Consider the following 57,146-nt stretch of genomic DNA (forward strand, 5'->3'; position numbering starts at 1 on the left):
GAAGGCCGAGCGCTTCATCCAGACGATGAAGCGCCGCTGGGCCTACCGCTACATCTTCCGGTCCTCAGCCATGCGTGCCGAAAGCTTGCGGCCCTGGGTCAAGCACTACAATCATGAGCGACCCCATCGCTCGCTCGGCAAAAAGACGCCTATGCAGCGGCTCAGGGAATACCGTCAACAAGCTGCTTAGGTCCCACATCTAGTCGCCCGCGAGGCGGCTCTCGAGGAAATCGAGGGTCCGCGCTTCGGCTCCGTCGTCGATCGGGATGATCGCCGCATTCAGGTCGGTCACGCCGGCGTCGCGCAATCGGTCGAGCTGTTCGCCGAGGCGCTGCTCGTCGCCGACGATCGCGACGTCGCCCGGATGGGCGGCGCCCTCGCGGTCGAGGACACCGCGATAGCTCGGGATCGTGTTGTAGGCGTTCATCAGCTCCGAGATCCGCGCGCGCCCTTCGGCCTCGTCGTTCGTGAGCGCGACGGGCAGGCCCGAGATGATGCGCGGCTCGGGCCTGCCCGCTTCCTTCGCTGCCGCGTCGAGGGTGGGCTTCACGAAGTCCTCGACGGTCTTCGGTCCCGTCATCCAGAGACTCGTTCCGTCGGTCCGCCCGCCGGCAAGCGCGAGCATCTTCGGGCCGAGTGCCGCGACGACCACCGACACGGGCTGCGAGTCGGGCACCGGCGTCGAGACGTGCACGCGGTATTCCTCGCCGTCGAAATCCGCCGCGTCTCCCCGGAGCAGGGGCAGGAGTACTTCGAGGTACTCGCGCATGTGGCTGGCGCGTCGTTCGTACGAGAGGCCGAAGAGACCTTCGATCACGATCTGATGGGAGAGGCCGATGCCGAGGGTGAAACGTCCGCGGCAGGTCGACTGAGCGGTGAGGGCCTGCTGCGCCATGACGGTGGGATGCCGGGGAAAGGTCGGAACGACGGCGGTACCGAGCTCGATCGACCGGGTCTCCCGTCCGATCAGCGCGATCGCGGTCATGGCGTCGATCGCGAAGATGTTGCCGAACCAGAGAGAAGGGAAGCCGCGGGCTTCGAGGTCTCTGGCCTTCGTGATCAGGGCCTCGACGCCTTCGTCCTGTCGTCCGTGTCCCGACATGATCCCGATCCGCATGGAACTCCTCTCCGCGTGGGTGCGTCCCTCGAAGGACGTGTCGGCGCGTGCGCCGCGACCCCCGGACGCCCGGTGTTTCGCCGGACGATAATGGAATCCGTGGGCCGAGGCTGCCGCACGTAAAGCCCTGGCGCCGATCTGTCGAGGGGCGAGGAGCACCGTTAACCTCGGGCGCCCGCCCTCCAGGAGATCCATGTCCGACCGGTCCGAGAGCGTCGCGCGACCTTTCCGTCGGACCCTGCGCACGCTCGTGCGTACGGGCGGGATCGCGGTCGCGCTCGCGTTCGGCGCCGCGGCGGCATCGGCGGCGGAGGAGCCCGAGCGCCCCTCGATCCAGATCGGCTGGACGCAGACCGCGCCGGTGATCGACGGTCGGATCGACCCCGGCGAATGGCAGGATGCAGCGCACGTCGACGGGCTGACCCAGGCGCTGCCCGACGAGGGACGGCCGGCGACCGAACGGACCGAAGTCTGGATCATGACCGACGAGGACCACCTCTACGTGGCCGCGCGCCTCTGGGACTCGGATCCTTCGCAGATCGTCCGGAACGCGATGGCGCGGGACGCCTTGACGAGCGGTGACGATCGATTCGGCTTCACGATCGATCCCTTCCTCGATCGCCAGAACGGCTACTTCTTTCAGGTCAACTCGAACAGCGTCCGCTTCGACGCGCTCCTCGAAGGCGGGAACAGCGAGAGCAGCTGGGACGGGCGGTGGTACGCGAAGGCGACGATCGACGGGGAGGGATGGACGGTCGAGTTCGCGATCCCGTACCAGTCCATCAACTTCGATCCGGACACGGACGTCTGGGGCTTCAACATGGCGCGGGGGATCCGACGGCGCGACGAAATCGATCGCTGGGCCGACCCCGTACGCGAGCGCTTCCTCATCGCGATGGGCCGAGCCGGCAACCTCGTCGGCATGACGGGCATCCGACAGGGTCTCGGGATCCAGGCGATCCCGTCGCTCACCCTGCGGCGCGTCGACGACACGAATCGTCCGTCCGACGATCCGACGGGGGACGAGCGCCACTACTCGCGGATCGATCCGAGCTTCGATGCCTTCTACAAGGCCACACCGAGCGTGACCGCTTCGGTGACCACGAAGACCGACTTCGGGGAGACCGAGGTCGACGATCGGCAGGTGAATCTGGGTCGCTTCGAGCTCTTCTTCCCCGAGCGCCGGGACTTCTTCCTGCAGGACGCCCTGATCTTCGACTTCGGCGATCTCGCCGAGAACGGACGGCCCTTCTTCTCGCGCAACATCGGCCTCGACGCCGAAGGGGAGCCGGTCAGCATCCTCGGCGGCGGCAAGGTCTCGGGCCGCGTCGGAAACGTGAAGTTCGGCGTACTCGACGTGGTGATCGACGAGAAGCGTCGGAGCGACCAGCAGAACCTCTTCGTCGGGCGCGTGGCGGCGAATTTCGGCGAGTCTACGCTCGGTGGGATCCTGACCCACGGCGAGCCCGACGGCGACGGCAACAACACCGTCGCGGGTCTCGACTTCATCTATCGCAACACGAACTTCCGCGGCGGCAAGACCTTTCGCGGCGTCGCCTGGGGTCAGATCAGCCGCAACGACCCCCACCGGACACCTGCGGACGACCCGCCGATCAGTGGCGTCGGCTACGCCTACGGCGGGCGGCTCTCCTACCCGAACGACAAACACAACTGGGAGTTGTTGGCGAACGTCTTCGACGACGAGTTCGAACCGGCGCTCGGGTTCGCGAATCGCGTCGGGGTCCGGGAGTTTCGCGGCAACTATCGAAGGCGATGGCGGCCGACGAACTCCGTCCTCCAGACGATCGACTCGCGGATCGAAGGCGCCGTGATCACGGAGCAGGGGAGACAGGTCGAGACCGCCTCCTTCGCCTGGCGTCCGATCGAAGTCCAGAACTACGTGAACGACGGCTTCCGGATCGAGTACGAGCACATCTACGACGTCGTGACCGTCGAGAATCCGCTCTCCTTCGACGTGCCCGAGGGGCGCTACAACTTCGACGAGGGCCGCATCCGCTTCACGACGAGCGAGAACCGGGCGCTCACGGGGACGTTCGTCGCCGGCTACGGAACGTTCTACGACGGAACCCGAGCCCGGCTCTCGAGCGACGTGACCGTCCGCTTCAGCCGGCACGTGCAGGCGGGACTGATCTACGGCTTCGACGATCTCCGCCTGCCCGGTGGCGACGAGAACATCCACCTGATTCGCGGGCGCCTCAGCTTCTTCTTCAATGCAGACGTCTCCTGGGTCACGCTCGTCCAGTACGACAGCATCTCCGACCAGATCGGTGTGAACAGCCGCTTCCGGTGGATCATCGAGGACGGCCGCGAGGTCTTCCTCGTCCTCAATCAGGGCTTCGACTCGCGAGACGACGTCCGAGCGACGCGGACGGCGCCCCTCGCGAAGGTGCAGTGGACGTTCTGGTTCTAGCGCGTCCGCACGTTAGGCGAGGGGGTCGCCGAGCCAGACTTCCGGGGGCGTCTCGAAAGCGTCCTCTCCGCTCGCCAGGAAAACGATCCCGTCGCTGAGAGTGACCGTCCAGCGCAGCTGGCGATCCGTCACCGCCGCCAACGCCGCGAGGAACCCGTCGTCGATCCGGGCGACCGAGACGTTCGCGGGCAGGTCGGTGCTTCCGATCTGGGCCTCGCGCCAACGCTCCACGCCTTCCCCGAACGCGAAGACCGTCGTGCGCTCGGACTGCCGGCCGGCCTTCACGAGCCGCTTGCCATCCGGTTGTCCGACCTCGATCCACTCCCGCGGCCGGCCGTCGCCCGCCCGGCTCCAGAGATCCGGCTCGTCCGTGGCCGACACGCCCCGCCCGAACTCGAGGTCCCGGTCGTAGCGAAGCGCGAAGGCGAGCGCGCGGACCAGGGTTCGCTCATGGGTCTCCGAGGGATGTCGAGCGATCGTCACCTGGACCTCGTCGTAGACGTTCCGGTCGACGAGGGAGAGCTCGAGACTTGCCTTGTAGATCGTCGCACCGCGGGCCATCGCGCGAGCGTGGCACGTCGGGACGCACGGTCAATGCTGCTGCCACGGCGACCGAGCGGACCCCGCGGTCGAGGTTGCGCTCGAGGTGACGGAGCGGACCCGGCGGTCGCGGACCCGGCGCGCGGGGTCGGCGGGCTTCCGATAGGCTTGGGCGCCCGGGTCCGATGGCCCGAAGGAGGGATGGACATGTACGCACGGATCGATCTCGCAGCCGCGATCGTCCTCCTCACGTCGGTCCTGGTGAGCGGGGCCGCGTTCGCGGACGGTCCGGCCTCGGACGCGATCGCCGATCGCCTCGCGGGTGCGATCCGGTTCGAGACGATCAGTCCGGAGGATCCCGCGGACTTCCGGTCCGAGCCCTTCGTCGCGCACGAGGCCTACCTGCGCGAGACCTATCCGCGCGTCTTCGACGCGCTCGATCTCGAGCACGTGAACGAGTACACGCTCCTCCTGCGCTGGGAGGGCAAGGACGACACGCTGAAGCCGGCGCTCTTCATGTCCCACACCGACGTCGTGCCGGTCTCCGCGGCCGCGGCGGAGCAGTGGAGCCAGCCGCCCTACGGTGGGGTGATCGCCGACGGCTACGTGTGGGGTCGCGGCGCCCTCGACGTCAAGACGGGGGTGATCTTCTGGCTCGAAGCGGTCGACGCGCTGCTCGCAGAGGGCGTGACGCCCGCGCGAACGATCTATCTGGCCTTCGGGCACGACGAGGAGATCGGCGGGACGCAGGGCGCGAAGCTCGTCGCGGAGCTGCTGGCGGAGCGCGGGATCCGACTCGCGATGCTCTTCGACGAGGGCGGGTTCATGATCGAGGGGCATCCCCTCGTACCGGACCGGGTCGCGGCCGCGATCATGACTGCCGAGAAGGCGTACATGAACGTCCGACTGCGGGCGCGGGGCGTGAGCGGCCATTCGTCGATGCCGCCGCGTTCGACGGCGATCGGACAGCTGGCGCGGGCCATCGAGCGGATCGAATCGAACCCGATGCCCGCGCGGTTCACGATGCCGGTGCGTGAGATGCTCGAGGCGGCGGCGCCCTTCCAGCCCTTCGGTCGTCGCTTCGCGTTCGGCAACCTCTGGCTGACGGGGTCGCTCGTGAAGAGCGAGTTCCTGAAGGACGACCTCAACCGCGCGCTCCTGCAGACGACCTTCGCGGTCACCCTCGTGTCGGGAGGCGTGAAAGCGAACGTGATTCCGGAGCTCGCCGAGGCCCTCGTGAACGTGCGGATCCTGCCCGGGGACACCCACGACGACGTGCTCGCGCACTTCGAGAAGGTGATCGACGACCCGGAGATCGAGATCGTCGGCGAGCGCTGGGGCACTTCGGCGCCGCCGGCCTCGGCCTCGGGTCCCGCCTTCCAGCTCGCGAAGGACTCGGTCCTCGCAGAGATCCCCGACGCCGTCGTGATGCCCGGACTCGTTCCGGGTGCGACGGACACGCGCCACTTCGGGGACGTCGCCGACGAGATCCTGCGCTTCGTGCCGATGCAGCTCGAGATCTCGGAGCGGAGCGGCGCCCACGGTCGCGACGAGCGGATCCTGATCGAGCCTCTCGCGCGTTCGGTTCGGATCGCGACCGGGATGGTCCGGCGGGCGGCTTCGGGGGAGTGAGCGCGGATCCGCGGGTCGACGCCATCCTCGACTACTGGCTCGGCGAGTGCGGGGACGTGCCGCCGGGCCCGGAGGCGCGCACGCGCTGGTTCTTCGCGAACCCCGAGGTCGACGAGGAGATCCGGCTGAAGTTCGGCGCGCTGGTGGAAGCGGCGCTGGCCGGCGAGCTCGACGCGTGGGGCAGGGCCGGGGGGCGCGAGCGCGTCGCTCTCGTGATCCTGCTCGACCAGTTCACGCGCAACCTCTTTCGCGGCGATGGCCGATCGTACGCCGGGGATCCTGCCGCGCTCGCCCTCACGAAGGCGACGTCCGCAGCGGAGCAGGCTGCGCTCCATCCCCTCGAACGCTACTTCCTGCTGATTCCATGGGAGCACTCGGAAGACCTGTCCGACCAGGAGGCCGGCGTCGAGGCCTTTCGCCGCGCCGCGCAGGAGGCGCCGCCGGCCTTCACGGCCTTCGTTTCGGAGGCCGGCGACTTCGCCGAGCGCCACCGCGCCGTGATCGAGCGTTTCGGACGCTTCCCGCGCCGGAACGCCGCGCTCGGGCGGACCTGTACGCCCGAAGAAGAGGCCTATCTCGCGGAGAACCCGGACGGGTTCTGAGCCGCACGGACGTGCGCGAAGAGGGTCGCCTTCGCGCGGTGGCTCTCGACGGAGGTCGCCTTCGCGCGGTCGCGCCTAGCCAAGATCGCCGCCGATCGCCCGGCGGAGCACGTCCTCGATCTCCGCGAGGGAGCAGGACTTCGGGTTCGTGGCGAGGGAGGGATCCTCGCTCGCCATGCGAACGAGGTCGGCGATCTGGTCCTCTTCCACGATCCCGTGGAGGTCGCCGGGGAGGCCGAGTCGGCCGCGGAGCGTGATCGTCCAGGCGAGGACGTCGTCGAACCCGCCGTCGATCCCGATCGCCTGCGCCATGCGTGGCATCCGCTCCTCGATGACCGGGCGGTTGTGCTGCATGACATAGGGGTGGAAGATCGCGTTCGCCGTCCCGTGATGGAGTCCGGTCACGCCGCCGACGGGATGCGAGAGCGCGTGGATCAGACCGAGTCCCTTCTGGAAGGCCGTCGCGCCCATCGAAGCCGCCATCAGCAAATGGGTCCGGGCCGCGACGTCCGCCCCGTTCTCGGTCGCGACGACGAGGTTCTCCGAGATGAGGCGAATGCCTTCGAGGGCGATTCCGTCGGCCATCGGGTGATAGCCGGGGGCGCAATAGGCCTCGAAGCAGTGGGCGAGGGCGTCCATCCCCGTCGCGGCCGTCAGCGTGGGTGGGAGGCCGAGGGTGAGCTCCGGATCCGCGACGACCGCGTTCGGCTGCATCGCCGGATGGAAGATGATCTTCTTGTTGTGATCCGCCGGGTCGACGATCACCGCCGCGCGCCCGACCTCGGACCCGGTGCCTGCGGTCGTCGGGATCGCGACCGTCGGGAGGACCTTCGCCGCATCGGCCCGCTTCCAGTTGTCGCCGACGTCCTCGTAGTCGAGGACGGAGCCGGGATTGTCGACCAGGAGCGCGACGCATTTTCCGGCGTCCATCGCGGAGCCGCCGCCCAGGAGAACGAGGCCATCCGCTTCGTGTGCCCGCGCCGCGGCAATGCCACGCTCGACGTGAACGACCGACGGGTTCGCGTCGATATCGGAGAACGTGTGCGCGTCCAGCCCGTTCGCGGCGAGGGCGTCGAGGATCTTCGGGAACCAGTCGAGGCCCGTGATGCCCGGGTCGGTCACGACGAGGGGGCGCGTCATGCCGAGGTCGCGACAGACGATGGGCAGCTCCGCGCTCCGGCCCGCACCGATCCGGTAGGCGCTCGGGTAGTTGAATTGCCCGCTGATCGCTTCGTCCGCCACGTCAGATGATCTCGAAGTAGCGGGCGAGGTCCCAATCGGTGACGGCCTTCCGGAACTCCCGGTCTTCCCACTCCCGGGTCGCGGCGTAGTGGTCGACGAAGGCGTCGCCGAAGGCGTCCCGGGCGAGGGCGGAGCCGCGCAGGGCGGTGGCCGCGTCGCGCAGGGTGGTCGGGAGCGGGCTCGCCTGGGCGCGCGGATCCTCGTAGGCGTTTCCGGCGATCGGATCCGGGACCTCGAGGCCTTCCTCGACCCCTCGGAGTCCCGACGCGAGCGCCGCGGCCATCGCGAGATACGGGTTCGCGTCGGCGGGGGCGATCCGGTACTCGCTACGCTGGCCGCCCGGGCCGGCGGGAATCGCGCGGATCGCGGTCGTGCGGTTCTCGACGCCCCAGTTGGCCGCCGTCGGCGCCCACATGCCGGGCACGAGCCGCCGGTAGCTGTTGATCGTGCTGCAGACCATCGCGAGCAGCTCGGGCAGGTACTTGACCTGCCCGGCGACGAACTGCTGCATCGTCACGCTCATGTCATGGGGCGCCCCCTCCTCGTAGAACGCGTTCGCGCCCTCCTTCGAGAGGGAGAGATGGAGGTGGCCGCTCTGGCCGGGGTAGTCGTTGCTCCACCTGGCCATGAACGTGGCCATCAGCTCGGCCTGCTGGGCGAAGACCTTCGTGAAGGTCTTGAAGATCGCCGCGCGATCCGCCGCATCGATCCCCCCCGTGTAGCGGATCGCCGCTTCGAGAACGCCGGGCCCGGTCTCCGTATGGAGGCCCTCGAGCGGGCAGCCGAAATCCGACATCGACTCGAGCAGGTCGTGATAGAAGTCCGCGTGGACCGAGTTCCGGATCACCGAGTAGCCGAACATGCCGGGGGTGACGGGCGTGAGGTCCCGGAAGCCCTTCTCGCGGACGCTGTGGGGCGTCTCGTCGAAGAGGAAGAACTCGTACTCGAAGGCGCCGTTCACGTCGAAGCCCATCGACGCGGCCTTGTCGATCGTCCGCGAGAGGACCGTGCGGGGGCAGACCTCGGCGTAGTCCCCGGTGAAGCTCCCGATCAGCAGCAGCGTGTCCTCCTCGTACGGAATCCGGCGGAGCGTCGAGAGATCGAGACGGACCGGGGCGTCGCGATAGCCGGTGTGCCAGCCCGAGACCTCGACGCCGACGTCGGCGTAGAGCTCGTCGTGGAGATCCCAGCCGAGGACGACGTCACAGAAGCCGAAGCCCTTGTCGACGGCGCTCGAGAGCTTCGAGCGATCGACGTACTTGCCGCGGAGCACGCCGTCGACGTCGAAGACCCCGATCTTGAAGAAGCGGATGCCCTCGCGATCGATCCACGCGTCGAGCTCCCCCTTGTTCGTGACGGTCGCTTCACAGGTCATGCGATCCCCCTCCGCGCTTCGTCGGCCTCCGGGCCGGTGTCTGTCGGTCGGCCGCTAGGCCGATTCCTCGCGCAAGTGATAGCTCTTCGGTCGCGTGACCGACTGGAAGCCCAGACTCGAGAGCGAGCAACCGAAGCCCGAGTCCTTGACGCCGGTCCAGGCGAGCGCCGGATCCAGGTAGTCGCAGCGGTTCGCGAACACGGTTCCTGCTTCGACGTCTTCGGAGAGGCTCGCGGCGCGTTCGAAGTCGCCGCTCCAGATCGAAGCCGTCAGTCCGAACTCGGAATCGTTCATGAGGGCGATGCCTTCGGAATCGTTCGCGACCTTCATGATCCCGATCGCCGGACCGAAGGTCTCGTCCACCATGAGCGACATCGTGTGGTCGACGCCGACGAGGACCTGGGGCGCCAGGTAGCAGGCGGACCGGTCCGGCACGTCGAAGTCCTCGTCGCCCACGAGCTGGGAGGCGCCGGCGTCGACGGCGGCTGCCACCTGATCGCGAACGAAGTCCGCGGACTTCGCGTCGACCATCGGCCCGATCGTCGTCTCCTCGTCCAGTGGATCCCCGAGCCGGTAGCCCTTCGCGAGCCGCACGAACTCGTCGACGAAGTCGTCGTAGACGCGCTCGTGCACGTAGATCCGCTCGATTCCGCAGCAGCTCTGGCCTGCGTTGTAGAACGCGCCGTCGACCAGGTTCTCCGCCGCGAAGGCCACGTCCGCGTCCTCGAGGACGAGGGCCGGGTCCTTTCCGCCCAGCTCCATGCCGGCCTGGATGAAGTTCTCGCTCGCGATGGCGCGGTAGATCTCGTGTCCGCCGCGGACGGAGCCGGTGAAGGAGACGTAGCCGAGGGCGCGGGAGCGAATCAGGTTCGCGGTCACGTCATGGCTCATGGGGACGGCCTGGACGAGTCCCTCCGGCGCCCCGGCGTCGGCGAAGGAACGGGCGAACTGCTCGGCGACGAGGGCCGTCTGGGACGCGTGCTTCACGAGGACGCTGTTGCCGGCGAGGACCGACGGCACGATCACGTTGACCGCGATGGCGAGGGGGTAGTTCCAGGCGGCGATGTCGAGGACGACGCCGACGGGCTCGTGGCGGATGAAGCGACGGAAGCCGGGCTTGTCCGGGAGGACCTGGTCGGCGAGGGACGCTTCGGCGATCTCGCAGAGATGGGCCGTCCGCTCCCACATCGTCTTCGCGAACTCGCCCATCGACTGGAGGATGGGCTTGCCCATCATGCGGGTGATCTGCTCTGCATACTCGTCGCCTCGGGCCTTGTAGGCGTGGAGCATGCCGCGGCAGAGCTCGGCGCGGTCGACGATCGGGGTTTCGCGGAACGCTCGCTGGGTCGCGGCGGCGAGGGAGAGGCGCTCTCCGACCGCCTCGTCGTCGAGGAGATCGAAGGAATAACAGGGCTGGCCGTCGATGGGACTGATGATCTCGGGCATGACGCGTGCGGGGCCTCGCTAGAGGGCGTTCTTGCGGAGCTCGGGGAGCTTCGCGTGATCGACGGGGGTATCCGTCCGGTAGTTCTCCGCGAGACAGACCGCGCTGTCGAGGACGTTTCGCGCGAAGAGGCGCCGAAAGAAGAGTGCGTCGGCCAGTCGGCCGAGCGGCCCTCCCGGAAGCGTGTACGTCATCGAGCAGTGGATCTCGCACGCGCCGGGCACCCCGCCGTCGCGGAACGCGTATCGAAAGTGCGCTTCCTTGAATGGCGTCGCCGGCTTGTCGCCCTTGTGGAGGCGGATGGTCATGCCCACGCCCTCGTCCCACTGGACGACGGTCTCGTTCATGTCTCCGAACTGCGCATGGGAAACGATCCGGCTCGCCCCGACGCCCTGCTTCTGCTCGGTCGTGATGACCGTGTCCGTCAGCCCGGGGACGTAGTCCTTCGCCCGGGTGAGATCGAGGAAGCGTTCCCAGCACGCCTCGATCGGAAGCGGGATCGGCGCAGCTGCGTGGACGGTCGTCGCCATCGGGGCCCCTCTCGGTTGGGTCGCCGGCGACCGGGAGTCCGCCGGGCGGGCGGAGTATCGCGGGTCTCGCCATGGGCGCCAAACCTGACGCGGGCTCGGACGCCGCACTCGAAGCGGGGCGCTAGCATGCGGGTCCCTTCGAGAGGAGAAGCGACATGCGATCGATCGTCTGCAAGGAATTCGGACCGCCGGAGAAGCTCGTGCTCGAAGAGGTGCCCGATCCCGTCGCCGGAGAGGGGCAGGTCGTGATCGAGTCCCGCGCCTCGTCGGTCACCTTCCCCGACGCGCTCATGATCGAGGACAAGTATCAGTTCAAGGCCCAACTCCCCTTCGTGCCCGGCGGCGAAGCGGCCGGCGTCGTGGCGGAGGTCGGTTCGGGGGTCGAGGGCTTCGAGGTCGGAGACCGGGTGATCGGCCAGAGCGGGCTGATCGGTGGCTTCCAGGAGAAGGTCGTCTGTGCGGCCGCCGCGACTCGCAAGCTCTCGAAGAACGTCGGCTTCGCCGAGTCGACGGGCCTCCTCTACGCCTACGGCACGGGCTACTACGGCCTCAAGTTCCGGGGGAACCTCCAGCCCGGCGAGACCCTGCTCGTGCTCGGTGCCGCCGGCAACGTCGGCCTCGCCGCCGTCGAGCTCGGCAAGCTGATGGGTGCGCGGGTGATCGCCGCCGCTTCGAGCCGCGAGAAGCTCTTGGTCTGTCTCGACCGCGGAGCCGACGAGACGATCGACTACTCGACCGAGGACCTGAAGACCCGCGCCAAGGAGCTGACCGGCGGCAAGGGCGTCGACGTGATCTACGACTGCATCGGCGGCGACTACGCCGAGGCGGCGCTCCGCGCGATCGGTTGGGAGGGTCGCTTCCTCGTGATCGGCTTCACCGCGGGCATCCCGCAGCTGCCGCTCAACCTGACGCTCCTCAAGAGCTGCCAGGTGATCGGCGTCTTCTACGGCGCGATGATCTCGAAGCAGCCGGAGCTCCTCCAGGAGATCACGACGGATCTCTACGCCTTCATGGAAGAAGGGAAGCTCAAGCCCTACGTGTCGGCGCGCTACCCGCTCGCCGAGGCGCCGCAGGCGCTTCGTGACCTGCTCGACCGGAAGGTGACGGGCAAGGTCGTGATCGAGGCGAATCGTTAGGCAGCAGTGGAGCGGCGTCCGCTGCTCGGGCCTAGCGCAACACGGGCCCGAGCGTTTCCCAGACCCGGTCCGCGATCAGCGCGTGTCCCTCGGCGGTCGGGTGGATGCCGTCGGCCTGATTGAGCTTGCGCCTCGCGGCGACGTCTTCGAGCAGAAAGGGGACGAGCGGCGCGTCGTACTTCTCCGCCAGGGCGGGGTAGACCGAGTCGAACTTCTCGACGTAGTCGGCGCCGAGATTCGGCGCGGCCCGCATGCCGGAGATCACGAACTTCACGCCCGGGTGGGCTTGCCGGGTCTCTTCGAGGATCGTCTCGAGGTTCCGGCGGAGCTGCTCGACGTCGAGGCCGCGGAGCATGTCGTTGGCGCCGAGCTCGAGAACGAGGACCGCGACGGGCATCCGCAAGAGCCAGGTGAGCCGCCGCAGACCGCCCGCACTCGTGTCGCCGGAGACCCCCGCGTTGATGACGCGATAGCCGAGTCCTTCGCTCTGGAGCCGCTCCTCGATCAGCGCGGGATAGGCCTGGCTCTCCTCGAGGCCGTATCCGGCCGTCAGGCTGGTCCCGAGGAACACGATGACCGGGAGATCGTCCGTTCCGGCGGCGGGATCGGCGTCGCCGGCGCTCGCCTCGACCCGAGCGATCTCGTCGGCTGCGGAGGACGTCGCGGACGCCTCCTCGTCGCTGCCGCAGCCCGCCAGCAGGCCGACGAGCAGGGCGACGCCCGCGGTCAATGCGACCGGCGCCCGCAAGAGATAAGGTAGGAGCCGCGTCGCCCGCGTCCCCCCGGTCCGAATCGGATTCCACGGCCTAGTCATCGCGCATGATCGTCGCTCGCAATCTCACCCAACGCTACCGGCTGCACGGCGACGGTCCCTCCGAGGGGGGGCCTGCGTCGCTGACCGTCCTCGACTCCGTCGATCTCGAGATCGAGCAGGGCGAGGTCGTGGTCATCCTCGGGCCCTCCGGCAGCGGAAAGACGACGCTGCTCGGCCTCCTCGCCGGCCTCGACCGTCCGACCGAGGGCGAGGTCGAGCTCGCGGGACAGGCGCTCTCGGGACTCGACGAGGACGCCCGCGCCGCACTTCGCGCCGAACGGATCGGATTCATCTTCCAGAGCTTCCACCTGATCCCGACGCTCACCGCCCTCGAGAACGTGCTCGTGCCCCTCGAGCTGCTCGGGCCGGATCGGGCGCCGAAGCCGGCGGAGGCGGAGAAGACCGCGCGGGATCTCCTCGCCCGCGTCGGCCTCGGCGGCCGCGTCGACCACTACCCGGCCCAGCTCTCGGGCGGCGAGCAGCAGCGCGTGGGGATCGCTCGCGCCTTCGCGAACGAGCCCGTCGTCCTCTTCGCCGACGAGCCGACGGGGAACCTCGACCGCGAGACCGGGGAAGAGGTGGAGAATCTGCTCTTCGCGCTGAACGAGCAGCGCGGCACGACCCTCGTGATCGTGACCCACGATCTGGGGCTCTCGCGTCGGGCCCACCGGATCGTGCATCTCGACGGTGGGAAGATCGATCGGATCGAAGTCGTCGCTCGGGACGGTGCTGCGGCTCCGGACGGCGCTGCGGCTTCGGACAGCGCTGCGGCTTCGGACAGTGCCGCGCCGGCGGCCGCCGAGCGCGCGAGCTGACCGGGGGAGGGCGCGCGATGCATACGCGCTTCGTCTTCTCGATGGTCCGTCGCGAGCTGCGCGCCGCCGCGCGCCGCTTCGGTTTCTATGGGAGCTGCATGGCGATCGGGATCGCCGTCGTCGTCTGCCTCCACTCGCTTCGCGAGGCGGTGAATGAAGCGGTCGACCTGCGCTCGAAGGAGCTGCTCGGCGCGGACCTGCGGGTCGAGAGTCGCGACGTCTTCGGTCCCGACGTGCTCGAGGCCCTCGAACCGATCGACGCGGCGGCGCTCCAGCCGGCGACGCGGGTCACGCGCCTCGGCTCGATGGCCCTCGCCCCGCGATCCGATCGCAGCCGCCTCGTCGATCTCGTGGCGATCGACGGCGAGTACCCGATCTACGGCGCGGTCTTCACGAAGCCCGCCTACCGCTGGGACGCCTTCGGCGAGGCGCCGGGTCGGGTCTTCGTCGACTCGACCCTGCTGATCCAGCTCGACGTCGAGGTCGGCGACACGCTGCGACTCGGCGGCGAGGACTTCGAGATCGTCGCCGCCGTCACGAAGGCGCCCGGGAGCGTCGGCCTCCAGTCGGAGATCGCGCCGCGCGTCTTCCTGACCGCCGCCGACCTCGAACGGACCGGACTCGTCGTCGAGGGCAGTCTCGTCGAGCACCTCCGCTACTGGAAGCTCCCGCCGGATCTCGTCGAGCCCTGGGTCGACGAGCACGAGCTCCTCTTCGAAGACCAACGGGTTCGCGTGCAGACCGTTTCGGGCTACCAGGAGGACATGTCCGAGGCGTTCGGGAACCTCACGCGCTACCTGGGCCTCGTGGGCCTCGCCGCGCTCGTGCTCGGGTCGATCGGCGTCGCGGCGGGGGTGCGGGTCTTCGTGCGCGAGAAGCTCGACGGGGTCGCGATGCTGCGATCGATCGGCGCGAGCCCGAGCGACGTCGTGGCGGTCTACACGGGGCTCGCGATCTGTCTCGGCCTCGCCGCCGGCGTACTCGGGATCGTGCTCTGTCTGCCCCTCGTTGCGGCCCTGCCCGGCATGCTCGGCGGCCTGCTCCCGGTCGAGATCACGATTCGTGTCGGACCGACGGCGATCGCGACGGGGCTCGGACTCTCGGTCTGGGCGACGCTCCTGTGTGCGATGGGGCCGGTGCTCGACCTGGCGCGGGTGGCGCCGCTCCGAGCGATCCGGCGTGACTTCTCCGAGGCGGAAGGCGACGACGGCGACTCGGGGGTGCGCGCCCGCTGGGCCGCCGTCGGGATCGTCACGGCGAGCCTCCTGCTCGCGTCGATCTGGCAGGCAGGCAACCTGCGCGTCGGTCTCTGGTTCGCGCTCGGGCTCGTGGTGACGGTCGCGATGCTCGCGCTGGCCGCGCGCGGACTCGTGCGACTGCTGAGGGAGCATCCGCCGAGCGGGCTCGCCTACTGGGCCCGGCAGGGCGTCGCGAACCTCTTCCGGCCGCGCAACCACACGCTGCCCACGACGATCGCGATCGGGTTCGCGCTCTTCGTGGTCGCGACGGTCCACGCGGTCCAGCGCAACGTGCTCGACCAGATGGCCGTCGACAACAGCCCGGACCGGCCGAACTTCGTGCTCTTCGACGTCCAGCGCGACCAGGTCGCCGGGGTGAAGGCGCTGCTCGTCGAGCATGGCGCAGGGCTGACGGACCAGGCGCCGCTGATCGCCGCTCGGTTGGCGGGGATCCAGGGTATCCCGCGCGCGACGTTCCTGGCGGACGAGGAACTCTCTCGAGAGCTTCGCTGGGGACTCAGTCGCGAGTACCGCCTGACCTACGCCGACGCGCTGCGCGACACGGAGGAGCTCGTCGACGGGGCGTGGTGGGCGCCGGAAGATGTGACGGCGACGGACGCGGTCCATCCCGTGTCCCTCGAGCGCGACCTCGCAAACTCCCTCGGCGTCGGGGTCGGCGACCGGCTCACCTGGCGGATCCAGGGCGTCGACGTCGAGACGACGGTCGCGAATCTCCGGCAGGTCGACTGGGGACGCATGGCGACGAACTTCTTCGTCGTCTTCCCGACGGCGGCCCTCGAGCAGGCGCCGCAGAGTACCGTCCTGCTCGCGCACCTCGCCGAGGAGGAGGCGCGGGCGACGATGCAGCGCGATCTCGTCGGACGCTTCCCGAACGTGTCGGCGCTCGACGCGACGCTGATCCTCCGCTCCCTCGACACGATGCTCGATCAGATCGGGATCGCCATCCGGATCCTCTCGCTCTTCACCCTCGGCACCGGGATCGCGATCCTGATCGCCGCGTCGATGGCGGCGCGGAGCGAGCGAGCGAAGGAGGCGCTGCTCCTTCGGGTGCTCGGGGCCTCGCGTCCGCTCCTGCGCCGGATCGTGGCGACCGAAGCGATCGTGCTCGCCGCCCTCGCCGCGACGGTCGGCGCCGGGCTCGCGGCGATCGCGTCCTGGCTCGTCGTCGTCTTCGTCTTCGAGCTGCCCTTCGATCCGCCGCTCCTCGACGTTGCGGGGCTGGCCTTCGCGACCTTCTTCGTGACGGCGCTCTTCGGCGGACTCGGTGGCGCCTCGGGCATGCGCGAGTCACCGCAGGCGGCGCTTCGCCGGGAAGCGGCCTGATTCGTTCGCGGCGCGGGGGGACGAACCGCGCCCGAGCGTCGCTTACGTGGCGCCTCGGGGTCGGATAGAATCGATCGGGGCGCAGGGGGGCGGCGCCTCGACGCGGAGAGGTCGGTGGCGGGCAGACTCGCAGAGTGGGTTTCGGAGGCGACGAGGCGGAGGGTCTTCCGGACCGTCGGCGTGTACATCGTCGCGGTCTGGGGTGTCTCCACCGGGAGTGCCGAGCTCGCGGACCTCTTCGGCGTGCCGCCGGAGTGGCTCCGGGCCGGGATCTACGCCGCCGTCGCCGCGATCCCGATCGTCGCGTTCCTCGCGTGGCGCTTCGACATCGGCCGCGAGGGGATCGTCCGCGATCCCCAGGACGTGATCGCCGACCAGCAGCGCGAGGCCGAGCTGGCCGCGATGCCGACGATGATCGGCGGGGACGGCGGGGGCGGGGCCCTCGTGATCCGCTGGAAGAGTGCGGACGGCGAGCACTCGGCGCTCTTCACCGACGAGCTCTTCCTGGGGCGCGGCACCGAATGCCGCGTGCGCTTCTACGACCCGCTCGTTTCGCGCAAGCACGCCCGCATCTTCCAGGCAGAGGGGGCCTGGCTGATCGAAGACCTCGGCAGTCGGAACGGAACCCGGCTCGACGGCGCCGAGATCACGCGGGCGCCCCTCGGTGTCGACAGCGAGATCCGGCTGAACGACGATGGGCCCTTCCTTCGCGTCCAGCTCGTGGCGGCGGGGGCCGAGACGCGCGAGGCGCTCGCCTCGTTCCCGCCCGGCCAGCCGACGGCGCACGTCCGGCGGAGCGGAACCGACAGCGCGACCACCGGCGGATCGACCGGCCGACGCTAGACCCCGCTCGACCCTGACTCGCCAGGAGAAAACGATGAACGAAGTCCTGATCACCGGGACCGGACTCTGGACGCCGGAGCACGGCATCACGAACGAGGAGCTCGTCGAGAGCCTGACTCGGGCCGTCCAGAAGTGGAACGCCGAGCACGCCGCGGAGATCGAAGCCGGCGAGCTCGAGGAGCGCGACCTCCCGAGCGAAAAGTTCATCGTGCGCGCCTCCGGCGTCGGCCACCGCTACGTGATCGAGAAGGAGGGCCTCCTCGACCCCGACCGCCTGCGCCCCCACCTGCCGACGCGAGGCGAGGACGAGCTGTCCATCCAGGCCGAGCTCTGCGTCACCGCCGCGAAGGAAGCCCTCGCCCAGGCGGGCGTCTCCGGAAGCGATCTCGACGCCGTCGTCGTCGGGGCGTCGAACATCCAGCGCGCCTATCCCGCGGTCGCGATCGAGGTCCAGGAAGCCCTCGGCGCCGGGGGCTTCGCCTACGACATGAACGTGGCCTGCTCGAGCGCGACCTTCGCCCTCCAGAACGCGATCGACGCGATCAAGACCGGCAGTGCGAAGCGCGCCCTCGTCCTCTGCCCGGAGCTCACGAGCTGCCACAACAATTTCGAGCTCCGGGAATTCCACTTCATCTTCGGCGACGCCTGCACGGCGATCGTGCTCGAGTCTGCCGACGTCGCGGGAGGCGGCGAGTCCTGGAGCGTGCTCGGCACGCGGCTCGCGACGAAGTTCTCGAACAACATCCGCAACGACTTCGGCTTCATGAACGTCGCCGAGGACACGCCCCGGGACCGGCACGAGCTCATGTTCCGGCAGAACGGGCGACAGGTATTCAACGACGTCTGCCCGATGGTGGCGGAGCACATCGCGAGCCACACGGCCGATCTCGGCATCGAGCTGAAGGATCTGAAACGCTTCTGGCTCCACCAGGCGAACCTCGGCATGAACAAGACGATCGCCAAGACGCTGCTCGGACGGGATCCGTCGCCCGAGGAGTCGCCGGTCATCCTCGACGAGTATGCGAACACGAGCTCCGCCGGCTCCGTGATCGCCTTCCACAAGCATCGCGGAGGGCTCGACGTCGGCGACCACGCGGTCCTCTGCTCGTTCGGTGCGGGCTACTCGGTCGGCAGCGTCCTGCTGCGTCGTCAGCGCTGAATCGCTCGCCGCGGATCGCGCCGTCGATCAGACGCGTCGTCGCGTCTGGATCGCCGCCGCCGCGCGGAGTCCGTAGGCGCCGAGCAGGAGCGTGAACGCGGGCCAGTAGGCGAGGTCCTCGGCGACACGACCGCCGTAGCTCGACAGGTAGATGATCGCGACGGTGAGCTGACCCAGGCCGTGGAGGCGGCTCCAGGCCTTGCCACCGAGGCGCTTCACCGCGGCATCGTTCGACGTCAGCGCCATCAGCCCGATCATCAAGAAGCCGAAGCCGCCGCCGTAGACCGCGACCGGGTCCTCGAGGAGCACCGGCTCGACGCGCGCGAGGCCGACGATCGCCGCGAGGTGGACGTATTGGGCGACGAAGTAGGCGAGTCCGATCGCGCGCCGCCGCTTGCGGATCGTGCGGGTCGACGCCGTGGGCGTGAGCCGCGCCAGCGGACCCGCCGTGTAGGCGAGGAGCCAGAACGGATAGGCGAAGACGGCGGTCGCTCGGACGGCGGCGTGCCAGCCGATCACGCCGAGGCCGTTCAGGCCGAGGGCGCCGCCCAGGACGGCGACGCTCACGACCAGAGAGATCGCCATCGCACGCCGCGGCGTCGCGGCCCAGGCGAGCCAGATGGGCGGCGTGGCAGGCGGCGTGGAGGGCGGCGTGGAGGGCGGCGTGGAGGGCGCATTCGAGGGTGGATTGGAGGGCGAGAGGGCGGGGTTCGCGGTCGACATGACTCTCCTCACCGGGCGGGACACTGATTAGCCGTCGTCGTCGTTTCCGACAACCGTGCGGATCCCTATGTTCCCGGGCGCATGGAGCCGGCCGTCCCCCCCATCGATCCACGCCCGGCGATCTCCCCGCTCCTTCGGGTTCTCGCCTCCGCGTTCCTCGTCGCTGCCGTGGCGCGTTCCGCCGTCGCCTCGGAGTCGGACATCCGCGCCCTCGTCTTCGTCGACGGGGCCGGCTCCGAGCGGACGATCGCGCTCGAGGCGCTGCGGGCGGCCTGTGCGGAAGACGACGTGACCGTCGCCGATCCCTATCACGAACGGACCATGCGCTACCGCGCGCTGCCGCTCCGCTGCGTGCTCGATCTCGGCTTCGAGACGAGAGGGGGCGCTGCCGGCTTGTCCGAGGCGGGTCTGCTCCTGCGGGCGCTCGATGGCTATACGCGACCGGTCTCTGGACGGACGCTGCTCGAGCCGGGGGGCCACGTTGCCTTCGCCGAGTCGTCTCGACTCCCCGTCGTTGCGGGTGAGGCGCCGTTCTCGCCGATCGATCGACGCCGGGTCGACCCGTCACCCTTCTATCTGGTCTGGAGTGGTCCGGACCAGGGCGACCCCCACGAGACGCCGTGGCCCTATCAGCTCGCGCGGATCGAGGTCGCGCCCTTCGAGCAGGCGTTTCCGGCGACGGTCCCGACCGGGCTCGCGGCGCAAGATCCGGGATGGGCGGGCTACGGCCTCTTCCAGCGGGCCTGCGCGAGCTGCCATGCGATCAACGGGCAGGGGGGCCGGGTCGGGCCGGACCTGAACGTGCCTCGGAGCATCGTGGAGTATCGTCCGGTTCCCCAGATCAAGGCGTACATCCAGAACCCGCAGTCCTTCCGCTACACCAGCATGCCGCCCCACCCGGACCTCGGGGAGGCCGATCTGGACGCCTTGATCGCCTATTTTTCCGCGATGCGCGCCAGGAAGCAGGACCCTTTCGGTGGGGCCGCCGACGGAACCGACGACTAGCATGAGCGCCGATCGATCCCGCTTCGAAATCAGCAAGTCGACCCTCCACCTCGGGGAGCATCGCGTCGCCCACGCGGAGGGCGACTTCGACGTGCACTTCTTCCGGGATCTCGCGAACGAGACGACCGCGATGGCGATCACCGTCGGCGATCCGTCGATCGGCCGCCCCCTGCTGGCTCGGGTCCACTCGGCCTGCGTCACGAGCGAGAGCCTGATGGGGCGGGACTGCGACTGCCGGGAGCAGCTCGAAGGGGCGCTGGCGACGATGGCGCGCGCCGGGCGGGGCGTCCTCTTCTACCTGCTCCAGGAGGGGCGCGGCGCAGGGCTCACCGCCAAGGCCCGGGACCGGATGATGGTCCAGGCGAGCGGCAACCGGATCACGACCTTCGAAGCCTACGCGTCGATGGGCCTGCCGGCGGACCTTCGGCGCTACGACCTCGTGGCGCCGATGAGCCGCTTGCTCGGCGTGCGCGCACCCATCCGGCTGCTCACGAACAATCCCGACAAGGCAGCGGCGGTCGGGGAGGCCCTCGCGACCGAGAAGATCGAACTCCTGGGCACGGAAACGATCCAGGCCCCGAGCTCTCCCTTCAACAGTGACTACCTGAGCGCCAAGCAGGCCTCCGGCCACGCGCTCGATTCGCCGAGCAGCCTCGAAGGGGCGTCGCCGCCGGTCGACGTCCGCGTCTTCGATCCGATCGCGCTGCCCGGCGACGACCGCCGCGTCGTGACGGCTTCGTATTTTCTGCCCGTGACGCTGCCTTCGACGGACGCGGACGCCGTCGAATGGTTCCGGATGAGCGTCGTCTACGACCGGGACCGCGAGCGCGAGTCGATCGTCCTCTCCCGCGGCGAAGGAGAGGCGGCCGGCCCGCCCGTCGCCCGCGTGCGGATGAACCTGCTCGACCGGCTGCCCTTCCCGCGCGCGGCGGGTCGCGCCGCGCTCGCGGACGCCCTGCAGACCCTCCGGGACCGCGGGCAGGGCGCCGTCTCCGTCGAGCTCGACGACCGCGACCTCGCTTCGACCGCCGCCCGGGACGCCGATGGCCGGGGCTGAGTCCTCGTCCCCGGGCGAGGACACCGCTGCCCGCGGCCGGGCGCTGTTGGCCGAACGGATCGCCGCGGCCCCGGACGTGATCGCCGGGCTCCTCCCGCGACAGCCGGACCTCCGCGCGCTCCTCCCGCCCGGCTCGGCGGGTCCGCGGACCCTGGTCGCGACGGGGATCGGGACGAGCGAAGGGCACGCGCGGCATTTCGCCGAGGCCGCCGCGCGCTGCTTCGGGTGGCCGGCGCGCTTCGCCTCGACCGCGTCCCTTCAGCAGGCGCCCCACCCGGCGGCTCGGCAGGACTGGCTCGTCGTGTTCTCCCAGGGGCTCTCCGCGAACGCGCGCCATGCTCTCCGCCACGTGGAAGCGTGGGGGGGATGTGTCCTGGTGACGGGACTCTCGCTCGGGACGAGCGAGGACGACGGCCTCTCCGCGGAGAAGCGGAGCTGGCTCGAGACCCTCGAAGCGCGCGGCGTGGTCCTCGTCGATCTCGGCTGCGGGGCGGAGTACGGGTCGCTGATTCGGGTGATCGGTGCGCGTGCCGGCTACGTCGCCGGGTGGTCGATCCTGCGCAGCCTCGCCCGTGCCCGTCTCGAAGAGACCGCCGTCCTCGACGTCGCTCCAGAAGCGCTTCGGACGGCGCAGGTCGATGCGCAGGCGCGTGCCGCCGCGACGTTTCCCGAGTCGGAGCCCGTCGCCGATTTCTTCTCGCCGGATCGCCCGCTCCTGATTCTGGCGGAGGGCGGGATCGGCGACTTCGCGGAACACCTGACGCTCAAGGTCGCGGAGGGCATGCTCCGTCCGCAGCCGCGGGCCCTGGACGTCCTGCAGTTCGCGCACGGGCCGCTGCAATCGATCGCGGATCGACCGGCCTCGCTTCTCTACCTCGTCCCGCCCGGTCGTGACGACACCTGGCTCGAACGCCTGCGCGCGACCCTCGACCCGGATCTCCACGATCTCCGGGTGTTGCGGGGCACGCTCCCATGGCCGCTCGCGGCGGTCGAGTTCGAGGCGCTCTTCGACGCCCTCGTCGAGCGCACCCTCGGCGAGACCGGGGGCGACGTGGTCGCCTGGCCCGGCGCCGCGCGAGAGGGCGCGCTCTACACCGTCGGTCCCGACCTTCCCACGCCTGCATCCGAGCCGCGGGCGACGCCCACGGTGTCCTGGGAAGCGCGGGTCTGGCCGGAGATGGAAGCGCTCGTCGCCAGAGGGCGACGGACGGCGTTGATCGGACTCGGTTCGATCGAGCAGCACGGTCCGCATCTCCCGCTCGGCACCGATCGCTGGATCGCAGAGGCGCTGCTCGCAGGACTGGAGGCCGACCTCGACGACGCCGTCGCCGTCCCGGCGATCGCGATCGGCTGTGCGAGCGAGCACCTCGACTTCGCCGGCACCCTCCACGTCGAGCCCGAGACCCTCGAGGCGATCCTGTGTGACGTGCTGCGCTCTCTTTCCCGTCACGGCTTCGATCGCGCGTTCCTGTTCACGGCGCACGGCGGGAATCTCGACGCCCTCGACGCGATGCGGAACCGGCTGTGTGCGGCGGTGCGGCCGCTCGAGCTGCGGATCGAGATGGACCCGCGGATCGGCGCCATGCAGTCGGCGGTCGTCGAGGCGGCCTCGCTCGCGCCGTCGGCCGCCGGCCCCCACGCCGGGGAGTACGAGACGAGCGTCGTCGCTCATCTGCGACCCGGGACGATTCGAACGGACGCGCTCGTTCCGGGGCGGATCGTCGCGCCGGGCGAGTCGCAGGGACTCTTCTACCCGAGCCTCCGGCCGAACGCGGAGAGCGGCGTGCTCGGCGATCCCTCCCGCGCTGCGGCGGAGCGCGGGGCTGGGTACCTGGAGGCCTGGGTGGCGTTGCTCGCCGCCGCCTATCGCGACGCGTTCGAGCCCAGGGGCGCGACCGAGTAGAAACGCGCGTAGGCGAAGGGCACCCAGAAGGCGTAGTAGAGCTGGTTCGGCACGATGCGCACGCCCCAGCCGAGGTCGAGCCCGCCAGCGACGATCAGCACGTCCGCGCCGAGCCAGAGTACGTAGTAGGCAGCGCTGTACCCGAAGAGCGCGCGCAGGTAGTCGACCTTGGGGACGGCGCCGACGTCGTCGCCGAGGCTCCGCGGGACCCAACGTCGGGACAGGGCGATGCAGAGGCCCATGAAGCCGGCCTCGTAGACCATCCACAGGACCTGGCCGTGGAGGTCGTCGACGATCGCCCCGAGCGCGGCGTACGTCACGCCCGCGAAGACCGGCACGACGAGGGTCACCCCCGCCGCCCAGCCGACGTTCTCCCGGAGCGTTCGCTCGGGGCGCGCCACGCCGATCGCGAGGAGCAGGACGCGGAAGTCGCCGAGCAGGACGAAGAAGAACATGATGAGGGTGGCCGCGAAGGTGCCCTCGATTCCGTCCTGCTTGGCGAGGAGCCCCGTCGAGAGCGGGTCGACCATCGTCAGGACCGCGAAGACCAGCGTCGTCCGCGAAACGAAGCGGGCGGCTTCGGGGACGCATGCGCGTGTCGGGTCCGTCGGGCTCGCGGCGCGCCAGGCGAGAAAGGCGATCGGCACCACGAGGAGCGCCCAGACGGTCTGCAGCTCGCTGTAGTAGGCGGCCTGCCACGTGAAATCGGTCATGGATCAGGAGCGCCGCTCGTCGGATCCGGATCGCTCGGCTTCGGAAGCGACCGAAGTTCCGAACCGTCGCTCGAGCGCGGCGAAGAAGCCCAGGCCATCGAGCATCGGGTTCAGCCAGCCCGAGGTCACACAGTAGGCGCGATCGTGCTCGCCGCGATGGTGCCGGGCGTGTCGGGCCGGCGTCAGGATCAAGCCCGACCGCTGCAGGATGCGAGCGAGCCGCGGGGGCTGCTTGGCGTGGGCCCAGCCGTGGAAGACGTTCGTTGCGACGGCGGCGGCCGCGAAGCTCATGCCGAACACGAAGAGGAGCGTCGATCCGAAGTCGTGCGGAAGCGGCGTCGCGAGCAGGGCACCGGCCAGGGGCACGCTCACCAGCGCATTGTTGCCGGCGACCTCGAAGAGGTCGTGGCGCGAGATGCTCCCGGGATCGTCGTGGTGGGCGCGGAAGGGCTCGATCAAGAGCGGCCCGACGACGGGCGTGGAAGGATCGAGGCAGCGATCCGCGAGCCAGTGGACCGTACCGGCGACGAACTCGGCCAGGAGATAGCCGCCGAGCAATCCGACGGGCAGGGCCAGGACCAGCTCCGGGCGCCAGGCGTGCGGCGCAGCCCGAACGAAGGCGAGGCCCGCGATTCCGACGAAGAGGCCGACCGCGAGGCGGTCGAGCACCCACTTCGCCCGAGGCTTCGTGAGGGGCAGGGACGCTGTGGGGGCGTCGTGCGTTTCGGCGGACACGGGTCGATCCTCTCGGAGGGCCGACCGCCCCGGCTCGAGGCGGCCCCTTCGCTCCAGGACGGGCGTGGCGCGTGGACGTCACGCGCCGAGGGAGTGTGCCACGAATACGGGGCGTGGGGCATGGCCGGCTCCCCCCGGATCGACCGCCGAAACGCAGACCGGGGAGCCGCCTCGGCGACTCCCCGGTCTCGTTCGTGCTGGAGGTGTGCGCTACCGGACCCGGCCGCGCGCGCGGATCGACAGCGCGTCCACGTGGGAAAGGTCTCGATCGCAATCGCGATTGCGGGAGATCCGTCGCTCACGGTCGCGGTCCCGCTCGCGGGCGATCTTCCGATCGATCCGGCGCTCCTTCTCCCAGCGCCGCTCGCGCTTGCTCCGCTTCCAGTCGTGGTCGCGACCGGAGCGACGATCGTTGCGGGCCCCACGCAGGGCGCGGTCGCCCTTGCGGTCGAGGCGCCGCTCGATGCGATCCCCCTTGCGGTCGAGGTGCTCGGCGAGGGCGTATTCGCCATTGGCCGCCGCGATGAACGCCAGCAGATCCAGCTGGAAGTCGATCGCCTCCCCCCGTCGGTCGAGCCGACGGTCGTATCGGCGCGCCTCGCGAACGCGGGCGCGACCTGCCCCGTGGTGTCGCGAGTCGCCGTGGACTCCGTGGCCTCCGTGGGCATGGTGATGGCGATGGCCTCGGTCGTGCGCCTCGGCAGCGCCCGCCAGGGCCAGCGCCGCGAGCGCGAGTCCGCTCGTCGCGATCGCTCGCATCCACTTCTTGTTCGATTCGCGATTCCTCGAATGCATCGGATGGTCCTCCTCGTGTCGGGTCTGATCCCGCATTCGAAGAGTGAGGACCTGACGATCTCCGTCGCGTTCCGCTCCTGGGGGGCCGTCATGGAAACGTCAAACTGGCCGCGGGAGCCGCGACAGGGCGCCACGACGCCGGGTCACATCCACGCGGGGCGGCCCTTCGGGATCGTCCGGAGCGCCCGCAGGGCGGTCACGAATCGCGGCGTTTCGGAACGTCGCGTATCGAGCTCGCGGTCGGCCTAACGCGGCGGGCCGAGGACGAGCGTGCCGTTGTGGCCGCCGAATCCGAACGAGTTGGAGAGCGAGAGGCCCGGCGTCCACGAACGCGGCTCCGACTTCACGACGTCGATCGGTGGCAGGGCCGGGTCGTAGTTCGTGAGTCCGTCCGTCGGCGGAACGACGCCATGCTGCATGGAGAGCAGCACGGCGACCGCTTCGAGGGCGCCTGCCGCTCCGAGCGAGTGGCCGGTCACGCCCTTGATCGAGGTCACGATCGGACCGGGCGTACCGAAGAGCTTCGCGATGCCTTCGGCTTCGGCCGCGTCGTTCAAGGCGGTGCTGGTTCCGTGCGCGTTGATGTGGGCGATGTCCGCCGCGCCCACGCCGGCATCGTCGAGCGCAGCCTGCATGCACCGGAGTGCGCCTTCGCCTTCCGGGGCCGGCGCGGTGATGTGGTGTGCATCGGCGAGACTCGCAGACCCGAGCACCTCACCCAGGATCTTCGCCCCGCGCGCTTCGGCCTGGCTCCACTCTTCCAGCACGACGACCGCACCGCCCTCGGCGATCACGAAGCCGTCTCGGTCGACGTCGAAGGGACGCGAGACGCCGCTGGGAGAGAGCGCCTTCATGTTCGTGAAGCCCGCCATCGAGATCGGTGTCATGGCGGCTTCGGCTCCGCCCGCCACCACTGCATCGCAGATGCCCCACTGGATCCAGCGCGCGGCGGCGCCGATCGCATGGGTCCCCGTCGCGCAGGCGGTGGCGAGGGTTTCGCAGGGGCCCTGGAAGCCCCAACGGATCGAGACGGCGGCGGCGGCGGCGTTGGCCATCATCATCGGCACGACGAAGGGAGAGACGCGCCGGGGGCCCTTCGAATCGAGCACGAGGGTCTGGTCCTCGTGGGTCTGGACGCCACCGATGCCGGTGCCGACCAGGACGCCGCGCTTGCCGGGCTCGGCGGTCAGCTCGCCCGCTTGCTCGAGGGCCTCCTTGGAAGCAGCGACCGCGAATTGTTCGAAGCGGTCCGCTCGGCGGATCGTCTTCGCGTCGTCGTAGAAGTCCTTGGGCTCGAAGTCGTGGGCCCGTCGCTCCTCGGTCGGCTGCGGGGAGAGGATTCCCTTCCAATAGGCAGCCTGTCCGATCCCGACCGGGGAGACGACGCCGAGTCCCGTGATCGCGACGCGTCGCTTCTCGCTCATTCCGAGGCTCCCGAAACGGAGGGCGGCGACTGCCAGCGGAGGAGTGCGCTGCCCCAGGTCATGCCGGCCCCGAAGCCGGTCATCAAGACGAGGTCCCCGTCTTCGAGGCGGCCGGCCTCGATCGCGTCGACGAGGGCGAGGGGGATCGAGGCGCTCGAGGTGTTGCCGGTCCGGCCGAGGACGATCGCGGTATTCGCTTCGGCGATGCCCAGGCGATCGCAGGCCGCCTGGATGATCCGGATGTTCGCCTGATGCGGCACGAGCAGCTTGACGTGCTCCGGCTGGACCTTCGCCTGCTCGAGGGTCCGCTTCGCCGAGTCGACGAGGACCCGCACGGCGCGCTTGAAGACCTCGCGCCCGTCCATCTGGATGTAGCCGCCAATGTCGCACTCGAGGATCTCGCGGGCGGTCCCGTCGAGCCCGAGGTCCCAACCGAGGAGCTGCCCCTCGCCGGCTTCCCGTTCGAGCACGAGCGCGCCGCCCCCGTCGCCGAAGAGGACCGCCGTATTCCGGTCGTTCCAGTCGGTGATCCGGGACAGGGTCTCCGCTCCCACCACGAGCACGCGGTTCGCGCCGCTCTCGAGCAACCCGTTCGCCATGACGAGGGCATAGACGAAGCCCGAGCAGGCCGCGTTCAGGTCGAACGCACCGCCGCCGAGTCCGAGCTCGTGGTGCACGTGCGCCGAGCACGCGGGGACCTGCTGGTCCGGCGTCGTCGTCGCCAGCACCATCAGATCGACGCTCGCCGGATCCACGTCCGCCTGTGAGAGCGCCGAACGGCCGGCGGCGATGGCGAGCTCGGCGGTCGATTCGCCGATTCGCCGCTCGCGGATTCCGCTTCGCTCGCGGATCCACTCGTCGCTCGTGTCGAGGGTCTTCTCGAGGTCGTGATTGGTCACGACCTTGTCGGGCAGTGCCGAGCCCCACCCGAGGATGCGCAGTCCCATGCCGTCTCCGAAGATCCGGGGCTCGCGCAGGATCGCGCGCTCAACCCCCCAAGAGTCGGCCCGAGGTGTACCACACCCGCCGGACCCACGATCGGAAAGCGTCCGACGACGCCGCTCCGCGAGACTGACACCGCCCCCACGCCGCGTCAGAACCCGCCCAGCCGGCCGACGCCACGCCAGAGCCCCGAGCGCAAGGCGCGGCCCGTAGCGGCCGCGCCGACCCAACGAACGGAGCCCTCAGCGCGAGACGCGGCCAGAAAGGCCGCGTCGAGAGGCGCTCTGCGCCGACCCAATAAACGGAGCCCTCAGCGCGAGACGCGGCCAGAAAGGCCGCGTCGAGAGGCGCGCAGCGCCGACGGTCTAGAACAGCGAAATCGGCGACTTGCCCCGCCTGCGGGAGTGGCGCTCGCGGTCGCCGCGGCGGCGGCGGCGCATGCGGCCCTGGAGCGAGGCACGGCGCTTCTCGAGGCTCTCGGGGGTGGCCTTCTTCTCCTTCCGCTTCTGCTTGCGGAACTCGACGAAGGCATCGAAGGCTTCGATCTCGTGCTTCAGATCCTGGACGACGAGCTCGACCATGATCGCGTCGTCGAGGTAGCCGAGGCCGGGGACCTTGTCGGGGATCAGATCATCGGGATCGGCGAAGTAGGCGAGCGCGTTGAGCACGCGCTTGCGGTCCGCGCCCTCCAGCCGCCAGTCCTCGTCCTCGAGCATGTCGATCAGCTTCGCCAGCTGACCGATCCGCCCCGTCACGAAGCTCGGCGCATCGGTGCCTTTGACTTCGTCGAGGAGGCTGCGCGCTTCGGCGAGGATCTTGTCCTCGTTCTCGGCGCTGCGTCCCTTGCGGACCTTCTGCAGGACCTGTCGGAAGTAGCGGAGGTCTTTGTCGCTGAGCTCGAATGAAATCTTCATGATGGCGCGTAGTCTAACCGAATTCGCAACCGCCGCGCGCCTCGAAATCGGGCGATCGCGACGGGCTCATCGGGGCGATGCGCCCCCGAATCGCGTCCCTGTTCGGCGACGAATCGGCGGCGAGCGTCGAGCGGTCCGCGGCGGCGTTGCCGACTCAGCGTCGTGGTTGCGCGGCGCGCGCGATCGTTGCCGCGAGGGGCGCGTGCGCTTCCGGCGGGATACCGAGGGCGCGGATCAGCCGATGGAGCGAGCGCGCCATGGCCGGGTTGCGCAGGACGTTCGGCGTGCCGAGGTGTTCGATCGCGGCCCAGGCGAAATCGTCCTGGTCCGCGGCGACGGCCGCGGCGGCGCGCAGATAGTAGTTCTGGGTCGCTCGGTGTCGTCGGAGCAGAGCGTCGAGCAGGGGGATCGCTTCGGCAGCGCGGGCCTCGTCGCCGGACTCGATTCGCCAGGTCGCACGCAGGCGGGTCGCGACGTCGAAGAGCAGATCCTGCGGCCCGATCTCCGCGAGCCGGGCGTCCATCTCGGCGACCGCCGCGAGGTCCTTGGCGACGCCATGACGCACCGCCTGCTCCATGAGTCGTTCACGCTCGGTCCAGGGGAGGTCGGGGGAGAGCGCGTCGAAGAACTGCGGACCGAAGACCGTGAGGGCACCGGCGCGGGCCGAGGCGTTCTCGGGGTTCAGCTGGAGCGCGCGCGCGAAGTGGCGTCGCGCGAGCTGAACGCGGGCGGTGTCGAAGGCGCGCCAGCCGATGACGGCCTGTTGGTCGTCCTCGGGGAGGAGCTTCGTCAGTCGCTCGGCGCGCGCGACCTCCCCGGTCCAGCCGAGCCGGCGGATCAGGCGCGTCGCGCGAATGCCCGCGAGGCGCTCCTTCGTCCAGGGCTCGAGCTCGGCGAGGGCGGCTTCGAAGTCCTTGCGGTGGGTCTGTCGCTTCGCCGGCGGGAGCCGGGTCGTGGCGAGGCGGTTGTGATCGTCGGTGTTGAGCGGACGGCCCTCGCCGAAGGCGCGTACGCCTTCGGCGTCGAGGGTCAGGCCGGCGAGGATGTCCTCGACGTCGTCCATTCCGTGTCGGGAGAAGTCGTCCCCGGCGACCTCGAGGGCGCGCGGTCCGCTCTCGAAGAGATCGATCGGCTCCTGCGAGGCGACGAAGACGAGGGCGGCGGGCACCGGGCGGTAGACGTTCACGTGCTCGAAGACGTCGGTCATGGCCGCCGCGAGACTGCCGAAGAGCGGTACGTCGACGAAGCCCTGGCCGATCCACTGCACGAAGATCCCACCCGGCTCGAGCTTCGAGTCGACGAGTTCGAAGAACTCCCGCGTATAGAGGTGGGAGGCGCCGGACGTCCACGGATGGGAGGGCTGCGACACGATCGCGTCGTAGGTCTTGTCGGAGAGGTTCATCGCGCCTCGCGCGTCCCCGAGTCGAAGCGAGACGCGCGGGTCCGCGAAGGGATCGACCGGGCGCGGGATCCGCTGGTTCGCGACGACGACCTCCTCCTCGAGCTCGATCACGTCGATCGCGGTGACCGACTGCGCGGTCGCACTCAGCGTCTGCGCGCCGCCGAGCCCGATGATGAGCATGTCCTCGGTGTCCGGGCGGGCGGCGGTCGGGAGGAGCGACAGCCAGGCGGTCTCGTGGAAACGCACGTTCGGCATCTCGGGCCGGTCGATGCCCGACTCGGGAAGGCCGTTCGTGAAGAGGCGCCAGCCGCGGTTCGACTCGACCACGGTCACCGTCGCGGAGCGTCCGACCCCCAGGTAGTAGATGGAGCCGGGCGTACGGGCTCCGCTGATGGCGGAGTGGAGGAGAAGGCCTTCGGGTCGAGGCAGGCCGACGATCAGGGTCGCGAGGAGAGCGACCGCACAGGCACCGGCCAGGAGCGTATGGCGCGGGGCCGAGAGGGTCGCGGCGAGGAGGCCGAGGACGAGGCTCGTCAGGACACCGACGAGCGCGGTGTGCTCGAGGCCGAGGGTGGGCAGGAGAAAGAAGCCGGCCAGGGTGGCGCCGAGGATCGAACCGACGGTGTTCCAGGCGTAGACGCGGCCGCTGACCGCCGCGGCCTCGTCCGCGTCTCGCGCGAGCAGGCGCACGCCGAAGGGGAAGGTCGCGCCGATGCAGAGCGTGACCGGCAGCAGGACGATGCCCGCGGCGGCCGCGCCCGGAGCGGGGGTCGCCGGATTCGCGCCGACGGCGGCGGCGAGGTCGGGCAATCGCTCCGCAGACCGGAACGCCGCATAACCGAGGAGTCCCGCCCCGAGCTGGACGAGGGCGAAGCCGCGTGCCGCGGCGGCTCGGCTCGTCGCGAAGCGGGCGGCGAGGGCGCTGCCCAGGGCGATGCCCAGCAGGAAGCTCGACAGCATCGACGCGAAGGCGGCCGTACTCCCGCCGAGGATCTGGCCGAGCAGCCGGGTCCAGAGCACTTCGTAGACGAAGGAGACGATCCCCGAGACGGTCATCGCCGGAAGGATCCAGTGGAAGCGCGGGCCCCGCGGCGCATCGGCCGCTTCGTCCGGCGGCAGGCCGGCGATTCCGCGGGCGAGCGCCCAGGCGGCGAGGAAGACGACGGCGTTGCCGGCGATCCCGATGTAGACGGTCTGGCGCAGACCGAAGGCCGGCAGGAAGTAGAAGGCCGCGACCAGCGTTCCGGCGATCGCGCCGAACGTGTTCACGGCGTAGAGAATGCCGATCCGCGGACCGACCTGCGCGTCGTCGCTCACCGCATAACGTGCCAGCAGCGGAAGCGTCGCCCCCATCAGCGACGTGCACGGAACGAGCACGACGAAGGCGCCGAAGAGATGGAAGAGCGCCGTGCCGAGGGACATCGTCTCCGGTGGCGCCTCGAGACCGCCGGCGACCGAGATGTAGAGGCCCTGCACGAGCTGGATCATGAGGGGGACGCAGAGGGCGCCGATCGCGATGCCCAGCTCGAGGACGCCGTAGGCGAGGACCGGGCGCGTCAGCCGGCGAACGAAGCGCGCGGCGACGGCGGCACCGAGGGCGAGACCGGCCATGTACGCCGCCAGCACCGCGACCACGGCGAGCTCCGACGTCCCGAAGAGGAACGCGAACTCGCGCGTCCAGGCGGTCTGGTAGAGCAGCGCCGCAAAGCCCGAGACGAAGAAGCAGATGAGAAGAAGGAAGAATCGGAGGTCCATGCTTCGGTTTCCGTCTCGTGAGTAGCCTCGCGGTGCTCGTGCGTGACGCGGGCGGAGCGGTCGGAGGTGTGTAGCAGCGACCTCCCTCCTCCGCCTCGAAGCTGCGCGCGCGGGCGGGGCTCTTGCCCATCGCCTGCATTCGGGATGCGGCTGCTGCGCCTTGCGGTCGTGGGGATCCGGACCGGCTTCTAGTCGTCGAGCAGGACGAGATGCATGGTCCGCGGACCGTGAGCACCGAAGACGAGGGCCTGCTCGATGTCCGCGGTCTTGGACGGACCGCTCAGGAACCATCCGAAGTCCGTCTCGCCGAGGGCCATCCGGGGATAGGCGTCGTGAAGGCTCGGGACCAGGCGGGACGTGTGGCCGACGATCACGAGGTGTTCCGCCAGCAGGGCGGCGGCGCGTTCGAGCGCCGAGCTCGGAACGTGCCAGGAAGCGCCGTTCTCGACGACCGTGAAGCGCGCCTCGAGCACGCAGACGTCGAGGGGCGCGAGCGCCTGGACCGTCGTCGCTTCGACACCGGCGCCGCGCGCCGAGACCCCATGGTCCGGGAGCGCGAGGGCGTCGGGACAGTGGACGTGATCGAAGGAGGCGATCGGTGCGGGCAGTTCGATTCGCTCCGGCCAGTCGAACGCGCCGGCCCCCCGAACGAGCACGCCGCCGTTCTGACCGAGGCGGGCGGCGAGGACGCCGGCTGGATCGTCGGGCATCGCCGGGGGCGTCGCACGCGGGACCGCCGCCGCCGGCGCGGTCGTGGCCGAGGCGAGTCGCGAAAGGATCTCCGCGCGCGCGTCGCTCATCGCCCCCCTCCGTCTTCGCGTTTCGCGTTGGTTCGGGCTTCGCGTTTCGCGTTCGCTTCGCGATCCCGAAGCGCCTGCTGGAAGCTCTTCGCCGGAATCGCGGGCATCGCCCGGCTGCGACTCCACGGCCCGCCGAGCCGATCGAGCAGCGACGCGGGAAGCCGCCGCGCCAGCCAGCGGCCGATCCGCGTCGCGCGACCGTAGAACTCGGGGCTCGACAGGATCCGCGCCGCCATCCGGAAGGCCAGCCGTCGCCGTCGCGGGTGGTGGCCGGCCTCGGCCAGATGGGATCGCCAGGTCAGGAGCTGGTGATGGAGGGGCACGCCGACCGGGCAGACGTCGCTGCACGAGCCGCAGAGACTGCAGGCGTGGGGGAGCTCGGCGTGGCGCGCCGGGTCGCGACTCGGGGCGAGGACCGATCCGATCGGGCCGGGCACGGTCGCGCCGTAGCTGTGGCCACCGCTTCGCCGGTAGACCGGGCAGGTGTTGAGGCACGCGCCGCAGCGGATGCAGGCAAGGGCCTCGCGGAAGGCGGGCTCGGCGAGCAGGCGGCTGCGTCCGTTGTCGACGATCACGACGTGGAGCTCGGAGGCCGATGTGTCGCCGGGGGCGGTCGCGCGGGGGCCGCGGAAGTGGGAGGTATAGGTGGTGATCGGCTGGCCGGTCGCCGATCGGGCGAGCAGCCGGAGGAAGGGCGCGAGGTCGGTCGCGGTCGGGACGATCTTCTCGAGGCCGACGCACGCGATGTGGAGCGGGGGGAGGGCCGTTCCGAGATCGGCGTTCCCCTCGTTGGTCACGACGACGAAAGAACCCGTCTCCGCGACGGCGAAGTTCACTCCGGTGATGCCCGCTTCGGCCGCCAGGAAACGCGCGCGGAGGTCTTCCCGCGCGAGCGCCGTCAGCGCGTCCGGGTCGTCGAGGCCCGCCGGTGCGCCCATCTCGTCGTGGAAGAGCTCGCCGATCTCGCCCCGCTTCAGGTGGATCGCGGGCATGATGATGTGGCTCGGTGGCTCGTTCCGGAGCTGGACGATCCGCTCTCCGAGATCCGTGTCGACGACCTCGATCCCCTGCGACTCGAGATGGGGATTGAGGCCGCACTCCTCGGTCAGCATCGATTTGCTCTTCGCGACCCGGCGAACGCCGCGGTCCGACAGGAGCGCACTCACGATCCGGTTGTGTTCGGCCGCGTCCCGCGCCCAGTGGACCGTGGCCCCCGCCGCCTTCGCTTCCTTCTCGAAGCGCTGCCAGAGCTCGGGGAGCCGGGCGAGCACGTCCCGCTTGATGCCCGCGGCCTCGTCCCGCAGCGCCTCCCACTCGGGCAGCGTGTCGGCGGCCGCGTCCCGCTTGGCGCGCACGAACCAGAGGACCTCGTCGTGCCAGGCCGTTCGCTCACCGTTCGCCACGAAGGCCGCTGCGCGCTCAACGTGGCCCATCGCCGCCTCCGTCCGCGTTGCGCTCGAGCCAGCCGGGGCCGAGGGTGGCCTCGGCGAGGATCTCCGCGACGTGCAGCACCCGCAGCGGCGTGTCCCCTCGTCGGGCGAGGCCCTCGAGATGAAGCAGGCAGGACACGTCGGTCGAGGTCAGGACCTCGGCCCCCCCGCGTCGATGGTCTGCGAGGCGGTCGAGTCCCATCCGCGTCGATACGGCCTCTTCTTCCACGGAGAAGACGCCCCCGAAGCCGCAGCACTCGTCCCGGCGGGTGAGGTCGATCCGTGTCAGGGCGGGGATCCGGTCGAGCAGGGTCAGGGCGGGATCGGGGCGCGCACCCTCGCGGGTTTCGGACGGATTTCCCTGCCGAAGCTCCCGGAGGGCATGGCAGCTCGCATGGACGCCGACGCGGTGCGGAAACGCGGTCGCCGGGGCCGGCAGGGAATCGCTCTCCTCGAGGAAACGGGTCAGCTCGACGACGCGGGCGCGACCACCCGGGGGATCGGACACGAGGCGTCGCCCGTGGATCTCGAGGGTCGCTGCGCAGGAGCCGGACGGGGCGACGACTGTCTCATAAGTGCGGGTCGCCTCGACGAAGCGCGTCACGAGGCCCCGGGCGAGGGGCTCTTCCCCGGCCGTGAGCATCGGCTGACCGCAGCAGGGGACGTCGCTCAGCACGTCGACGTCGAAGCCGGCGGTCTGGAGCAGGTCGAGGGCGGCGAGGCCGACGCGTGGCTTCAGCTGGTCGACGTAGCAGGGGACGAAGAGCGCGATCGACATCGCTGGGCGCACCATTCCCGGAAGACCCGGCTCCCGGAAGAGTCGGCGCGGCGGACCGCGCGAAGAGATTCGACCGGAGAATAAGTCGAAGCGCGCGCGGCGAGAAGGGGCCGCGCGCGCTTGGAACGGTGCGTCATGCCGCGGGGACTTCGCCGCGGACGAGTCGCCCGCGTTCGGGCGCGGGCGCGCGTCCTCGCGCGCTGACCCCGGGTCTTGAAGGCGGTCCGACTCACGGGTCGTCAGATGCAGATCCACGATGCAGACGCGGCTGAGTGCGGGTGAGGGGCGGCCCTGCGAACTCGCAACAGTTCGAGTGAAGCCCAAAAAACCGCTTGGAAATCCGGTCTGGCTGCGAAAGAATACGGGGCGCGCCCCAGACACTCCGGAGCGAACTCCGATCCCGGCCCCCCCGGTCTCGCGAGTTCGTTCGAACCCTTCCGGTCGTCCGAGTCCGTGGAAGTTGCGATTCGATCGCGATGCCCCGGCTCGGCCGTCCCCCGGGTCGTTCCCGGAGTTCCCTGTCAGGACGTTTCGATTCGGTTCGGTCGCCGCACTTCGCGGGAACGGCGAAACCGAGGAAGGGACGTCGGATCGGACCCGTCGACCGGCGCAAGAGCGCAGAGTCAACGGAGGACGACGAACACCGACAGCGGAACGACCCCACGCCTGCCCTGGGCGCTCTCGATCGACGATCGAGGGCACGCGGGGAGCCGGTCCACGATCCCCGGGGTCCCCTGGGCGCGGTGTGCCGTGGGGCGCGAAACGACGTCAGTCAGTGTAGTGTCCGTTGCCCTGCGTGGCGGCCTCGCGGGCCGAAGGCAGGCAACGAACGTATTCACGCGGCGCTCGAGCTTGGGGCGTCGCGGAACAGGGAGAGTCGTCGAGGCGCCTAACAAGTGTGCTCAGACGACCACGAGTCGAATCTGGTCCGGTGGGGACCGAGGAGAGAATTCATGATGACCTTCAAGGCGATGGCGAGCACGGTGCTCGCGCTTGCCCTCGGCGCGGGCGTAGCGTCCGCGCAGCAGCTCGATCCGCCGATCGATGCTCAAGTTGATGCGAACGCGGCGAGCGCCGAATCCCAGAGGCGCGTCGAGGAGATCGCGACGGCGACCGACAGCCTCACGGCGGACTACCGCCTGACGCTCAAGAAGATCGAGTCGCTCCAGATCTTCAACCGCCAGCTGACCCAGGTCATCGATTCCCAGAACGAGGAGCTCGAGAGCCTCCAGTCCCAGATCGACGGGGTCGAGGAAGTCGGCCGCGCGGTCACGCCGCTCATGCTGCAGATGATCGAGGCCCTCGACCAGTTCGTGGCGCACGACATGCCCTTCCTGGTTCAGGAGCGGAAGGATCGCGTCGCCGGCCTCCGCGTGCTCATGCGCCGTTCCGACGTCGCCGAGCCGGAGCGCTACCGCCGCATTCTCGAGGCCTACCAGATCGAGAACGACTACGGCCGAACCATCGACGCCCACTCGGGTACGATCGACAAGGACGGTGCCGAGGTGCCGGTCGACTTCCTGCGCGTGGGACGGATCGGCCTGATGTACAAGACGCGTGACGGCCTGGAATACGGTGTCTGGGACCAGGCGAACGACGTCTGGCAGACGCTCGAGCCCGGCGACTACGCCAACTGGATCAACGAGGGCATTCGCGTGGCGAAGAAGCAGTCGGCGCCGCAGCTGATCCGTGTGCCGCTCCCGCAGCCCCAGCAGGCCGGAGGTGCGAGCTGATGTCGCGCTCGATCATCGTTCGAAAGAAGGTTCAGAACATGAAGAAGTGGGTCGTCGCGGGCGCGCTCGTGGCGCTCCTTCCGATCGCCGCTGGAGCGCAGGAGACCGAGCCCGGCGCGATGGTCATCGACGTGCCCCAGTCGACCTCCGTCGACGACCTGCTCGAGAAGGTCCGCAAGGGCTTCGATGTCCAGAAGCGCGAAGACGCCGAACGCGTGCGGATCTTCGAGACCCGCCGCGAAGAGCAGGACCAGCTCCTGGCCGACGCGAAGGCGCGCGAGGCGCGCGAAGAGGCGCGCTCCCAGGCCCTCGAGAAGGAATACCAGGAGAAGGAGGTCAAGATCGCGGAGCTCGAGGCGGCCCTCGAACAGCGCATGGGCAACCTCGGTGAGCTCTTCGGTGTGACCCGGCAGATCTCGGGGGACTCGCGCGGTCTCATGGAGGCCTCGATCACGAGCTCCCAGTTCGACAACGAGCGCATCGCCTTCCTCGAGAGCCTCGGCGCGAGCAAGGAGCTGCCGTCGATCGACGAGCTGAAGCGCCTCTGGTACGAGATGCAGCGTGAGATGACCGAGCAGGGCAAGGTCGTGACCTACACGACCGAGGTCTACACCCCGGGCGGCATCGAGCAGCGCGAGGTCACTCGCGCCGGCGTCTTCTCCGTCATCTCGGGCGGCGAATACCTGCTCTGGGACCCGAACAAGGGTCAGCTCCAGGAGCTCGCGAAGCAGCCCCCGGCGCGCTTCGTCGACACCGTCGGCGAGTACGAGGGCGGCGAAGGTCTGACCGGTCTCGCCGTCGATCCCTCGAGTGGTTCGCTCCTGGCGGTCCTCATCGAGAGCCGCGGCCTGGTCGAGCGACTGCAGGCCCAGGAAGGTGGCGCCGTCGGCAACGTGATCATGGGCCTCGGCGGGATCGCGTTCCTCCTCGGCGTCTTCAAGATGGCCTGGCTCTTCATCGTCGGCCGGAAGGTCGCCTCCCAGAAGAAGTCGACCACGCCGGACACCAGCAACCCGCTCGGTCGCGTCCTCGCCGTCGCGCAGGACAACCCGGATGCGGACCGCGAACAGCTCGAGCTCATGCTCGACGAGGTCGTGCTCCGCGAGTCGGGCAAGCTCGAGAGCCTCGTCTGGCTCGTTCGCATCGTCTCGGTCGTCGCGCCGCTGCTCGGTCTGCTCGGAACGGTCACCGGTATGATCCGGACCTTCCAGTCGATCACGCTCTTCGGTGCCGGTGACCCCCGCATGATGGCCGGTGGTATTTCCGAGGCGCTCATGACCACGATGCTCGGTCTGGTCGCCGCGATTCCGCTGGTCCTCCTGCACGCTGCGCTCGCCAACAACACGAAGAAGATCGTCGACACCCTCGACGAACAGAGTGCGGGCCTGATCGCGCAGCAAGAGTAGGAAGAGAAGGGGGCTCTCATGGGCCAGATGATCATCGACGTAGAGGCGTTCCTGGAGACGGGTGGCCCCGTTCTCAACGTCATCGCCATCGTCACGGTCGTGATGTGGACGCTGATGCTCGAGCGCTTCTACTTCTTCTACCGGGTCTTCCCGCGCGTGGCGGAGAAGGCGCAGGAGGATTGGCAGGCCCGCGACGATCATTCGTCGTGGGGCGCGCACCAGATCCGCCGGCTCAAGGTGTCGGAGCTCCGCATGGAGCTCGAAGACGGCCTGGCCTACATCCGCGTTCTCGTCGCGCTCTGCCCGCTCCTGGGGCTGCTCGGGACCGTGACCGGCATGATCGAGGTCTTCGACGTCATGGCGGTCGCCGGCTCCGGCAACGCCAAGGCGATGGCGGGTGGTGTGTCGCGCGCGACGATCCCCACGATGGCGGGAATGGTCGCGGCACTCTCCGGTCTGATCCTGTCGGCCCGCCTCGAACAGTTCGCGGCGGACGAAGGGGAGCGGCTGGCCGACCGGCTCGAGATCGAGCATGGGGGAAGTGAAGAATGAGACGCCGAAGATCCTCCGGCTTGAGTGAAGAGGCCGACGTCGACCTGACGCCCATGCTCGACGTCGTGTTCATCATGCTGATCTTCTTCATCGTGACGGCCTCGTTCATCAAGGAAGTCGGCCTCGACCTCAACCGTCCCGAGGGCGGTGAGTCGACCAAGGTCGTGACGGACAACGAGAACATCCTGATCCAGATCACCAACGATGGATTGATCTTCGTCGACCGCCGCAGCGTCGATGTCCGCGCCATCCGCGCGAACATCGAGCGCCTTCGAGCCGAGCGGCCGAACGGCCAGGTGATCGTCGCGCCCGGCGAGGCCTCCCAGAACGGGTTGCTGGTTCAGGTGATGGACCAGGCGAGACTCGCCGGCGCCGAGGAGATCTCCCTGGCAGCGGAGGTGAACTGATGCCCGGTATCATCCGTTTCATCGTCCCCTTCGCGATCGCCGGCGTCGTGACCTTCGGTCTCTTCTGGCTCATGCAGAGCCTGATCGGCGTCGAGGGTGAGCTCGACAAGAGCGCGCGCACGAAGGTGATCGACTTCGTTCGCGTGAAGCGCAGCGAAGAGGTCAAGAAGAAGGAACGCGAGCCTCCGAAGAAGGAGGAAATCGACGACACGCCGCCGCCGCCCGACTTCACGATGGACCAGACCACCAGCATGGATGGTGGCGGGATCGGCATCTCGGCCGGCGTCGACACGAGCATGTCGCTCGACACCGGGGGTGGCTTCTCCATGGCCTCCGCCGACGGTGACGCCGTACCGATGGTGCGCGTGCCGCCGCAGTATCCGGAGCGTGCGCTCCAGCGCGGAATCGAGGGTCGCGTGCTGATCGAGTTCACGATCAGCAAGTCCGGGTCGGTCAAGGACGCGAAGGTGGTCGCGTTCGAGCCGAGCAAGATCTTCAACAAGGCCGCGCTGAAAGCCGTGAAGCAGTGGAAGTACAACCCCAAGATCGTGAACGGCAAGCCGGTCGAGCAGCCCGGCGTCCGGATCGCGATCCCGTTCAAGTTGGGCAGCGAAGCCGCATAGCGGCGGAGATGGACGTATGACGGACGGAACCCGCAACTGCACCCGCAACCCGGATCGGTGGCTCCGCTGGGTCGCCCTGGCGATCGTGGCGACCCTTTTCGCCGGCCCGGCCTTCGGCCAGGCGCAGTACCAGTTCAGCACGCGCAACCAGAAGAAGATGGTCAAGGTCTTCGACGCCCTCCGCCTCGAAGGGACCGACGAAGAGGTCGCCGCCGCGCGTGCAGAGGCCAAGGAAATCCTGCTCGGGATCAACCTGAAGCGAGCGAAAGCCTATGGTCGCGCGCGGATCCTGTGCACGCTGGGCGGCATTTCGGTCCAGGACGGTGAGAACGAGGCCGCGCTCGACTATCTCGAGCAGTGTGTGGCCGAGGAGGCGCTCCAGCCCGAGGAGCAGCTGCGAAACCAGTTCATGGTCGGGCAGCTGCAGACGATGCTCGGGCGGTACGACGACGCGATCGTCACCCTCGAGAATTGGCTCGCCCAGACGGAGGTCCCCGCGCCCTCGTCCTACTACACGCTGGCGGTGACCTACTACCAGGCCGAGCGGGCCGAGGAAGCGCTCGCCCCCGCGAAGAAGGCGGTGGAGCTCTCCGTCGATACACCGAAAGAGAGCTGGTACCGCCTGCTCCTCTCGCTCCATCTCGAGCGGCAGGAGTTCGACGAGGCACTCGCGCTCCTCGACGACATGATCCTCGCCTACCCCAAGAAGGCGTACTGGTCGCAGATGGCCGCGATCTACTCCGAGAAGGCCGACTCGGCGCGGAGCCTCTCGGTCCAGCAGCTGGCCAAGCGCGAGGGGTTCGTGACCGAGTCCAAGGACCTGATGCGCGTCGCGCAGATGCTCATGGTCGAAGGTCTGCCCCACCAGGGCGCGGCGGTCATGAAGGCGGGGCTCGAGGACGGTTCGATCGAGCCGACCAAGGCGGCCTACCAGACCTACTCGGACACGCTCCTGCAGTCGCGCGAGTGGGAGCTCGCCGTCGAGCCGCTCGCCAAGGCGGCGGAGATGAACGAGGACGGGGCTCTCTACGTGCGCCTCGCCCAGGTGAATCTCCAGCTCGGACGCTGGGGCGACGCGCGTGGCGCACTCGACAGCGCCTTCGAGAAGGGCGACCTCAACGACGAGGGGCAGGCCCACATCCTCTATGGAATCGCCGCCTTCAACGACAAGAAGTGGAAGACGGCGACCCGCGCCTTCGGTCGCGCCGAGGGCTACTCGGGCACGGCGGAGACCGCCGGCAAGTGGAAGGCCTACGTCGAGCGTGAGAAGGCTCGCCTCGGCGTGCCGGACTGATTCGCCGGCTTCGCCGGTCGGTGCTGCGCGCCTCTCGACGCGCCCCTTTCGTGGGGCGCGTCTTGCGTTGAGGACTCTGGTTGCCGGCTTCGCCGGTCGGTGCTGCGCGCCTTGCGTTGAGGACTCCCGCTTGGAGTCTGTGGCGGCGTAGCCGGCGGGCGCGCTCGTCGAGTGTGCTGGAAGGCGCCTGGGGCCCGCGGGAATGGGATTCCGGGGATTTCGCCCATTCCGCCGGAGCCGGTTCGGCGGTACTGTTGGGCGCGTTCTCGGGTCCGCTCCCCACCGGACACCCCCCACGAGCCGAGACCGACGCGCGGCGTCCGCCAGCGCATGAATCGAACGGAACCCCTCATGACCTCCACCGCACTGCCGGCGGCTGGGACCGACGATCCCCAGCTGCTCGAACAGATCGAGAACACCATCCGATTCCTCGCCGTCGATGCCGTCGAACGCGCCGGAATCGGCCACGTCGGCGCCGCGATGGCCCTCGCGGCCTCCGCCTTCGAGCTCTGGGACAACCATCTCCGCTTCGACCCCCAGGATCCCGCCTGGCCGCTGCGCGACCGCTTCGTGCTGTCGAACGGGCACGCGTCGATGCTCCAGTACGCGCTGCTCCACCTCTTCGGGTACGACCTCTCCCTCGACGACATCGCGAAGTTCCGCCAGCTCGGCTCGCGCACGCCCGGCCACCCGGAGTACGGCGAGACCGCCGGTGTCGAGCTGACGACCGGGCCGCTCGGTCAGGGCTTCGCGCATGGGGTCGGCATGGCGCTCGCGGCCAGGATGACGGGCTCGCAGTTCGGCGGAGAAGGCGACGGGGCCGATCGGCCGGGACAGCACTTCGTCTACGGCTTCGTCGGGGACGGCTGCCTGATGGAAGGGGTTGCGTCCGAGGCGGCCTCCTTCGCCGGGGCGCACGCGCTCGGCAATCTGATCTACGTCTACGACGACAACGCGATCACGATCGATGGGGGAACCGACATCACGTTCTCCGAGAGCGTCCCCGCGCGTTTCGCCTCCTACGGCTGGCACGTGGTCGACTCGGTCGACGGGCAGGATCGCGCTGGATTCGCGCAGGCCCTCGAGGCCGCGCGTGCCGAGACCGACCGCCCGACGCTGATCGTGCTCAAGACCCTGATCGGTCGCGGCGCGCCCAACTTCGAGGGGCGCAACAAGGCCCACGGCGGCCCGCTCGGCGAGGACGAGACGAAGCTCGCGAAGGAAGGCCTCGGATGGCCGACCGAAGGCGACCTCCTGGTGCCCGATGCGGTGCGTGCCTACTGCGACGAACGGGCGAAGGCGAAGCGCGCCGCGCGCGAGGCCAGCGATGTGAATCTCGCCGCCTGGCGCGAGGCGAACGCCGACGCGGCCGCGCGCTGGGACACGGCGCGCGAGCGATCGCTGCCCGCGGATCTCGTCGAGAAGCTCGTCGATGGACTCGACGGGGCCAAGAACGCGACGCGGAAGCACTCGCAGACGGTGCTCGAGCGGCTCGCGGACCTCGTGCCGTACATGACGGGCGGCTCCGCGGATCTGGCGGGCTCGGCGGCACCGCCGATCGTGAAGAGCGCCGGGATCGTCGGTCCCGCGGCGGGGGAGGGCGTCGACCCCTTCGCCGGGCGGAACATCCACTTCGGTGTGCGCGAGCACGCGATGGGCGCGATCGCGAACGGGATCGGTCTCGACGGGACCTTCCTGCCCTACTGCGGCACGTTCATGATCTTCAGCGACTACATGCGCCCGTCGATCCGGCTGGCCGCGCTCCAGAAGTCGCCGACCCTCTTCGTCTTCACCCACGATTCGATCTTCGTGGGCGAGGACGGCCCGACCCATCAACCGGTCGAGCAGGTCGATTCGCTCCGCGTGATGCCCGACCTCACGGTCTTCCGTCCGGCGGACGGCGTCGAGACCGCGATGGCGTACGCGTACTACCTGAAGTCGGTCGCGGGCGAGGGCCCCGGCAAGCCCGGTCCGATCCTGCTCTCGCTCACGCGTCAGGGCCTGCCCGGACTCGAGCGTCCGGCGGGCTTCGTCCCCGAGGACGTCTGGAAGGGCGCCTACGTGGTGAGCGAGCCGGCCGAAAAGGCGGGCGTCGTGCTGCTGGCGACCGGCAGCGAGGTCTCCCTCGCCGTCGAAGCCGCCGGGGAGCTCGCGGGTTCGGGCATCCACGCCCGGGTCGTCTCGATGCCTTCGGTCGAGCTCTTCCTCGAGCAGAGCGACGCCGACCAGGACGCCGTCCTTCCCGACGACGGCACGCCGATCGTCGCCATCGAAGCGGGCCGCGGAGAGACGCTGCGCCGCTTCGTCGGCCGCCGCGGCCTCGTGATCGGCATGGAGAGCTTCGGGGCCAGCGCGCCCTATGGCGACCTCGCCGAACACTTCGGCTTCACCGCGAAGAACGTCGCGGAGCGGGTGAAGGCCGCCGTCTGATTTCGCCGGCTTCGCCGGTCGGCGCGGGGCGCCGACGACTGAGCCGAAGGCTCAGTCCGAAATAACGACGGTCTCCATCACGTCGCCCTGGGCGATCGAATCGACGATGTCCTGGCCTTCGAGGACCTTGCCGAAGACGCCGTGCTTGCCGTCGAGCCACGGGGTCTCGACGTGGGTGATGAAGAACTGGGAGCCGTTCGTGTTCGGGCCGGCGTTGGCCATCGAGAGGATGCCCGGGCCGTCGTGCTTGCCGGCGAGGGCGCCGGCCTCGTCGTCGAACTTGTAGCCGGCGTCGCCCGTCCCCGTGCCGAGGGGGCAGCCGCCCTGGATCATGAAGTCGGCGATCACGCGGTGGAAGGTCAGGCCGTTGTAGAAGCCTTCGCCCGCGAGCTTGATGAAGTTGCCCGTGGTCTCGGGGGCGGCATCGGTGAAGAGCTCGAGCTTGATCGCGCCCTTGTTCGTGTTGATCGTCGCGGTGGTCATCGGATTCTCCGTGTGTTCGTCATGGCTGTTCCGCGTATTCGTCCGCGGTTTCGGATACGCTCGCGGGGCCGAGTGAATGGGGCGCGGCCCGCGATGCGCGGACGAGGCCTGCCGTTACGGCGCGCGGAGTGTAACGCGAAGGCGAGACGGCGGGATCCGGGGGGACGATGGACATCAAGCGCTACTTCGTCGATCAACTGAAGGGCGTGTACCAGGAGCGGATCGCGAACGCCGGCCAGGCCGAGTCGAGCTCCGCGGACGCCGCGGAGCACATCCGCGGCGAGTCGTCCCGGCGCGAGGACGCCAAGGCCGCCGCGATGGAGGGGCGGCTCGCGTCGGGCCATCGACGCCGGCGGAAACAGGCGGTCACCGAGATGGAGACCCTGCTCGACTTCGCCGAGAAGGGGATCAAGCGCTATCGGCCGACCGATCGCGTCGGCCTCGGCGCGATGGTCGACGTCCGGATCGAGGACGACGAGGGGGAGGAGGAGCGCACCCTGATCGTGCTTCCGGTCGGGGCGGGGGAGGCGCTGACCGGGCCGGGCGGCGATGGCTGGGTCCAGGTCGTCACGCCGAAATCCCCTGTGGGGAAAGCGCTCGTGGGGGCTCGGGAAGGGGACTCCTTCGAGATCGTGGTCGACGGCCGCGATCGAGAGTGGACGGTCGTCGACCTCGGCTGACGCCGCCGTCCCACCGCTCCGGCGGAAGATGCCGCCGATTCCGCCCTCGGTCGGTCCTGCCGGTCGATTGCCACGGGCCTGCGCATCCGGCCTCTCTCCCGGTCGGGTCCGTCGTTGGTGACGCAGAAAACAATGGACGTGGGAAAAATTCCCGCTTATACAGGGAAGGTGGGAAAAATTCCCACATACACCTGCCCGCGGCCTCGCCCGGGCGCATCCCCGTGAGGATCCCCATGACTGCATCTCTTTCGTTCCGATCGATCGTCCTGGCCGGCTTCGTCGTGCTCGCCACGGCCGCCACCGCACACGCCCAGCGGGTCGTCTCCGACGCAGAGCTCGGTGACGCGCGCCCCGAGGCGGAGCTTCGCCTGGACATGCGCGAAGCCGTGGAGCGGGACACCGACACGGTGAACACCGCGCTCGTCTTCAACAACCCGAATGCCCAGACGGCCCACGTCATGTGCCGCGCCTACGACTCGAACGGAAACCACATGGGACGCCGTGTCGTCGGCGTCCCCGGAAACGGCGTGCGCTACCTGCGCGCTTCGGACTTCTCGCGCGGCGGCGACTTCATCGGCGCCGCCGTCTGTTCGTCTCGGACGCGCGTCGCCGCGAGCGCGGTCCTGCTCGCGCCCGGCGCCATCACGAACCTCGACGTGATCCAGGCCGACGCCTGGGACGACACGAACCGCGTGCGCTTCCCGCTGATCGCGACCTACTGACGGACGCCGTGATCTGCGCGCCCGATCCGTCGAACGCCTCGCCAACGTGTTCGCGGGTCGGGGAGCCGTGAGGTGCGGCTCGAAGGAGGCGCCGGACGGGATTCCCGTCCGGCGCCTCTTCGTTGGGAGCGGGTCGTCGAAGGCGCGCGGTGGCCCTATCGCGCGAGGCGCCGGTCGAGCGCCGGCGCTCGCGGCCGGACCGCCGGCCGTTGGAGATCCCGCGCCGCCTTCGGTCGCATCGGTCGCGGCGGCGGGCCGACCTCGTCGCGCGGACGTCGTTTGGGACGCTCCGGGATCGCATCCGGTCGGGGCGGCTGGTCCGTGGGCCGCGTGCCCATGGGACCGGGCCGCGACGGCGCGGGTCGGGTCGGCATCACTCGCAGGACGCCGTCGCTCTCGATCCGTCCTCCCACCCGGAGCCGTGCGCCGGGCCGGATCGCGCGGCGAATCGCGTCCGGCGTGTCCTCGGGTACGGCGAGCTCGAGGCGGCCGATCCGGGGGCGGGCCTCGCGCCCGCCGACGAAGCCCTCGACGGAGGCGTAGTCGATGCGGCCCTCGCGGCGCGCTTCCAGGAGCCGCGCGGCCAGCGTCGCCTCGAAGGCGGTGTCGGGAGCACGCGTTTCTCCCGCGCGTCCGGGCGCGATCCGCGTCGCGACCAGCTCGCCGTCGGGGCCGAGCTGGGCCTGGAAGGCGATCCATCTGCCCGGCGCGAGCTCGGCGTCGTCCAGGGACGGGGAGCGGGTGGTGCTCTCGCGCAGTCGCAGTCGCCTGCCGTCGACGACGAGCGTTCCGTCTTCGTCACGCCGCTCGATCCGCCCGGCGCCGTCGCGCGCGACCACGATGCGCCGGGCGACGACGCCGTCCGCGGTCCGGACGGCTTCGACCAGCACGAGCTGCCCGGACGCCAGGCTTCGCGGGACGCCTTGGCCATCGGCGCCGGACGACGACTCGAGCGCCAGGCTCTCGGGGATCACGACTTCGACGCCACTCACGCAGACCCGCGCGCGTCGCCCTCGACCACCGCCTTCGGGATCCGCGGAACCGCGCCCGACCGGTTCGGCGCGGCCGAAGAGGCCGAGACCGCGCGGGGCCGGACCGGCGTCGTCGGGGCCATCGCCATCCGAGACGGGCCCCCGTCCGGTGCCGCCGATGCCGCTGTCATCGTCGTCTCCGCCGGACGTACGCTGCATGCGGTCGCCGCGTGCAGGGCTCGATTCATCGGGACCGAAGCCGGTCCCGCCGAGACCGCTGTCGTCGGGACTGAAGGTGGTTCCGCGGAGACCGCTGTCGTCGGGACCGAAGCCGGTCCCCCCGATGCCGCTGTCGTCGTCGCCCGGCTCGAGGACGTGGATCGGGTGGCCGGCTCGCCCGCCGCCGCAGGTCTCGGTCGCGCCGCTCGGAAGCGGCGACAGCGACGCGAAGAGCGCGATGATCGTGAGGGTGAGGAGCCGACGGCGATCAGTCATCGCTGCCTCCGTCTGCGTCCCCCGACGAGTCCTGCGGTGCTCGGAAGAACCACGCGCCGAAGCTCATACGCTGACTCGCGTCGCTCTCGCCCGCGTCGGCGGCCTGGAGCTCGAGCGCGCGCGCGTTCACGCGTTGCAGCGCCTCCATGCCCGCCTCGCGGGCGAGGGCCTGGAGCTCTTCGACGGACTCCGGGCGGAGGTGGGCGTAGTAGACGCTTCGTTCGAGGAAGGGCGCGCCCACGCCGGTGAGGTTGTGACGCGCGGCCGCGAGGTGGTCGCGCACGTTGCGCCCCAGGTAGTAGGCCTTCTCCTCGAAGCCTTCCGACGGCACGAAGGCCTCCTCCACGAGGACGACGCGATCCTCGGCATCGAGTCGGGCGATGCCGAGGCGCAGCCACTCGTCGAGCACCGCGCGAGGGCGGATGTCCTGGGTGACCGCCTGCACGAGACCGTCGAAGGTCGGGCGGCCGTCCTCGGTCGCGAGTCGCGGCAGGGCGAGGGGGCGTCCGTCTCCATCGCGATAGGTGGGATCCGCGGTCCAGCGCAGCGCGAGCTGCGCGCCGAGGGAGACGCTCGGCGGGACGGCCGGGCGGGGCTCGCCCGCTTCCGCCTGGAGTCGCTTCACGTCCTTGCGGTGGATGCCGGTGAGCAGGGTGAGACGGCTGATCGTCTGGGGCCGGTCGGGCAGGGCGTAGCCGCGCTCGGCCTCACCCACGTAGATCCGTTTCAGCAGGCCGGCGAGGGTCGGGAACGTGATCTGGTGATCGAGGAGCAGGCGGACGAGGGGGGCGAGCAGCCGCTCGACGGCATCGAGGAGCGCGCCGGAGGGACGGCCGGCGGACGTGGGGCTCTCCTCGGTTTCTCGGGCCATGTTCGTCGTCCGACTCCCGCCGATCGCCGCGCCGTCGTCTCGCGCGGGGACGCCAAGTGAGTGGGAAAAATTACCACAGAGTGTCGGTCCCTCTCGACGATCGACCTCCAGGCGAGACGATTGCCGGTATGCTGCGCCTTCCTTTCCGGTGGCCGTCCGTGCTGGGCGAGGAGGAGCAGGCTTGAGCACGCAGGATCCGATCGAACCGGTGCAGGACTTTCTCGGGCGGCGCGCCTTCGTGACGGGCGCCGGCGGCGGGATCGGTGAGGGCATCGCGGTGCGCCTCGCGGCCGCGGGAGCGGCGGTCGCCTGCGTCGATGTCGATGGCGAAGCGGCCGCGAGGGTCGCGTTGGCGATCGAAGCGGCCGGCGGCAAGGCGTGCGCGATCCCCTGCGACGTGTCCGACGCGTCGGCGGTCGCGCGCGCGATGGACGCCTCCGTCTCCCACCTCGACGGCCTCGACGTGCTCGTGAACAACGCGGGGATCGTGAAGATCCAGTCCTTCGAGGAGATGTCCCTCGCCGACTGGGACCGGACGTTCGGTGTGAACCTGCGCTCGCTCTTTCTGACGTGTCAGGCGGCGCTTCCACATCTGCGCGCTTCCGAGGCGGGGGCGATCGTGAACATCGCCTCGATGGCCGCGCTTCGGTACACGGTGCCCCACGTCGACTACGCGGCGACGAAGGGCGGGGTCGTCTCCTTCACCCGCGATCTCGCGTTCGAGCTCGGGGCCCACGGCATCCGGGTGAATGCCGTCGCGCCCGGGCCGGTCGCCACGGGAATGATGGCGTCGATCAGCGACGAGCAGATCGATCAGGCCGGGCTTCGCTTCCTGCTCGGCCGCATGGGCCGCCCCGCGGACATCGCCGAGGCCGTCGCCTTCCTTGCGTCACCGCGCGCGTCCTACATCACGGGCGCGACGCTGCCGGTCACCGGAGGCGCAGAGCTCGCGACGAGGCCGCTCCGGCCCGAAGACGAGTAGGCCGAGTGAGTCGAGTGAGCCGCTCCGGGCGGGCGCTGCCGGAGGTGGACCTCGTCGTGCCTTCGCTTCGTCACGAGGAAGCGTTTCTCGACGCGGTCGCGCGCAGCCGCGACCTGCACGCGCGCTTCGTCGAGCCGCCGACCACGAGCGCCACGTATCGCCTCAACATCGCGCGCCAGCACGAGCCGCGATACGAGCTCCGTCTCGTCGTCGACCGCGAGAGCGGTCAGCTCGCGGGCGTCGTCAACGCGAACGAGATCGTCCGCGGGGCCGCGCAGTCGGCCTTCCTCGGGTACTACGTCTTCGCGCCCTTCGCCGGGACGGGCAGGATGGAAGCGGGGCTGCGCGCGATGCTCCGCGAAGCGTTCGGTCGGCTCGGTCTCCATCGCCTCGAGGCCAACATCCAGCCGGACAACGCGCGTTCGATCGCGCTCGTCGAGCGGCTCGGCTTCCGACTCGAGGGACTCTCGCCGGGCTATCTCAGGATCCGCGGTCACTGGCGCGATCACGAACGCTGGGCGATGACGCGCGAGGAGTTCCGAGCCGACTGAGGGTCGGCGGCTTCGGTCAGGTATTTCGAGCCTTGAGCGCGAGAAGCGCCGCCGCTGCCAGGCGGCGCTTCGGGAGGCGCTCCGCGCCGACTAACGATAGTCGTGAGAGCGCGGCATCTTCGGCTTCCGCGAGTCCCGTCGCGGTGTGCTCGTGCGGCCGGGGCCGGGCGCGCGCGCTTCGCTCAGGTCGAGCGGGACGATCTCGCGGGCGCGCACGTGGATCACGCCGTCGACGCGCTGGAGCGGCCCTGCGATCTCGAGGAGCGAGGCCTGGTGGAGCGGGACGCGGAAGCGTGCCGAGATGTCCGGGGTCAGCACGGCATTCGAGAGCCCGGTTTCGTCCTCGAGGGTCACGAAGCAGAAGCCCTTCGCAGAGCCGGGGCGCTGGCGCACGATGGCGTGGCCGGCGATCCGGACCCAGGCGCCGTCGGGGGTCTCGCGGAGCCGGGCCGCCGAGAGGACGCCGCGGCGCTCGAGGCCTTCGCGCAGATGCCCCATCAGGTGGACGTCGGTGGTCAGGCCGGCGAGTCGGTAGTCGGCCAGGGTCTCGTCGAGGGCATCCATCGGTTCGAGGGGGGACGGCTCGGGAGGTGTTGTCTCGGGAGGTGTTGTCGGCCCCTGCCTCGAATCGACGGGCTTCTCGTTCCGGCCGCCGGAGGCGCGGGCGATCTCGCGTCCGGCGAAGAGGCTGTTCGGATCCCGTTCGAGGGCGGCGACCTGCCAGAGCGCGTCCCGCCGGCCTCTGGAAGCCCCGCGGAGTCGGCCGAGAGCACCGAGCTCCGCCAGGGCCTCGAGCTCGTTGCGATCCGGCGCGACCCGGCGGACGAAGTCGCCCAGGTCTTCGAAGCCGCCGGCGCGGCGTGACCGGACGATCCGCTCCGCGGTCGTCGCCTTCAGGCCGCCGACCGCGTCGAGGCCGATGCGGACGGCGGGGGCGCCACGGTGGCGGTTCCGGGTCGGGCTGCCCTCCTCGAGGTCGGCCCGTTGGTTGGAGAAGAGGACGTCGACCGGGCGGATCTCGACGCCGTGGCGCTGGGCGTCCTTCACGAGGGTCGCCGCGCTGTAGAAGCCCATGGGTTGGGCCCGCAGGAGCCCGACCAGGAAGGCCGCCGGGTGGTGGCACTTGAGATAGGACGAGGCGTAGGCGATCAGGGCGAAGGACGCCGAGTGGGACTCGGGGAACCCGTAGAGCGCGAACGACGAGATGTGGAGGACGATCTGGTCCTCGGCCTCGCGGGAGAAGCCCTGACGACGCATGCCCTCGCGGAGTCGCGCCTCGATCTTCGTCATCCGCTCCGCCGAGCGCTTGAAGCCCATCGCGCGTCGGAGCTCCTCGGCCTCTCCGCCGGAGAAGCCCGCTGCGACCATCGCGATCCGCAGCAGCTGCTCCTGGAAGAGCGGCACGCCCAGCGTCCGCTCGAGGATCGGTTCGAGACTCGGGTGCGGGTACTCGACGGGCTCGCGACCGGCCCGGCGGTTGAGATAGGGGTGGACCATCTGACCGACGATGGGGCCCGGGCGGATGATGGCGATCTCGACCACGAGGTCGTAGAAGGTCTTCGGCTTGAGCCGAGGGAGCGTCGCCATCTGCGCGCGGCTCTCGATCTGGAAGACGCCGACCGTGTCCGCCTTGCGCATCATGGCGTACGTCTTCGGATCGTCTGGCGGGAGGTGGGCCAGGTCGATCTCGACGTCCTCGTGTCTCCGGATCAGGGGGATCGTCTCTTCGAGGGCGGCGAGCATGCCGAGGCCCAGGAGGTCGATCTTGATGATCCCCATGTCCGCGCAGTCGTCCTTGTCCCACTGGACGATCCTGCGATCGGCCATCGTCGCCGGCTCGATCGGGACGACCTCGTCGAGGCGTCCGGCGGCGATCACGATCCCGCCGCTGTGCTGGCCCAGATGACGGGGCAGGCCCTGGACCGCACGCACGAGATCGGTCCAGTGGCGTACGTCGGGGGACTCCGGATCGAGCTTCGCCTCGCGGAGCCGCGCCAGGAACTCCTGCCGGACCTCGGCCTGCGGATCCTCGCCTCGGGCCTCTGCGGCGGCATCGTTCGCCCGCCGCTCCGCGGCGCTCCCCCTCGGTGCGGGAGGGAAGTCGAGGCGCGCGACGAGCTTCGAGAGCCGCCCGATCGCCTCGGGGTCCTGGCCGAGGACCTTGCCCATCTCCCGGACCGCCATCTTGATCCGGTACGTGATCACGTTCGCGGTCATCGCCGAGCCCGCGAGGCCGTACTTGCCGAAGACGTACTGGATCACCTTCTCGCGCTGGGTGCCGCTCGGAAGGTCGATGTCGATGTCCGGCCACTCGCCGCGCTCCTCGGAGAGGAAGCGCTCGAAGAGGAGGTCCATTCCGACCGGGTCGACGGCGGTGATCCCGAGCGCATAACACACGGCGCTGTTGGCGGCGGAGCCGCGGCCCTGGCACAGGATGCCCTGGCGCCGCGCGAAGGACGCGATGTCCTCGACGATCAGGAAATAGCCGGCGAGGTCGAGCTTCTCGATGATGTCGAGTTCGAAGGCGAGCTGTTTCAGGACCCGGGAGCCGGGGCGGGCGCCGTACCGGTTGCGCGCGCCGACCCTCGTCAGCTCGCGCAGACGGCTCATCTGGGTCTCGCCCCGGTCGAGAGGGAACGCAGGAAAGCGGTAGTCGAGGTTCTCGAGGGTGAACTCGCAGCGCTCGGCGATCGCGCGGGTCCCGAGGATCCACGCCGGGTGATCGCGGAAGCGTCGCGCGATCTCCTCTCGCGTCTGGACGTGACCTTCACCGTTGGGAGGGAGATGACGTCCCGCCGTGTCGAGGGTCTTCCGTTCGCGCAGACAGATCAGCGCATCGAGCAGTCGCCGATCCCTCGGCCACGCACACCGGACGTCCCCCGACGCCACGACCCGGATCCGACGGTCCTCCGCCCTGTCGGCAGCGTGGCGCGCGATCTGCGCTGTTCGGCGGTGGAGAGAATGGGAGACGTCGACGGCCAGCCGGTCCCCGAAGGCCCGGCTCGCCCGGTCGAGGAGGTCGGGTCGGAGCCGCTCGTCGCCGCGCAGCAACACACTCCAGTGTCCCGCCTCCGCCTCGAGCTCGTCCCAGCCGACCCGGATCAGGTTTCGCGCCCGGGTGTCGCGGGCTTCGAGGGTCTTGTTCCGCCGGCCGTGGGCCTTCGTCAGGATCCGGCAGAGCCGTCGCCAGCCCTCCGGCGACTCGCAGAGCAGCGTGACCCGATCCGGCTCGGCGAAGGGATCGCCGGGCTGCCCCTGGCCGACCGAAATCTCTCCACCCACCAGCGCCCGCAGGCCCGCCAGGCGGGCCGCCTTGTGGAAGCGGGGGGCGCCGGAGACGCCGTCCCGGTCCGCCAGGGCCAGGGTCTCGTGGCCCCGCTCGGCGGCGGCCTCGATCAGGTCTTCGGGGTTGCTGCAGGCCTCCAGGAAGGAGAAAGCGCTTCGTGTGCGGAGCTCGACGTAGTCCTGGGCCAGGTCTCGAGGGGAGGTCATGCCTCATTTTCGCCGTACTTTCGTCATTGATCAATCGTATACTTGGTTCATTCTCCCGGTCGCAGGCGGCCGACCCCGCTCCGACTCCGTTTCCTTCGCGCCACGAGGCCCTTCCGACGATGACGACCGCCCCGCCGGACCGGACCGCCCTGATCGTGGACGACGAGGATCAGCTCCTGCGCCTCATGACCCGCGTCCTCGAGCGGGAGCAGGTCCGGGTGCTGACCGCGAAGGACGGCACGCAGGCCCGCACGCTCTTCTCGGCCCACGAGAACGAGATCGACCTGCTCGTGCTGGACGTGTCGCTCCCCGACGGGGACGGCGCCGAGCGGCTCCTGCCCGAATTCCTGGCCCGCCGTCCCGCGGCCCGGTTCATCGTCGCGAGCGGCGACGAGCCGCCGGTGGGACTCGCCGCCGAGCTCACGCGCATCGGCGGCCACTTCCTTCGCAAGCCCTTCGTTCCGAAGGAGCTGATCCGCCTCGTCCGGGAATCGGCTCCGGCCACTTGCGGACGGCCGGGCACCGCGGTTCCGCCGGGACCCGCCTGATGGCCTCGATCGTCGTCGTCGGCGGAGGGCTCGCCGGCCTCGTCTGCGGTCAACGTCTCGTTCGCGCCGGTCACGACGTCGAAGTCTTCGAGGCGGGGGGCAAGGTCGGTGGCCGACTGCGTCCGATCGAGACCGAGCACGGGCTGCTCGAGCCTGCGGTCGGCGAGATCGGCTGGGGCGACGCGAACTGTCGCGCGCTCGTCGCGGGGCTCGGTCTCGAGCCCGCCGGCGACGCGTTCCTCGAACGAAAGCACGCGCTCGTCCTGGGCGGCCGGCTCCATCGCCCCCCGCCGCTCGGGCGCGCCGAGTTCCTCTTCCCGCGGCTGTCTCCGCGGATGGACCGACCGATCGATGCCGTGTTCCGGCGACCGCCGCGCTGGCGCGATCGCAAGCCGCTCGTGCGGGCGATCTGGGACTCCTTCGGCTCTCCGCGGCTCGATGCGCCGGACTCGGTCCGCGCCCTCGACGACACCCAATGGCAGCGCGCGTCGATCCGGGCCTTCGGGACGCGCTGGGTCACGACGCGCCTCGCGCCGGCACTCCTCGCGCGGACCGGCGTCGATCTCTCGGCCGAGTCGGCCTCGGTCGTGGTGCCGATGCTCGCGCGGTTGCTCGCGGGACGCGGTCGCTCGGTGCCCCTGGCCGGCGGCCTCGTCGCGCTCGTCGAGGCGCTGGCGGCGTCCCTGCGACTGCGTCTGGCCACCCGCGTCGAGGCGCTCGAGCCGACGGCGGAAGGCGTGCGCGTCCGGTACCGGTCGGGAGGACGATCCGGACGGGCACTCGCCGACGCGGCGGTGATCGCGCTTCCGCCGAGCGAGATCCTGCGGATCTGCCCGAAGCTCAGCCCCGCCGAGCGGGGCCACTTCGAATCGATCGAGCCGCGCCGCTCGATCGTGATCCATCGCCGGGTGAGCGATCCCGCCTGGCTGTTGCGCGGCCTGGCGGGCGTGACCTTCGTGCCCGGGGAGCTGCCCGAGATGCGCGACCTCCGGATCCTCGGGCCGCCGGCGGAGCCCTATTCGTCGGACCCCTTCTGGATCCGGATCTCCCTGGAGGTCGGGGCCGTGGACGACTACTGGACCCGCTCCGACACCGAGATCGTCCGCCAGGTCGACGCCTCGTTCCGCGGCTCTTCCCTCGGCGCGCTGCCGGAGGGGCCGTCCCGGGTCGAGCGACTGCCGGAGATCATCTCGGTCCAGGGTCGGGGGGCGCTCGCCCGCCGCGACCGGTTCAACGCGCGCACCGATCGCTCGCCGCGCCTCGTCTTCGCGACGAGCGCGCTCACGACGCCGGACCTCGAAGGCCGCGTGACCATCGGGATGCGCGCCGCCGCCGAAGCCATCGCCTCCCTCCACGCACCGATCGTCGATCCTTCCCAGGTCGCGGACGCCGCGGCGGTCGAGCCGGCCCCGGACGAAGCGGCCGCCGACCTCCCGGTCGAAGGCTGAGGGATGGGCGGGCCGGCCGGGTCACCGCGCTGTCTGCTCCACGCCGACATGGATGCGTTCTACGCGTCGGTCGAGCAGCGTGACCGCCCGGAGCTCCGTGGGCGGCCCATCGTCGTGGGTGGCGCGGGGAATCGCGGCGTGGTCGCGGCGGCGAGCTACGAGGCGCGCGAGTACGGCGTGCACTCGGCGATGCCCTCGGTCGAGGCCAAGCGGCTCTGCCCCGACCTCGTCTTCGTCTCCGGGGACATGAAGCGCTATGCCGCGGAGTCGCGCCGGATCTTCGAGATCTTTCGCGGCTATTCGCCGAGCGTCGAGGGCTTGTCCCTCGACGAGGCTTTCCTCGATCTCACCGGGACGGAGCGCCTGCTCGGCGCGCCCGCCGATGTCGGCGAGCGACTCCGGCGCGAGGTGCGCGAGAAGACGGCGCTTCCGATCTCGGTCGGGATCGGGCCGATCAAGATGGTCGCCAAGATCGCGAGCGGCGCCGCCAAGCCCGACGGGCTCCTCGAGGTTCCGCCCGATGCGGTCGGGCGGTTCCTGGAACCGCTTTCGGCGCGCAAGATCTGGGGCGTCGGGCCGGTCGCGGGCGAACGCCTCGAGGGCTTCGGCTACCGCACGATCGGGGATCTCGCGCGCGCCGATCCCGCGACCCTGCGCGCTCATCTCGGCGACTGGGGCGAGTCGATCGGCCGCCTCGCCCGCGGCGAGGACCTGCGCGAGGTCGAGCCCCATCGCGAGGCGGTCTCGCTCTCCGAGGAGAACACCTTCGATCGGGACGTCACGGATCGGAGCGTGCTCGAAGCGACGATCCTGACCCACGCCGAGAGCGTGGCGCGACGACTGCGGCGTCAGCATCTCTTCGCCCGGACCGTCGTACTCAAGTGGCGCCTCGCGCGTCGCACGAAAGAAGGGCCGCGGGGCTATCCCGCGCGTACGCGGCAGCTGACCCTCGCCGAGCCGACCGACGACGGCGAAGTCATCGCCCAGGTCGCGAAGTCGCTCCTCGACGATGCGCTCGCGGAGCCGGTCCGGTTGCTCGGCGTCGGGGTGTCCGGGCTCGTCGACGAGGGGGGCGGCGCGGCGCAACTCTCGCTCTTCGACTCGGCCGAAGGCGCCGGCGACGCGGATCCGCGCGTCATGCAGGCGACCCCCAAGAAGCGCCAGCTGAACCGGGCGCTGGACGCCCTTGCGGACAAGTTCGGGGACGACGTCGTCCGTCGCGCGAGTCAGGGGGACGCACGGCACGCGACGCTCTCCGGGCAGTGGAAGCGCGGCAGTCGGGACACGGATCGACCGGATGCGGAGAGGGACGGGGACGAGGGACGCTAGGCATCCCCACCGACTTCGACTAGCGTCGAGGTCTGGCAGGAGGTCTCCATGTCGTCCCAGAGCGTCGTCCTCAACCCCCGTCCCCTCGGCTTCTTCGGGTTCCTGCGCGAGCTGCGTCGCGCACGCCGCGTGGGGCCCGGACCAGAGACCGTGTTCCGACTGCTGCGCCCCTTCCATGGTCCGGAATTCGACCGGATCTACGAACGCTGCATGGCCGACCCGACTGCGCGTCGGCTCCTCGAGGAAGGCCGGAGCCTCCACCCCGTTCTGCTCGACTTCGCCGGGATGCGGGCCATGCCGGAGGCTTCGCTCGGTCGCGCCTACGTCGACTTCATGGAAGCCAACCAGATCGACATCGTCTCGTTCGCCGAGGCCAGCTTCAAGAACATGAAGCGCGAGGACTATGCGAACGACGCCGCGTGGGCGATGGCGAACCGGCTGCGCGACATCCACGAGATCGTCCACGTGATCTCGGGCTATGGGACCGACGTACTCGGCGAGATGTGTGAGCTCGTCTTCAACCTCGCCGAGGATCCGCGACCGAAGGCGGTCCGTTTCGTCGTCCGGATGAACCTGATCAAGTTCGAGCGCGCGGGGCATGCCCACGCCCGTGCGGCGATCGCCGAGGCCTATCAGCGGGGCAAGACGGCGGGTTCGCGGGTCGGCCAGGACTGGGCCGACATGCTCGACTGGGACCTCGACACGGTTCGTGCGCAGCTCGGAATCTCGCCGCCGACCGAGTACGCGCCGATCGACTTCGAGGAGTCCCCGCCCACCCCGTCGGTGATGCTCCGCGCGCTCCTGACGAAGGACGCCGACGCCGCGTGAGCCCGCGTGGGATGGGCGTGACGTTCGAGTGAGCGGGCACCGCTCGGCCCAGGTCGGGTACGTCCGGACCTTCTGAGCGGAAGCCGCGCGCCACGACGTGCAGATGAACCTGATCGCCCAGAGCTTCGTCGAGAAGTCGGAGTCTTTCCCTCCGGCGCTCACCGAGACCGCCGAATTCGAGCAGCTCCCCGCGAACGGCGTCCCGATCGGCCGGCTCGCGACCGGGCGCGATCGCGTGCTCTGCACTCTTTCCGGCGTCGGACGAGTGCGACTTCTTCGTCGGTCAGTCGATTCCGTTCAGCGGCGGACAGGCGCTGTCGTCCGCGTCATCCGGGGACGCCGTCCCCGTAGACGTTGATCGCGCGATTGAAGGGCGCTGCGTTCGCTTCGTCGTAGTCGGAGCGGGCGATCGGCTCCGCGTCGGAGAGGAGCGTGTGCGCCTCGTTCGTGAGATGCGCCCGGACCGTTTCCTTCGCGGCATCGTCGAGGCGCGCCCACTCGCGGCGGAGCTCCTCGAGGCACCAGACGCGATAGCGGGAGACCGGGAGCTGCTCGTAGTCGCAGCCCTGGATCGTGCTCTCGAAGTGCGAGGCGCCCGCCGCGAAGGCCTTCGCGTTGTCGCGCAGCTGGATCATGTGCGTCTCGCAGGCCTCTCGGACGAGC

General features: G+C 69.9%; 50 protein-coding genes (1 of these 50 running past the window's edge). 27 read left to right on the forward strand and 23 right to left on the reverse strand.

The features are described 5' to 3' along the window. A partial coding sequence (locus NXI30_24760) for an integrase core domain-containing protein (protein MCR9097441.1) occupies positions 1-190 on the forward strand: 190 nt, incomplete at its 5' end. Positions 191-199: 9 nt separating this feature from the next. On the opposite strand, the gene NXI30_24765 is transcribed toward NXI30_24760, so the two are convergent. Beyond that, the gene (locus NXI30_24765) at positions 200-1,117 is read right to left on the reverse strand and encodes an LLM class F420-dependent oxidoreductase (GenBank protein MCR9097442.1); all 918 of its coding nucleotides are present in this window, start codon (positions 1,115-1,117) and stop codon (positions 200-202) included. A gap of 193 nt (positions 1,118-1,310) precedes the next feature. On the opposite strand from NXI30_24765, the gene NXI30_24770 reads away from it, so the two are divergent. Then, positions 1,311-3,548, forward strand: coding sequence for a carbohydrate binding family 9 domain-containing protein (locus NXI30_24770; protein ID MCR9097443.1), 2,238 nt, complete (start codon positions 1,311-1,313; stop codon positions 3,546-3,548). Between the two features lie 12 nt (positions 3,549-3,560). Here the strand turns inward: NXI30_24770 and NXI30_24775 are convergent, their stop codons facing one another. Next, a complete protein-coding gene (locus NXI30_24775) occupies positions 3,561-4,109 on the reverse strand; it encodes a YaeQ family protein (protein ID MCR9097444.1) in 549 nt (182 codons plus the stop codon). Between the two features lie 186 nt (positions 4,110-4,295). On the opposite strand from NXI30_24775, the gene NXI30_24780 reads away from it, so the two are divergent. Next, a complete protein-coding gene (locus NXI30_24780) occupies positions 4,296-5,720 on the forward strand; it encodes a M20/M25/M40 family metallo-hydrolase (protein ID MCR9097445.1) in 1,425 nt (474 codons plus the stop codon). After that, a complete protein-coding gene (locus tag NXI30_24785) occupies positions 5,717-6,322 on the forward strand; it encodes a DUF924 domain-containing protein (GenBank protein MCR9097446.1) in 606 nt (201 codons plus the stop codon). The genes NXI30_24780 and NXI30_24785 overlap by 4 nt, the downstream gene beginning before the upstream one ends. 75 nt (positions 6,323-6,397) lie before the next feature. Here the strand turns inward: NXI30_24785 and NXI30_24790 are convergent, their stop codons facing one another. Genes NXI30_24790 through NXI30_24805 form a run of 4 tightly spaced genes read right to left on the reverse strand, consistent with a single transcriptional unit; the run spans position 6,398 to position 10,913 of the window. Then, on the reverse strand, positions 6,398-7,564 hold the full coding sequence (locus NXI30_24790; protein ID MCR9097447.1) for an iron-containing alcohol dehydrogenase: 1,167 nt from the start codon (positions 7,562-7,564) through the stop codon (positions 6,398-6,400). A 1-nt stretch (position 7,565) separates the two neighbouring features. After that, complete coding sequence (locus tag NXI30_24795; GenBank protein MCR9097448.1) at positions 7,566-8,939, reverse strand: glutamine synthetase family protein; 1,374 nt, start codon at positions 8,937-8,939, stop codon at positions 7,566-7,568. A 54-nt stretch (positions 8,940-8,993) separates the two neighbouring features. Further along, a complete protein-coding gene (locus tag NXI30_24800; protein ID MCR9097449.1) occupies positions 8,994-10,385 on the reverse strand; it encodes an aldehyde dehydrogenase family protein in 1,392 nt (463 codons plus the stop codon). Between the two features lie 18 nt (positions 10,386-10,403). Continuing rightward, complete coding sequence (locus tag NXI30_24805; protein ID MCR9097450.1) at positions 10,404-10,913, reverse strand: SRPBCC family protein; 510 nt, start codon at positions 10,911-10,913, stop codon at positions 10,404-10,406. 155 nt (positions 10,914-11,068) lie between these two features. Here NXI30_24805 and NXI30_24810 point away from each other — a divergent pair, with 155 nt between their 5' ends. Continuing rightward, the gene (locus NXI30_24810; protein MCR9097451.1) at positions 11,069-12,049 is read left to right on the forward strand and encodes an NADPH:quinone oxidoreductase family protein; all 981 of its coding nucleotides are present in this window, start codon (positions 11,069-11,071) and stop codon (positions 12,047-12,049) included. A 31-nt stretch (positions 12,050-12,080) separates the two neighbouring features. On the opposite strand, the gene NXI30_24815 is transcribed toward NXI30_24810, so the two are convergent. Next, positions 12,081-12,797, reverse strand: coding sequence for a GDSL-type esterase/lipase family protein (locus NXI30_24815; GenBank protein ID MCR9097452.1), 717 nt, complete (start codon positions 12,795-12,797; stop codon positions 12,081-12,083). 71 nt (positions 12,798-12,868) lie between these two features. Here NXI30_24815 and NXI30_24820 point away from each other — a divergent pair, with 71 nt between their 5' ends. From NXI30_24820 to NXI30_24835, 4 genes are all read left to right on the forward strand, one after another. Then, the gene (locus NXI30_24820; protein ID MCR9097453.1) at positions 12,869-13,678 is read left to right on the forward strand and encodes an ABC transporter ATP-binding protein; all 810 of its coding nucleotides are present in this window, start codon (positions 12,869-12,871) and stop codon (positions 13,676-13,678) included. 17 nt (positions 13,679-13,695) lie between these two features. Next, on the forward strand, positions 13,696-16,260 hold the full coding sequence (locus tag NXI30_24825) for an ABC transporter permease (GenBank protein ID MCR9097454.1): 2,565 nt from the start codon (positions 13,696-13,698) through the stop codon (positions 16,258-16,260). Positions 16,261-16,374: 114 nt separating this feature from the next. Next, positions 16,375-17,103, forward strand: coding sequence for an FHA domain-containing protein (locus NXI30_24830; protein MCR9097455.1), 729 nt, complete (start codon positions 16,375-16,377; stop codon positions 17,101-17,103). Between the two features lie 34 nt (positions 17,104-17,137). Continuing rightward, positions 17,138-18,262: a beta-ketoacyl-ACP synthase III gene (locus NXI30_24835; GenBank protein MCR9097456.1), complete on the forward strand. Its 1,125-nt coding sequence runs from the start codon at positions 17,138-17,140 to the stop codon at positions 18,260-18,262. A 27-nt stretch (positions 18,263-18,289) separates the two neighbouring features. Here NXI30_24835 and NXI30_24840 read toward each other — a convergent pair whose 3' ends face one another. Continuing rightward, on the reverse strand, positions 18,290-18,985 hold the full coding sequence (locus tag NXI30_24840; GenBank protein MCR9097457.1) for a hypothetical protein: 696 nt from the start codon (positions 18,983-18,985) through the stop codon (positions 18,290-18,292). A gap of 81 nt (positions 18,986-19,066) precedes the next feature. Here NXI30_24840 and NXI30_24845 point away from each other — a divergent pair, with 81 nt between their 5' ends. The 3 genes from NXI30_24845 to NXI30_24855 are packed head-to-tail and all read left to right on the forward strand — an operon-like array spanning position 19,067 to position 22,950. Beyond that, complete coding sequence (locus NXI30_24845) at positions 19,067-19,990, forward strand: cytochrome c (protein MCR9097458.1); 924 nt, start codon at positions 19,067-19,069, stop codon at positions 19,988-19,990. Position 19,991: 1 nt separating this feature from the next. Further along, positions 19,992-21,047 carry a GTP cyclohydrolase II gene (locus NXI30_24850; GenBank protein MCR9097459.1) on the forward strand — a complete coding sequence of 352 codons (1,056 nt, stop codon included), beginning with the start codon at positions 19,992-19,994 and terminating at the stop codon, positions 21,045-21,047. A 46-nt stretch (positions 21,048-21,093) separates the two neighbouring features. Further along, positions 21,094-22,950 carry a creatininase family protein gene (locus NXI30_24855; GenBank protein MCR9097460.1) on the forward strand — a complete coding sequence of 619 codons (1,857 nt, stop codon included), beginning with the start codon at positions 21,094-21,096 and terminating at the stop codon, positions 22,948-22,950. Here the strand turns inward: NXI30_24855 and NXI30_24860 are convergent. The 10 genes from NXI30_24860 to NXI30_24905 form a co-directional block, all read right to left on the reverse strand. Beyond that, complete coding sequence (locus tag NXI30_24860; protein ID MCR9097461.1) at positions 22,911-23,663, reverse strand: hypothetical protein; 753 nt, start codon at positions 23,661-23,663, stop codon at positions 22,911-22,913. The two genes, NXI30_24855 and NXI30_24860, sit on opposite strands and share 40 nt — an antisense overlap. A 3-nt stretch (positions 23,664-23,666) precedes the next feature. Continuing rightward, positions 23,667-24,398, reverse strand: coding sequence for a fatty acid desaturase family protein (locus NXI30_24865; protein MCR9097462.1), 732 nt, complete (start codon positions 24,396-24,398; stop codon positions 23,667-23,669). Positions 24,399-24,608: 210 nt separating this feature from the next. Further along, the gene (locus NXI30_24870) at positions 24,609-25,193 is read right to left on the reverse strand and encodes a hypothetical protein (GenBank protein MCR9097463.1); all 585 of its coding nucleotides are present in this window, start codon (positions 25,191-25,193) and stop codon (positions 24,609-24,611) included. 245 nt (positions 25,194-25,438) lie between these two features. After that, positions 25,439-26,617, reverse strand: coding sequence for a beta-ketoacyl-ACP synthase II (locus NXI30_24875; protein ID MCR9097464.1), 1,179 nt, complete (start codon positions 26,615-26,617; stop codon positions 25,439-25,441). Further along, complete coding sequence (locus NXI30_24880) at positions 26,614-27,564, reverse strand: ketoacyl-ACP synthase III (GenBank protein MCR9097465.1); 951 nt, start codon at positions 27,562-27,564, stop codon at positions 26,614-26,616. The genes NXI30_24875 and NXI30_24880 overlap by 4 nt, the downstream gene beginning before the upstream one ends. Positions 27,565-27,924: 360 nt before the next feature. Further along, positions 27,925-28,473: a YkvA family protein gene (locus tag NXI30_24885; GenBank protein MCR9097466.1), complete on the reverse strand. Its 549-nt coding sequence runs from the start codon at positions 28,471-28,473 to the stop codon at positions 27,925-27,927. Between the two features lie 154 nt (positions 28,474-28,627). Continuing rightward, on the reverse strand, positions 28,628-31,630 hold the full coding sequence (locus NXI30_24890; GenBank protein ID MCR9097467.1) for a fused MFS/spermidine synthase: 3,003 nt from the start codon (positions 31,628-31,630) through the stop codon (positions 28,628-28,630). A 188-nt stretch (positions 31,631-31,818) separates the two neighbouring features. Continuing rightward, the gene (locus NXI30_24895; GenBank protein MCR9097468.1) at positions 31,819-32,430 is read right to left on the reverse strand and encodes a lactate utilization protein; all 612 of its coding nucleotides are present in this window, start codon (positions 32,428-32,430) and stop codon (positions 31,819-31,821) included. After that, positions 32,427-33,863: a lactate utilization protein gene (locus tag NXI30_24900; protein MCR9097469.1), complete on the reverse strand. Its 1,437-nt coding sequence runs from the start codon at positions 33,861-33,863 to the stop codon at positions 32,427-32,429. Before NXI30_24900 ends, NXI30_24895 begins: the two co-directional genes overlap by 4 nt. Further along, positions 33,850-34,638, reverse strand: coding sequence for a (Fe-S)-binding protein (locus tag NXI30_24905; protein MCR9097470.1), 789 nt, complete (start codon positions 34,636-34,638; stop codon positions 33,850-33,852). The genes NXI30_24900 and NXI30_24905 overlap by 14 nt, the downstream gene beginning before the upstream one ends. A gap of 953 nt (positions 34,639-35,591) precedes the next feature. Here NXI30_24905 and NXI30_24910 point away from each other — a divergent pair. The 7 genes from NXI30_24910 (at position 35,592) to tkt (ending at position 43,083) form a co-directional block, all read left to right on the forward strand. After that, on the forward strand, positions 35,592-36,371 hold the full coding sequence (locus tag NXI30_24910; protein ID MCR9097471.1) for a DUF3450 domain-containing protein: 780 nt from the start codon (positions 35,592-35,594) through the stop codon (positions 36,369-36,371). Continuing rightward, positions 36,371-37,777, forward strand: coding sequence for a MotA/TolQ/ExbB proton channel family protein (locus tag NXI30_24915; GenBank protein ID MCR9097472.1), 1,407 nt, complete (start codon positions 36,371-36,373; stop codon positions 37,775-37,777). The genes NXI30_24910 and NXI30_24915 overlap by 1 nt, the downstream gene beginning before the upstream one ends. Positions 37,778-37,795: 18 nt before the next feature. Beyond that, positions 37,796-38,329 (forward strand): MotA/TolQ/ExbB proton channel family protein, encoded by a 534-nt coding sequence (locus tag NXI30_24920; protein ID MCR9097473.1) that lies wholly within the window; start codon positions 37,796-37,798, stop codon positions 38,327-38,329. Next, on the forward strand, positions 38,326-38,736 hold the full coding sequence (locus NXI30_24925) for a biopolymer transporter ExbD (protein ID MCR9097474.1): 411 nt from the start codon (positions 38,326-38,328) through the stop codon (positions 38,734-38,736). The genes NXI30_24920 and NXI30_24925 overlap by 4 nt, the downstream gene beginning before the upstream one ends. After that, the gene (locus NXI30_24930) at positions 38,736-39,359 is read left to right on the forward strand and encodes an energy transducer TonB (GenBank protein MCR9097475.1); all 624 of its coding nucleotides are present in this window, start codon (positions 38,736-38,738) and stop codon (positions 39,357-39,359) included. Before NXI30_24925 ends, NXI30_24930 begins: the two co-directional genes overlap by 1 nt. 16 nt (positions 39,360-39,375) lie before the next feature. Continuing rightward, entirely contained in the window at positions 39,376-40,653 is a 1,278-nt protein-coding gene (locus tag NXI30_24935) for a hypothetical protein (GenBank protein ID MCR9097476.1), read from the forward strand. 351 nt (positions 40,654-41,004) lie between these two features. Further along, positions 41,005-43,083, forward strand: a complete 2,079-nt coding sequence (gene tkt, locus NXI30_24940; GenBank protein ID MCR9097477.1) for a transketolase — start codon at positions 41,005-41,007, stop codon at positions 43,081-43,083. Between the two features lie 51 nt (positions 43,084-43,134). Here the strand turns inward: tkt and NXI30_24945 are convergent, their stop codons facing one another. Then, positions 43,135-43,566, reverse strand: a complete 432-nt coding sequence (locus NXI30_24945) for a peptidylprolyl isomerase (GenBank protein ID MCR9097478.1) — start codon at positions 43,564-43,566, stop codon at positions 43,135-43,137. A gap of 167 nt (positions 43,567-43,733) precedes the next feature. Here NXI30_24945 and NXI30_24950 point away from each other — a divergent pair, with 167 nt between their 5' ends. Together NXI30_24950 and NXI30_24955 are read left to right on the forward strand one after the other, a co-directional pair. Beyond that, entirely contained in the window at positions 43,734-44,246 is a 513-nt protein-coding gene (locus NXI30_24950) for a GreA/GreB family elongation factor (GenBank protein MCR9097479.1), read from the forward strand. Between the two features lie 233 nt (positions 44,247-44,479). Continuing rightward, positions 44,480-44,968 carry a hypothetical protein gene (locus tag NXI30_24955; protein MCR9097480.1) on the forward strand — a complete coding sequence of 163 codons (489 nt, stop codon included), beginning with the start codon at positions 44,480-44,482 and terminating at the stop codon, positions 44,966-44,968. Between the two features lie 155 nt (positions 44,969-45,123). Here NXI30_24955 and NXI30_24960 read toward each other — a convergent pair whose 3' ends face one another. Both NXI30_24960 and NXI30_24965 read right to left on the reverse strand, forming a co-directional pair. After that, positions 45,124-46,434 (reverse strand): DUF5666 domain-containing protein, encoded by a 1,311-nt coding sequence (locus NXI30_24960; GenBank protein MCR9097481.1) that lies wholly within the window; start codon positions 46,432-46,434, stop codon positions 45,124-45,126. Then, complete coding sequence (locus NXI30_24965; GenBank protein MCR9097482.1) at positions 46,427-47,305, reverse strand: DUF6502 family protein; 879 nt, start codon at positions 47,303-47,305, stop codon at positions 46,427-46,429. The genes NXI30_24960 and NXI30_24965 overlap by 8 nt, the downstream gene beginning before the upstream one ends. A 181-nt stretch (positions 47,306-47,486) precedes the next feature. Here NXI30_24965 and NXI30_24970 point away from each other — a divergent pair, with 181 nt between their 5' ends. Next, positions 47,487-48,287: an SDR family oxidoreductase gene (locus tag NXI30_24970; GenBank protein ID MCR9097483.1), complete on the forward strand. Its 801-nt coding sequence runs from the start codon at positions 47,487-47,489 to the stop codon at positions 48,285-48,287. Between the two features lie 5 nt (positions 48,288-48,292). Next, positions 48,293-48,838 carry a GNAT family N-acetyltransferase gene (locus NXI30_24975; GenBank protein ID MCR9097484.1) on the forward strand — a complete coding sequence of 182 codons (546 nt, stop codon included), beginning with the start codon at positions 48,293-48,295 and terminating at the stop codon, positions 48,836-48,838. A 90-nt stretch (positions 48,839-48,928) separates the two neighbouring features. Here NXI30_24975 and dnaE read toward each other — a convergent pair whose 3' ends face one another. Then, positions 48,929-52,330: a DNA polymerase III subunit alpha gene (gene dnaE, locus NXI30_24980; protein MCR9097485.1), complete on the reverse strand. Its 3,402-nt coding sequence runs from the start codon at positions 52,328-52,330 to the stop codon at positions 48,929-48,931. A 119-nt stretch (positions 52,331-52,449) separates the two neighbouring features. On the opposite strand from dnaE, the gene NXI30_24985 reads away from it, so the two are divergent. From NXI30_24985 to NXI30_25000, 4 genes are read left to right on the forward strand one after another with little or no spacing between them, the layout of a single operon-like run. After that, positions 52,450-52,878 (forward strand): response regulator, encoded by a 429-nt coding sequence (locus NXI30_24985; protein ID MCR9097486.1) that lies wholly within the window; start codon positions 52,450-52,452, stop codon positions 52,876-52,878. Beyond that, positions 52,878-54,326, forward strand: a complete 1,449-nt coding sequence (locus NXI30_24990; GenBank protein MCR9097487.1) for an FAD-dependent oxidoreductase — start codon at positions 52,878-52,880, stop codon at positions 54,324-54,326. Before NXI30_24985 ends, NXI30_24990 begins: the two co-directional genes overlap by 1 nt. A 3-nt stretch (positions 54,327-54,329) precedes the next feature. Continuing rightward, positions 54,330-55,655, forward strand: a complete 1,326-nt coding sequence (locus NXI30_24995; GenBank protein ID MCR9097488.1) for a DNA polymerase IV — start codon at positions 54,330-54,332, stop codon at positions 55,653-55,655. 48 nt (positions 55,656-55,703) lie between these two features. Next, on the forward strand, positions 55,704-56,483 hold the full coding sequence (locus NXI30_25000) for a ubiquinone biosynthesis protein COQ4 (GenBank protein ID MCR9097489.1): 780 nt from the start codon (positions 55,704-55,706) through the stop codon (positions 56,481-56,483). 326 nt (positions 56,484-56,809) lie between these two features. Here the strand turns inward: NXI30_25000 and NXI30_25005 are convergent, their stop codons facing one another. Beyond that, positions 56,810-57,146, reverse strand: the end of a protein-coding gene (locus tag NXI30_25005) for a glutathione S-transferase C-terminal domain-containing protein (GenBank protein MCR9097490.1). It continues 758 nt past the right edge of the window; the window shows 337 of its 1,095 coding nt (coding positions 759-1,095); its start codon lies off the right edge, out of view — the gene reads right to left on this strand; its stop codon occupies positions 56,810-56,812.

This window comes from bacterium (assembly GCA_024742285.1).
GTDB lineage: Bacteria > Myxococcota_A > UBA9160 > UBA9160 > UBA4427 > UBA4427.

Coding starts and splice junctions, on each gene's coding strand:
- NXI30_24810 (MCR9097451.1), top strand. CDS start 11,069: ATGCGATCGATCGTCTGCAAGGAATTCGGACCGCCGGAGAAGCTCGTG.
- NXI30_24800 (MCR9097449.1), bottom strand. CDS start 10,385: ATGCCCGAGATCATCAGTCCCATCGACGGCCAGCCCTGTTATTCCTTC.
- NXI30_24840 (MCR9097457.1), bottom strand. CDS start 18,985: ATGTCGACCGCGAACCCCGCCCTCTCGCCCTCCAATCCACCCTCGAAT.
- NXI30_24895 (MCR9097468.1), bottom strand. CDS start 32,430: ATGAGCGACGCGCGCGCGGAGATCCTTTCGCGACTCGCCTCGGCCACG.
- NXI30_24765 (MCR9097442.1), bottom strand. CDS start 1,117: ATGCGGATCGGGATCATGTCGGGACACGGACGACAGGACGAAGGCGTC.
- NXI30_24935 (MCR9097476.1), top strand. CDS start 39,376: ATGACGGACGGAACCCGCAACTGCACCCGCAACCCGGATCGGTGGCTC.
- NXI30_24780 (MCR9097445.1), top strand. CDS start 4,296: ATGTACGCACGGATCGATCTCGCAGCCGCGATCGTCCTCCTCACGTCG.
- NXI30_24805 (MCR9097450.1), bottom strand. CDS start 10,913: ATGGCGACGACCGTCCACGCAGCTGCGCCGATCCCGCTTCCGATCGAG.
- NXI30_24965 (MCR9097482.1), bottom strand. CDS start 47,305: ATGGCCCGAGAAACCGAGGAGAGCCCCACGTCCGCCGGCCGTCCCTCC.
- NXI30_24950 (MCR9097479.1), top strand. CDS start 43,734: ATGGACATCAAGCGCTACTTCGTCGATCAACTGAAGGGCGTGTACCAG.
- NXI30_24960 (MCR9097481.1), bottom strand. CDS start 46,434: ATGACTGATCGCCGTCGGCTCCTCACCCTCACGATCATCGCGCTCTTC.
- NXI30_24925 (MCR9097474.1), top strand. CDS start 38,326: ATGAGACGCCGAAGATCCTCCGGCTTGAGTGAAGAGGCCGACGTCGAC.
- NXI30_24885 (MCR9097466.1), bottom strand. CDS start 28,473: ATGAAGATTTCATTCGAGCTCAGCGACAAAGACCTCCGCTACTTCCGA.
- NXI30_24770 (MCR9097443.1), top strand. CDS start 1,311: ATGTCCGACCGGTCCGAGAGCGTCGCGCGACCTTTCCGTCGGACCCTG.
- NXI30_24930 (MCR9097475.1), top strand. CDS start 38,736: ATGCCCGGTATCATCCGTTTCATCGTCCCCTTCGCGATCGCCGGCGTC.
- dnaE (MCR9097485.1), bottom strand. CDS start 52,330: ATGACCTCCCCTCGAGACCTGGCCCAGGACTACGTCGAGCTCCGCACA.
- NXI30_24920 (MCR9097473.1), top strand. CDS start 37,796: ATGGGCCAGATGATCATCGACGTAGAGGCGTTCCTGGAGACGGGTGGC.
- NXI30_24900 (MCR9097469.1), bottom strand. CDS start 33,863: ATGGGCCACGTTGAGCGCGCAGCGGCCTTCGTGGCGAACGGTGAGCGA.
- NXI30_24795 (MCR9097448.1), bottom strand. CDS start 8,939: ATGACCTGTGAAGCGACCGTCACGAACAAGGGGGAGCTCGACGCGTGG.
- NXI30_24820 (MCR9097453.1), top strand. CDS start 12,869: ATGATCGTCGCTCGCAATCTCACCCAACGCTACCGGCTGCACGGCGAC.
- NXI30_24945 (MCR9097478.1), bottom strand. CDS start 43,566: ATGACCACCGCGACGATCAACACGAACAAGGGCGCGATCAAGCTCGAG.
- NXI30_24910 (MCR9097471.1), top strand. CDS start 35,592: ATGATGACCTTCAAGGCGATGGCGAGCACGGTGCTCGCGCTTGCCCTC.
- NXI30_24870 (MCR9097463.1), bottom strand. CDS start 25,193: ATGCATTCGAGGAATCGCGAATCGAACAAGAAGTGGATGCGAGCGATC.
- NXI30_24880 (MCR9097465.1), bottom strand. CDS start 27,564: ATGGGACTGCGCATCCTCGGGTGGGGCTCGGCACTGCCCGACAAGGTC.
- NXI30_24835 (MCR9097456.1), top strand. CDS start 17,138: ATGAACGAAGTCCTGATCACCGGGACCGGACTCTGGACGCCGGAGCAC.
- NXI30_24985 (MCR9097486.1), top strand. CDS start 52,450: ATGACGACCGCCCCGCCGGACCGGACCGCCCTGATCGTGGACGACGAG.
- NXI30_24955 (MCR9097480.1), top strand. CDS start 44,480: ATGACTGCATCTCTTTCGTTCCGATCGATCGTCCTGGCCGGCTTCGTC.
- NXI30_24915 (MCR9097472.1), top strand. CDS start 36,371: ATGTCGCGCTCGATCATCGTTCGAAAGAAGGTTCAGAACATGAAGAAG.
- NXI30_24890 (MCR9097467.1), bottom strand. CDS start 31,630: ATGGACCTCCGATTCTTCCTTCTTCTCATCTGCTTCTTCGTCTCGGGC.
- NXI30_24875 (MCR9097464.1), bottom strand. CDS start 26,617: ATGAGCGAGAAGCGACGCGTCGCGATCACGGGACTCGGCGTCGTCTCC.
- NXI30_24775 (MCR9097444.1), bottom strand. CDS start 4,109: ATGGCCCGCGGTGCGACGATCTACAAGGCAAGTCTCGAGCTCTCCCTC.
- NXI30_24905 (MCR9097470.1), bottom strand. CDS start 34,638: ATGTCGATCGCGCTCTTCGTCCCCTGCTACGTCGACCAGCTGAAGCCA.
- NXI30_24990 (MCR9097487.1), top strand. CDS start 52,878: ATGGCCTCGATCGTCGTCGTCGGCGGAGGGCTCGCCGGCCTCGTCTGC.
- NXI30_24845 (MCR9097458.1), top strand. CDS start 19,067: ATGGAGCCGGCCGTCCCCCCCATCGATCCACGCCCGGCGATCTCCCCG.
- NXI30_24850 (MCR9097459.1), top strand. CDS start 19,992: ATGAGCGCCGATCGATCCCGCTTCGAAATCAGCAAGTCGACCCTCCAC.
- NXI30_24825 (MCR9097454.1), top strand. CDS start 13,696: ATGCATACGCGCTTCGTCTTCTCGATGGTCCGTCGCGAGCTGCGCGCC.
- NXI30_24860 (MCR9097461.1), bottom strand. CDS start 23,663: ATGACCGATTTCACGTGGCAGGCCGCCTACTACAGCGAGCTGCAGACC.
- NXI30_24995 (MCR9097488.1), top strand. CDS start 54,330: ATGGGCGGGCCGGCCGGGTCACCGCGCTGTCTGCTCCACGCCGACATG.
- tkt (MCR9097477.1), top strand. CDS start 41,005: ATGACCTCCACCGCACTGCCGGCGGCTGGGACCGACGATCCCCAGCTG.
- NXI30_25000 (MCR9097489.1), top strand. CDS start 55,704: ATGTCGTCCCAGAGCGTCGTCCTCAACCCCCGTCCCCTCGGCTTCTTC.